Origin of the sequence: Hyphomonas chukchiensis (assembly GCF_000682695.1) — a bacterium.
Classification (GTDB): Bacteria; Pseudomonadota; Alphaproteobacteria; order Caulobacterales; family Hyphomonadaceae; genus Hyphomonas; species Hyphomonas chukchiensis.
In genome coordinates this window covers 1-57,099 of sequence record NZ_AWFG01000096.1, presented here as the reverse complement: position 1 = coordinate 57,099, position 57,099 = coordinate 1, and the positions used below count along the sequence as shown (strand labels likewise).

Genomic DNA, 57,099 nt, shown 5'->3' with positions numbered 1-57,099 from the left:
CCATTGGCCGTTCCGCCACGCATGTCCTGATATTCCAGGACATTGTTGCCATCTTCCTGATGATCTTTGCCAGTTCGCTGGGGGATTCCGATGTGGGCGCCCAGGGCCTCGCCGGTCTCGTATCCGACTACCTCCTCGGCGGCGCCAGCGTGCCGCTCTATGCCGCGCTCGGCCTCTCGGTTGTGCAGACGGTCATCGCCTTCTGCGCCGCGCTTCTGGCCGGCAAGTACCTGATCAACCCGGTCTTCCGCACGCTTGTCGCCACGCGCAATGCCGAGGCCTTTACCGCCTTCACCCTGTTGCTGGTGCTTGCAGCGGCCTGCGCCACGGCAATCATCGGCCTGTCACTGACGCTTGGGGCCTTCCTGGCTGGCCTTGCGGTCTCCGGCACACCCTTCCGCCACCAGGTGCAGACCGAGATGGGACCGTTCCGTGGCCTGCTGCTGTCCTTCTTCTTCATCAGCGTCGGCCTCTCGATCGACGTTCCGGCCCTCCTATCCCACCTGCCCCTCGTGCTCCTCAGCGCCGCCGGCATCCTCGTCATGAAAACCGCCCTTGGCTATGTCGCGGCCCGGTTGAACAAGTGGAGCGTACCGGGCGCCACGCAGATGGCTTTCCTGCTCGCACAGGGCTCGGAATTCACCCTCGTTGTCCTGTCGCTGGGTGCCATTGTCGCCGGTCTGTCCTCGGGACTGATGAGCAGCATTGTCGCCGCCGTTGCCCTGTCTCTGGCACTTGCGCCTACCTGGGCCGCCCTCGGCGTTCGCCTTTCACGCAAACTGGCAGAACGCAGCAAGACCGACATCGAAACCGCCCCCTCGGCCACGTCGATCGCCGACAGGCCTGTCATTGTCATCGGCATGTCGTCGGCGGGCCGCCTCGCCATCGACGCGCTGGTTGACCATCACATCCCCTATATTGCACTTGAAGGCGATCCGGACCGCTTCCTCGCCGCTGTGGCAGACGGCTACAAGGTCTCGTTTGGTGATGCGACCAACATGAAGCTCGTCGAGGCCGTCGGCGGCAGCAATGCCCGCGCCGTCGTGCTGGGGTTTGCCCGCTACGAGGTTTCGCTTGAGGTGACGCCGACCATCACCCGGCGTTTCCCGGACCTCCAGCGCTTCGTTGCCGTCGACTCCCGGCTCGACCTTGAGCGCTATCTCGATATCGGCGTGCGCGCCCACCTTGCGGGCGGCCAGCCCAAGGGAATCGAGATGGTGGCCGACATCCTGCTCACGCTCGACGTGCCAGAGCCAGAAGTGCGCGAGTGGATGGAGGATGAGGCCGAACGCTTCGCGATTGGCAACACCTCCAGCGCCGAAGAAAAAATCGATGTCGAAGAGATCATCGAGGAAGCCGCTTGAGGTGGACTAGAATTCCACGTGGCGCGGGTCTATAGGCATATCCTGCCCCAAGGAGAACCATTATGCGCATTGGCGTCCCAACGGAGATCAAGAAACAGGAATCCCGTGTCGGCCTGACACCTGAAAGCGTCAGCGAACTCGTTCGCGCGGGGCATCACGTCAATGTCCAGTCGGGCGCCGGGCTCGGCTCCGGCTTCGCAAACGACGCGTACACCACGGTTGGCGCGACCATCCTGCCGGATGCCGCCGCAGTGTTTGCCGACAGCGAGCTGATCGTGAAGGTCAAGGAGCCCCAGCCCGAGGAAACGGCGCGTCTCACACCGGACCACACGCTCTTCACCTATCTCCACCTGGCGCCAGACCCCGTGCAGGCCAAGGGCCTGATGGACTCCGGCTGCCTCGCCATCGCCTATGAGACAGTGACCGATGATGAGGGCGGCCTGCCACTGCTGCGCCCCATGAGCCAGGTCGCGGGCCGCATGTCGCTCCAGGTCGCCGCGTGGGCCCTCATGCGCACCAAGCGCGGCCGCGGCATCCTGCTCGGTGGCGTGCCCGGCGTCATGCCGTCGAAGGTCGTCATCATTGGCGGCGGTGTCTCCGGCACCCATGCTGCCGAAATCGCCGTCGGCATGCGCGCAGACGTGACCATTTTCGACCGCAACAATAACCGCCTCGCCGAACTGGACGAGCAGTTCCGGGGCAGCCTCAAGACCATGTATTCCACCGCCCATTCTCTGGCGGAAGCGATCAAGGATGCCGACCTCGTTATCGGCGCGGTCCTCATCCCCGGCGCGTCAGCTCCCAAGCTGATCAGCCGCGAACAGCTTAAAACCATGAAGCCCGGCGCCGTGCTCGTCGACATCGCCATCGATCAGGGCGGCTGTTTCGAAACCAGCCATGCAACCACACACGAAGACCCGATCTACGACGTTGATGGCATCCTACACTATTGCGTCGCCAACATGCCCGGCGCCGTACCGCGCACGTCGACCTATGCGCTAAACAACGCGACCCTGCCCTTCGTGCTGCAGATTGCCAACAAGGGCGCCCGCGCGGCCATCAACGAAAACCCGCACCTTGCCCATGGCCTCACCGTCGATGCCGGCAAGATCGCCCATGAAGCCGTCGCCCATGATCTCGGCGAGCCCTATGTCCGGCCTGAATGGCTAGTCGCCTAGGCCGGAGGGGTGTGGAGTGCGTTAGGCGTGGTTTCTCTTGGCCGCTTCGACCCGTTCAATCTTGCTCTTCTCCCCGATGAAGACCGCTGTCTTCTGGTGGAGGGTTTCAACCGGAAGATCGAGAAGGGACTGGTCGCCATCCGTTGAAGACCCGCCCATGGCGGCGATCAGGAATGCCATGGGAATTGCCTCGTAGACGAGGCGAAGCTTGCCCTCTTCATAGCCCTTGATATTGGCGCGCGGATAAACAAACAGGCCGCCTTGCAGGACCATGCGCTTCATGTCCGAAACCATGGACGCGTACCAGCGCATATTGTGAGGTTTCGTCGTGCCATTATGGGTGTCGAGCAAGTCGGCATAGTGCGCCTGCAGCCATGCATCCCAAACCATCTGGTTCTGGCCATTGATCGCCAGAACATCTGCTGACGGCAGGCCGCCTTCTATCGGCAGAACCTTCCACTCGGACGTATCCTGGTTGAAGATGCCCTTGTAGACCTTGTCGCCATCCGCGAAGTAGGCTTCCAGGTTCATGCCGAAAACGAAGAATCCGCCGCTTACGATATTCTTGCCATTGAAGTCCTTCGCGACTTCAGCATTCTCGAAAACACCGAAGATGGCGCCTGACGGGATGCCGACCAGCGCGGATTTTGAGCCGTCCAGCGGATCAAGGGCCACGCTGTAGCGTCCATCTGAAACCTTGTTCAGGCCCGGACGCTCTTCGGATACAACATACCTGACATTTCCATCGCGCTTGAGCGCATCGAAGAAGGCTTCGTCGGCAATCACGTCCAGTTCGATCTGGTCATCACCGGACTCGTTGCTCGATGTAGCAAACTTCAGGCCAGCGCCTTTCTTGAGTTCGGCGTAAATGATTTCAGCCGCGGAAAACAAGGCAGCGTAAATTCCATCCAGATTCTGGAGCTGGCTTTTGAAGTTCAAAGACATTGTCGAATAGGTCCCCTGATAATGTTGCGGGGAAAGTGCCCCAATCAACGCTGCATCACAATAAGATAAGGGCGCCAGCTGCGCTGGCGCCCTCGTGTTATCTAATGGCTTTGAAGCGGTTCGACTCAGGAATCCAGAGCCGCAATGGCATCGTCAATCGTGGCGCGCGGTTTGTCGAGAATGGCCGCGATCTGGGCGCGTTGCTCTATGGCGAGCCACAGGCCAAGGACTTCCACGTCAACGACGCGCCATTCACCATTGCGCTCAATCACACGCCAGCGAACCGTCTGCGGGTCTTCACCCTTCTGCGTCACGCGGGTTTCAACGACCGAATCCTTGTCATTGCGATCAACGGAGCCGATCACGTCGACCTTGGCATTCTTCAGCTTGTTCTTCTGGTCCTGGAACGTGCCGACGAGGAATTTCTCGAACGCGGTCTTGAAGCGCGCCTTGTCGGCATCGCTGACCCGGTGCGAATATTTGCCAAGCGTGAAGTTGGCGATGGCATCAATGTCCACAGCCTGTTTGATGGTATTTTCACTGGCTTCGGCATTGGAAATCTCAGTGGCGGTGCCCGCAATCAAGGCTTCAGCCTCGGGGCTGGCCTGTGCAGAGAGCGCCATGAGTGCGAAACTTGTAGAGACGATGAGTGAGCGTAGCATCTTGTTTGTCCTTCGAGTCAGATTTTCCCGATCCGCTCTGTAGATATGTATTCCGGACCCGATTGGTTCCGTCGGGGGCTATATAGGTGTCATTCCCAATTCGCATGGGGGATAGAGGACGAATATGGCGCCATGCGGGCCAAAAACCCCCAGATTCCGGGAAATGTGATATTTTGGATACACTGCCCCCAGGCCAGACAGCATGGTGCGGGCGGCCGGGCTTGAACCGGCAAGGCCTTGCGGCCGAGGGATTTTAAGTCCCTTGCGTATACCAATTTCGCCACGCCCGCGTGCCGATTGTGAGTATTCGTCGCCGCCGGGCTTGGCAAGCGCCAGCCCGGCCCGAGACTGTCAGGAAACCCGTTCAAACACGGCAGCAAGGCCCTGCCCGCCACCGATACACATGGTTTCGAGGCCGTAACGCGCTTCCTGCCGATCCATCTCGCGCAGCAGGGTCGTCAGAATTCGCACGCCCGTTGCGCCCACCGGGTGGCCCAGCGAAATGCCCGATCCATTGGGATTGAGGCGTTGCATGTCGCCATCCGAGAAGCCCAGCGCCTTGGTGCAGGCCAGAACCTGCGAGGCAAAAGCCTCGTTCAGCTCGATCACGTCGAGATCCTTGATCTCGATACCCGCCTGCTTCAGCGCCTTTTGCGTCGATGGCACCGGCCCGATGCCCATGACTTCCGGACCGACACCGGCGACAGACCAGGAGACGAGCCGCCCCAGCGGCTTCAGCCCGTATTTCTCCGCCGCTTCACGCGTGCAGACAATACACGCCGCCGCGCCATCATTCTGGCCGGACGCATTGCCCGCCGTGACGGTGGCATCCGGATCTGCCTTGCCCCTGATAGGCCGAAGGGACGAAAGTTTCTCCAGTGTGGAATCCGGGCGGATATGCTCATCCTCGACGACAACCGTGTCACCCTTACGGCCTTTCACGGTGAACGGAACGATCTCGTCGGCAAACTTGCCCGCTTTCTGGGCCGCTGCGGCTCTCTGATGTGAGGCGAGCGCGAATGCGTCCTGCGCTTCGCGGGTGATCTGGTAATCGCGGCGCAGATTTTCCGCCGTTTCGATCATGCCACCCGGAACCGGGTGGAACTTGCCGCCGGCCGTATAACGTCCGCGTGAGAGGCCATCCTGCAGCATCACGCCTTCGCCCTTGATGTCCCAGCGCATGTCGATCGAAAAGAAAGGCGCATTGGACATGCTCTCCGCTCCGCCCGCGAGGACGAGGTCGTTCGCGCCGGTCGCGACCTGCATTACCGCATTGATCACCGCCTGCAGGCCCGAGCCGCAACGCCGGTCGATCTGGTAACCGCCCGTTGTCGTGGTCAGGCCGGCGTCCAGCGCCACCATCCGCCCGAAGGCCGGGGCTTCCATGGTCGGATAGCATTGCGCAAACAGGCAGTCCTCGACCGCCTCGGCCGGCACGGAGGTCCGCGCCATGAGTTCGCGGATGACGTGGCTCGCCAGTTCGTGGGCATGAACGGTCTTGTAGGCCCCGCCAAAGCCCCCCACAGCCGTGCGAACAGGCTCACAGATTACGACGTCTCTCATTGGTGTTTCCTCAGTCTTCTAGTTCAGGCCACGGCCGCGTTCGGTGACCTTCTTGCGGGCCGCCTCGACGCTTTCGGCTGTGACGCTGGCGGCATGCGCAGCCGAGCGGCGGACCTCTTCCTTCAGGGCTTCGCCGAAAGGCATGGCGAACCCATCATCAATCATCTTCTTGTAACCGCGCAGCAGCACCGGATCACAGCTCGTCATCTCGTGCGCCATCTTGCGCGCGGCGGGAAGCAGCTCGTCGGCCTTGTAGACGCGGTTGACGAGGCCCCAGCGTTCAGCTGTCTCGGCATCAAGGAAGTTGCCGGTGAAGGACAGTTCCTTGGCGCGGCTCGTGCCGATCAGGCGGGACAGCTTCTGCGACAGGCCCCAGCCCGGCATGATGCCGACGCGGGCATGCGTGTCGGCGAACTTCGCGTTCTCGGAAGCCAGGAGCACGTCGCACATGAGCGCCAGTTCGAAGCCGCCCGTAATGGCAAAGCCATTGATCGCGCCGATCACCGGCCAGGGATATTCGCCGATAGCCTTCGCGATATCGATCGAACCGCCGTCAGCGCCGAGCGCAAAACCGGTCTCGCCCGCCTCTTTCAGGTCAACGCCTGCCGTGAAAGCGCGGCCTGCGCCCGTCAGGACAACAGCGCGGATTTCGGCATCGCCCTTCAGCTCCATGAAGACGCGGGAAATCTCGGTGCGCAGCGCGCGGCTGAGGGCGTTCAGCGCATCCGGCCGGTTCAGCGTGACAATGGCAACCGCGCCGTCGCGCTCAACCTGGATAATGTTCTCGGCCATGATGCCGTCTCCTTCTGATATGTGTTGGCGCTGGATCACGCCGGCCCGGTCAGGCTTTCCGTTTTCGGAAAAGATGAGCCACGGCAATGACCAGGGCGATAAGGGCGATCGCCGCAGCGAGGAAAAACAGCCCGAACTTGAGGGGCGTCAACCATGACTTTGCGTCAAGCGCATCCGCCGCGCCAGAGAGCGCCAGCGCCTGCACCGTGTTCTCTGTCAGGTCGACAATGATGGTCGCCAGCGCCGGCAAGGCCGTAAGTGGCCCGTATCGCCCGAAGAAGCGCAGCGCCATGGCCGCGAAAAACCCGCCATAGGCCAACGGGTAGGCTGTATCGAGCAGCACCGTGATCCAGAAATGCGCATTGCGCTGCGCCTCGGTCATCGCGGCGATCAGTGCGCGGCATCCTTCGCCCGTGGTGATTGTATCGAGATAGCGACCGCCAACGGCATCACTGAATAGCGCAAAGCACGGAAAGATCAGGAGCTGTGCAATGAACAGGCCCCAGATCACCGGCGTGCGCTTCAGGACGGCGATCATCCGGCCTCCTCCGTCAAGCGCTCCGGCGTGACGCCCGTGGCGGAGATGATGGCTTCCAACCGCTCGACGATCGTGTCGATCAGATCGGGATGAATCGTACTCGCCACGAGATGGACGCCATTGTCCCCAACCGACCGGAACCAGGGGTATGATCCGAAAGAGACGTTCGGCATCTCAACCGCCAGCGCGCCCAGCGGCTCCGCAATATCGCCCTCCCGCAGGCCGACGCCGCGAATGGTCACTTTATGCACAACGGCGCCCGTGCGAAGGCGCGGTCCGATATCTTCCAGCATGGCCCGGGCAACCTGCGGCACACCGGCCAGCGTGAACACGTTCTCCATCTGGAAGCCCGGCGCGCCCGACACCGGATTGGCGACGAGGCTTGCTCCATGCGGCACACGCGCCATGCGCCGGCGGGCGGGCGTGAACTCGGTCTTCATCTCGGCATAGCGCTCGGCCAGCATGGCGATGACTTCCGGATGCTCGCCAATACCGACGCCAAAGGCCGCCGCAATGGCGTCCGCCGTGATGTCATCATGCGTCGGGCCGATACCGCCCGTCGTGAAGACATAGGTGTATTCCGCGCGCAGGTCGTTCACCGCCTTGACGATGCTCGCCTGCACATCGGAAACGGTACGCGATTCAACAACCGGAATACCAAGCGGGCCGAGATAGGTGGCGATCTGCTGCAGGTTGATGTCGCGCGTGCGCCCCGAGAGGAGTTCGTCGCCAATCAGCAGCACAGCTGCGGTGGGTGGAGTTTCGGTCACTTGGCAAGTGCCTCATAGACGAGATCACCGGACTCCTTGCGGAAGGCATTATCCATGCTTCCCGCCGGGAATACCTGGACCATGCCGATAAAGAACAGGTCGTTGACCGGGTCGATCCAGAACCATGTGCCGGCGGCACCACCCCAGTAATAGGTTCCGGTTGGCATCAAAGTGCCCGTCGGGGCCGGATCCACCAGAACGCCGAAATCCAGTCCGAAGCCGTGTCCGGCCCGTTCCGGATTGACGCTGTTGCCATCCGAGAAGAGGTGGAAGGTTTCCGGCAGCACATTCGTGCGCATCAACTTCACGGTCTCGGGTTTCAGAATGCGTGTGCCGTTCAACTCGCCGCCATCCACAAGCATCTGGCAGAAACGGGCATAATCGGCGAGCGTCGAGACGAGCCCGTGCCCGCCCGCTTCCATGCCAAACGCGCCTTCGCGATAGGCAAAGCGCGGATCGTCCAGCGGCACCAGTTCGCCGGTTTCGGGCGAGTGTGTGAACACATCGGAAAACCTGTCGCGCTTTTCCTCAGGTACAAAGAAGGCTGTATCTGTCATGCCGAGCGGCGTGAAGATTGTCTCCTCCAGGTATTCCCCGAATGGCTTGCCCGAAATCTTCTGGACGATGTAGCCCTGGATATCGACGGCCGTGCTGTAGGACCAGTTGCTGCCCGGCTGGAACAGTAGCGGAATGCCGGCAACTTTGGGGATGTACGTGTCGAGATCCGGCGAGGCGAGCACGCCCTGTTCGCGGAACGCGGTGTTGACCGGGTCATCACCGCCAAGCCCATAACCGAAACCAGCCGTATGGCTCATCAGCTCGCGCATGGTCGGCACGTGATCCATATCTTCGACGATCATCTTGCCGTCCGCGTCCACTCCCTTCAGCACTTTGAGATCGGCAAACTCCGGTACGAATTTCGTGATCGGGTCGTCCAGGCTGAACGCGCCCTGCTCGTACAGCGTCATCAGGGCGACACCCGTAATCGGCTTGGACATGGAATAGATACGGAAGATCGTATCTTCCTTGATGGGCGCCTGATCGGCGGCGCGCATGATTCCATGCTCGTAATAGTGGGCCACGTGCCCATCCTTCACGAGCAGGGTCGATATGCCTTTGACGGCGCCGTCATCAACGGCTGCAGCCATGGCCGCATCCAGTGCCACAATGCCCGCCTGCGTGAACCCCTTGCCGGAGGCTGAGGCTTCAAGCGCGTCAAACGTCTTGTCAGCAGCAGGTGCTGGTGCGCCTGCCGCCTCCGCAGCGGGTGCCAGCGACGATGGGGCTGGCGCAGCTTCGGGCGCCGTGGCGGCGCAGGCAACTGCGGCCGCAAGAAGGAAGCTGGCCGCAAGGCTCTTCAGGTAGTGAGCAGGTTCTCTCATGGCGTTCGGCTCCCCTTTTGATTTTGCCGGAGGATAGCTCCCATCCCGGCCAAAGCAACAAGGAACCCAAGGGCAAGCGTCGGACTGAGGACACCGCCGGAACATCGGCCCACGCGGCGCATTCCCTTCAATGAACCCAAAAATTCCACAGCAAGGAGCGACTCATGAAACGTCATGCAACAGCCATCTGGAAAGGCGCCCTCAAGGACGGCACCGGCACGATCGACACCCAAAGCGGTGCCCTCAAGAGCCATGGCTATTCCTTCAAGGCCCGGTTCGAGGACGAGAGCGGCAAGTCCGGCACCAATCCGGAAGAATTGCTCGCCGCCGCCCATGCAGGCTGCTTCGCCATGCAACTCTCGGCCATGCTTGCTGACAATGGCACACCCGCCGACAAGCTCGATGCCAAGGCTGTCGTGACAGTCGAACCGAAAGACAGCGGCGGCTTCAAGATTACCAGCAGCGCCATTACCCTTGTCGGCAAGGTTCCGGGTGCCAGCGAAGCGGATTTCAAGGCGATTGCCACAAAGGCCAAGGAATCCTGCCCGGTCTCCGTGGCGCTTGGCGCCATCGACATCAGCCTGGATGCCAGTCTGGAAGCCTGATTTCACAGGGCGCGGGGTAGAAATTTTCCGCAATCACTGCCACATTGCGGCCCATAGACCGGAAAGCTACTTTCATGAATGACTCAACCGCCCTTCTTCCCATGCGCACTGGTGAAATCCGCATCCATGATGCGGAAGGCTTCGAAGGCATGCGCAAGGCCGGGCGGCTGGTCGCGGAATGCCTCGACATGCTCGTGGGCGAAGTGAAACCCGGTGTGACGACACAGTATCTGGATGATCTGGTGCGCGAGTTTGTGCTCGACCATGGCGCCCAGTCGGCGACGATCGGCTATCGCGGCTATCGCCACGCATCCTGCATCTCGCTCAATCACGTGATCTGCCACGGCATTCCAGGCCCCAAGCCTCTGAAGGAAGGAGACATCGCCAATATCGATGTGACCTGCATCCTCGATGGGTGGCACGGCGACCATTCGCGCATGTACGGCGTCGGCGAAGTGAAGCGGAAGGCGGAGCGCCTCATGGATGTCACGTATGAAGCCATGATGGCCGGCATCAGTGCCGTGAAGCCCGGCGCTCGTTTCGGCGACATTGGCGGCGCGATTTCCGAGATTGCCCGCTTGAACCGTCTCTCCGTGGTTGAAGATTTCTGCGGCCACGGCGTAGGACGTCTTTTTCATGACGAGCCGAACGTCGTTCACTCGTCCGACTATGGTACGGGCCCGGAACTCCGCCCCGGCATGTTTTTCACTATTGAGCCGATGCTGAACATCGGCCGCAAGGACGCTGCGATCCTGCCCGATGGCTGGACCGCCGTGACCCGCGACCGCCAGCTGTCGGCACAGTTCGAACATTCGGTGGGCGTCACCGAAACCGGCGTCGAGATCTTCACCAAATCCCCGAAGGGCCTGGATACGCCCCACACGGTCAAGCCATAGGCCATGCCGGGGGGCACAGAAGGCCAGCCTGATGCAAAGCCTCACTGGCAAGGCCATCGCGAGCGGTTGCGCGGCAAGCTGCTGAAGCGCGGTGCTGGAGCTCTCGAAGACTATGAAGTGCTTGAGGTCATCCTCATGGCCTTCATTCCCCGCCGCGACGTCAAACCCATCGCCAAAGCCCTGATGGCCCGTTTCGGCAGCCTGTCCGGCATTCTCGCTGCGCCCGGCGCTGACCTCGTGAAGGTGGAAGGCATCGGCGAAACCGTCGCCGCCTATCTCAAAGCCATCGCCGAACTTCAATCCCGCGCCTCCCGCGAGGAGATAAGCAAGCGCCCGGCGATTTCGTCGTGGAGTGCGCTGATTGATTATGTCCGCACTGAACTCCAGCACGAGAAGCGTGAACAGTTCCGCGTGCTCTTCCTTGACCGCAAGAACCAGCTGATCGCAGACGAAGTGATGGGACACGGAACGGTCGATCATGCCCCCGTCTACCCCCGCGAAATCGCCCGCCGTGCCCTCGAACTTCAGGCTTCAAGCCTCATACTGGTCCACAACCACCCCTCCGGCGATACGACGCCGTCGCGGGCGGATATCGATATGACGCGCGAGATTATCGACGTGCTCGATCCTTTCGATATTACGGTCCACGACCACCTCATCGCCGGCACAGGTGGCGTTACCAGCTTCCGCTCATCAGGCCTGATCTGAGACTGACGCCGCGATAATGCTTGCAGATGATCGGCAGGCCGTTACCGTGAGAAAAAATACACACGCGCCGTCAGATGCGCGGGAATCATTACAGGGAGGCTGACAGCGCATGAGCGACACAACCGCGTCGAACGGACAGATAACCGGGTTTGGTACAAAGGGTTACCGGTCCTATGTCCTGATCGCCTTGATGCTGATCTACACGCTGAACTTCATCGACCGAACACTCATTTCCGTTGTCGCCCAGCCGATTATCAACACGTTCAGCCTGAATGATACCCAGTGGGGCCTGCTGTCCGGTCCGCCTTTCGCGCTCTTCTACGCTTTGATGGGTATTCCGATCGCGATGTGGGCCGACCGCAGCAACCGTGTCATGGTGATTGCTGTCTGCGTGATCGTCTGGTCAATCATGACGGCGCTCTGCGGGATGGCGACGGGCTTTCTGTGGCTGCTCCTGTTCCGCGTCGGCGTGGCCGTTGGCGAAGCCGGCTGCACACCGCCCGCCAATTCAATCATCACGGATTATTACCCTCCCAAGAGCCGCGCCAACGCCATCGGCATCTATTCGATGGGCGTCACACTTGGCGGGGTTCTGGCGCAGCTGTTCGGTGGCACGATTGCCTCGATCAAGGGCGCCGACTTCGGCGCATGGATCGATTCCATCGGTCTCGGCTTCATGTTCTCGGGCATGGACTGGACCACAGTGGAAGGCTGGCGCATCGCATTCGTCGTTATCGGTGCACCCGGCGCAATCATTGCGCTCATCCTCTGGCTGACCATCAAGGAACCCCCGCGCGGCTATTCCGACCCACCGGATGCGGATCCCCTGCGCAAGGCCCCCTTCTTCGAGGCTTTCCAGGAATTCGGCGTGAAGCCAACCTTCTGGTGGCTGGCGCTTGGCGCAGCGCTGGTTGCGTTCGTCGGCTATGGCCTGATCAGTTTCCAGGCGCCCTTCCTGCAGCGCGTGCACGGCATTGGCGTTCGTGAAGCGGCGATCATGTATGGCGCGCCGCTGGCCGCCTTCGCTGCGTTCGGCACGTTTATCGGTGGCCTCCTCTCCGAGAAGCTCAGCGGCCGCTATCCTGCCGTTGTGGCCTGGCTGCCTGCCGTCGGCCTGCTCATCGCCGTGCCGGCCTATATCGCCGCCTTCTTCAGCCCCACGCTCACCATGGCGTTCGCGCTCTGGGCCATCGCGGCGGTGGGACATTATGCCTATCTCGGTGCGCAATATTCAGTCGGGACCGGCATTGTCAGCCCGCGTTCGCGCGCCACGACCATTGCAGTTCTGCTCCTCATCATAAGCCTGATCGGCAACGGCATTGGCCCGCTCTTTGTTGGCGCCATGAGTGACTTCTTCATGGCCCGCGAGATTGGCCTGTCAGGCTACGGAGACCTGGCGGCGACGTTCGATCCCAAGATGTGCGGGGCGAAAGTGCTCGAACTTGGTGAAGCCGGGCCGGCACTCTGTGCCGCCTATGGCAACGGCCTGCGCCAATCCATGGCGGCGACCGTTCTTGTCTTCATCGTCGCAGCGGGCTGCTACTACATGTCCAGCCGGACTTACCTGCGCGACCGCTACAACCCGGACGCCCATTGAGCCGGATCACCCTCGCCAAAACAATCTGACCTGCACTGACTGACTGGAGACGCCAATGACCGACGCCCCCACAGCCCGCCCGGGCCACGAAACCGGATTCCGAACACCGATGTACCGCGCCTATGTGCTGTCGTCGTTGCTGGTCGTGTACATCTTCAACTTCATCGACCGGTCGATCTTCGCGATCCTGACCGAGCCGATCAAGACGAGCCTCAGGCTCGAAGACTGGCACATGGGCCTGCTCGGCGGGCTGGCTTTCGCCATGTTCTATACGACACTCGGAATCCCGATCGCGCGCGTCGCGGAACGCAAGAGCCGCATGTTGATCATTCTCGCCTCGCTGACGATGTGGAGCCTGATGACCGTGCTCTGCGGTTTCGCGACAAGCTTCCTGACGCTCTTCATCTTCCGTCTGCTTGTAGGCGTTGGTGAGGCGGGCTGTACGCCTCCGGCGCAGTCCGTGATTGCAGACTATTTCAAGCCGACGAGCCGCGCGACCGCCGCCTCGATCTATGCGCTTGGCGTCCCGCTCGGCGGCATGCTCGCTGGCCTCTCCGCCGGACCGATCAATGACTATATCACGGGCCATAATGTCCACGCCTTGTTTGGTAACTGGGGCTGGACATGGGCCCAAAACCTGATTGCCTGGGAAAATGTCGAAGGCTGGCGGATTGCCTTCGTGGCCGTCGGCCTACCCGGCGTGATCTTCGCGATCATCATTGGGCTGACCGTCAAGGAGCCGCCACGCGGCTACAGCGATCCGCCCAACGCAAACAGCAAAAAAGCGCCGGACGGCTTCATTGTTGCCCTCAAGGGCCTGATGCGCAAACCCACCTATGTGCACGTCGTCACCGGCGCTGCGATTGCCTCTTTCGCGGGCTATGGCATCGCCGCTTTCTCCACCTCGTTCCTTTTGCGCACACACCACCTGACGCTGACTGAAGCAGCACTGATCTTCTCGCTGGTCCTCGGTCTCATGGCGGCCATAGGCGTCTTCCTGTCCGGCTTCCTCGCTGACAAACTCTCGAAGCGGTATCCAACGGCGCTATCCTGGATGCCAGCCCTCGGCATGGGACTCTCCGTGCCGCTCTACTGGATGGGCTATCTCAGCCCAACGGTTGCCATGATGATCCCGCCGCTCATGCTCGCAGCCATGTTGCACTACTTCTATCTCGGCCCGATGTATGCCGTCTCCGCAGGCGTCGTGGACAGCCGCACGCGCGCTACGGCCGTGGCGATCACGCTGTTCGCCGTAAACCTGATCGGTATCGGCCTCGGCCCGACGCTCGCCGGTGTGCTCTCGTCGGTGCTCAAATCCATGATGCTCTCAAACGCCGATCTCGGCCTGTCGATTGAGGCGTGCAAGATCGTCTCGGACCTTAGCGTGGAACAAGCCGCCGCCTGCACCAGTGCAAACGCACGCGGCCTGCAATGGACTATCGTGATCTTCGCCTCCCTCTATGGCTGGGCGGCAATCCATTATCTGCTCGCAGGCAAAACACTGCACCGTGACATGCTCTCGAAAACTGCTTAAGCCAGCCCTCCATGGCTGTTTATACTCACGTTTCCGACGAGGCGCTCGCCGCCTTCCTGGCTGAATACGACCTTGGCAATGCCCTCTCCTTCAAGGGCATTGCCGAAGGCGTGGAGAATTCGAACTATTTTCTTGAGACCTCAAAAGGGCGTTTCATCCTCACCCTGTTCGAGAAACGGGTGAAGGCTGACGACCTGCCCTTCTTTATCGGCGTGAAGCAGCATCTCGCCGCCAAGGGCTATCCGTGCCCCGAGCCCATCATGGGCAAGGACGGCAAGGCCCTGCGCACGCTGGAAGGCCGCGACGCGGTCATCACTTCCTTTCTCGAGGGCCTCTCACCACGCCGGCCGAATGTCGTTCAGTGCCGGGGACTGGGCGAAGGGCTCGCACGCATGCACGTCGCGCTCGCCGATTTCGGCATGACACGTGAGAATGCGCTGGGGCCTGCGTCATGGCCGAGGCTATGGGAAGGCCGCGCGGCGAACGCGGACGCCCTGCTGCATGGCCTTGCCGGGCGCATTGAGTCAGATATCGCCGCCATCGCCAAGGCCGATCCCGACAGCCTGCCCCTGCCGCGCGGCACGATCCATGCGGACCTGTTCCCGGACAATGCCTTCTTCCTCGGTGACGATTTCTCCGGTGCCATCGACTTCTATTTCGCCTGCACAGATGCCCTCGCCTATGACCTCGCCGTCTGCCTCAATGCCTGGGCGTTCGAGGATGGCGCAGCGGGCGAAGCAGCGGGCCTCCAGTTCAATTTCTCGAAGGGTGCGGCCCTGATCGCGGGCTATGAAAGCGTGCGCCCTCTGGAGCCTGCAGAGCGTGAGGCACTCCCAATCCTCGCGCGCGGCGCTGCCCTGCGTTTCTTCCTCACGCGCCTCGTCGACTGGACCGATACGCCTGAAGGCGCCCTCGTAAGGCCCAAGAATCCCCTCGAATATGCCGGACGCCTGTCCTTTCATCGCAAGGTGACCAGCGCCGCCGGCTATGGCGGGTGAGCTTCGCGAAGGGGCGCCATGTCGAACCAATCCGCTACGCCCGCCAGTCTCCCCACTCCCGCCTATGCTGACGGATCGCTACGCACGCATATCAAGCGTGTGAAACTCGGCCTGTTCCTCAGCTCCCTCGCAGCCTGTCTCGGGGTTTCGGTGATTGGCGGGCTCATGCTGGGGTTCGTGCACATCCTGCTCGGCGTATTTGGCATGAACGCTACGCAGCCCTTCCAAAGCACGCTCACGAGCGGCATCGTGACGGGCCTGCAACTGGCGGCACTCAATTTCGTCCTCTTCCTCGTAACGGTTCCTGCTGCATGGCTCGCCCTTGGCCTGTCGATCGGCCGGATGCCGCATCGCCGGATCGCCGCCCGCGCGCCCTATATCCGCTGGGGGGCCATATGGGGGGCGATCTTAGTGGGCGGGACGACCTTCGCCTTCGGCCTCATCGAGAGCATCCAGACAGGCATTGGCGCGCTGCTCTCCGGGGCAAGTGTTGGCGCGCTGGCAGGTGTCGGCTGTGGCTTCCTGTTCTACGCCATCGTGCGCCCCGCTGAGCAGCTGCGCGATGTCGACATCAGCGTCTTCTGAAGCAGGCTTGACGGCTCTCGCGAAGCCCATCACCTGAAGCCCATGACTGACTTGATCGAAATCTGGACGGATGGCGCCTGCAGCGGCAATCCCGGTCCCGGCGGCTGGGGCGCGCTGCTCATTGCAGGCGAAAACCGCAAGGAATTGTTCGGCGGCGAAAAGCAGACGACCAATAACCGTATGGAAATGATGGCCGCGATCGAGGCGCTGAATGCGCTGAAGCAGCCATCGAAAGTCACACTGCACGTGGATTCCACCTATGTGAAGGACGGCCTGACCAAGTGGATCAAGGGCTGGAAGCGCAACGGCTGGAAAACGGCCTCGAAACAGCCGGTGAAGAACCAGGACCTGTGGCAGGCGCTCGACGAAGCCTGCCAGCGCCACGACATCACCTGGAAATGGGTCAGAGGCCACGATGGCGACCCGGGCAACGAACGCGCCGACGAGCTGGCCCGCATGGGCACCGCGCAAGCGCGCGGCTAGGCCTTGGCGATTATCGCCTTGGCTGCAGCGGCAATGTCGGCAGGCGACAGCGCGTCCAGCTCCACAACCTGCACAGGCGTATCCTCGCGCCGCTTCCGGCTGCGCGCATAGAGCGGGTCATAGTGTTCCAGCATCAAGACTTCTGCCAGCTTGCGGTGATCGTCCGCATCCACAAGCGCCTGCCACTCAGCGATGGTTTCCTTCGAGTGAAGCGGCTTCAGCAAGTCCAATGAGCGCGCGACGCTTTCGTTGTCACTGACAGCATCCCCATAGGCCGACACGAGGAATGCACTGCGCGCGGTCGGCGGCACATGGATTTCCACCCGCGGCGCTGCCAGCATGCTGTGCCACAGGCGGCGCGGCACGCGGCGCAGGCCAACACGGGCCGATTCCGCCTCGACATAGATGGGCCGCGTCAGATCAAACTGGCGCAACTGGTCCCAGATCATGGTCTCAAACAGGCGTTGGGCCGGCTGCGGCAAATCATCGAATCCGCCAAAGGCAGAGCCGCGATGATTGGCAATACCCTCAAGGTCGATCACCTGTCCGCCCTGCTGCGCAATCTCGGTCAGGATGGCCGTCTTCCCGCTGCCGGTTGGGCCATCGACAAGGATAATGGGCAGTGGCGCCGCGTCCAGCTCAAGCCCGCCAACGACCTCTCGCCGCCAGGTCTTGTAGCCGCCCTTCACAAGACCCACGGGCCAGCCCACCGAGGACAGGATCGTCGCCATGGCGTTGGACCGCATGCCCCCACGCCAGCAATAGATCAGCGGGCGCCAGCCACGGGGCATATCGGCCAGCGCCGTATCGAGGTGACACGCGATATTTCGCGCCACTATGGCACCGCCGATACGGTTGGCGCGAAACGGGCTCTCCTGTTTGTAGATCGTGCCAACCACGGCCCGCTCGTCATTCGAGAGCACAGGCAGGCTGATTGCCCCAGGCAAATGGTCGTCGGCAAACTCGGCGGGCGAGCGCACATCGATGATGGCATCGAAGCGCGACAGGGTTTCGGGGCCAAGGTCGGTGACGGTTTCAAGATAAGGCATCGCTATCACGCTTAGCAGGTTTTCATTGCCTCGCCAGAGGCCCGCGCGCTAAGCCCATGGGGCAGAGTAGGACTTGAGACCATGCCCGACACCCAGACACCAGAACCGCTCCTCACATCGCTCGCCCATGGCGGGGGATGCGGCTGCAAGCTGGCGCCGAACGTGCTGGCGGATATCCTCAGCGAAATGCCGCTGGCGCTTGGCAGCTCCGACCTGATCGTGGATGCGGCCACCAGCGACGATGCGGCGGTCTACCGGGTAAACGAGACAACAGCTCTCGTCGCCACAACGGACTTCTTCACGCCCATCGTGGATGACCCGCACACGTTCGGCCGGATCGCAGCGACCAATGCCCTGTCGGACGTTTTTGCCATGGGCGCACGGCCGATCTTCTCGCTGGCCATTGTCGGCATGCCCATCGGCAAGATCTCCAACGAGACAATCCGGGCGATCCTCGCGGGCGGCCAATCTGTTGCAGAGACTGCAGGCGCCCCGATTGCGGGCGGGCATTCCATTGATGCCGCAGAGCCGATCTACGGCCTCGTGGCCCTCGGCCTCGTCCATCCGGACAAACTGCTGCTGAACTCGGGCGCACGGGCTGGCGACGTGTTGATCCTCGGCAAGCCGCTCGGCGTCGGCATCTATAGCGCCGCCCTGAAGCGCGGCATCATTGAAGACGCCGACTATGCCGAGATGATTGCCTCCACCACGCGCCTCAACACGCCCGGAACGGATCTCGCCGGCATGGCGGGCGTTCATGCTGCAACAGATGTTACAGGTTTCGGACTGCTTGGGCATCTTTCGGAAATGTGTCGGGGTGCTGGCCTCACAGGCGTTGTCGAGGCTGACCGGGTGCCGGTTTTCGACGGGGCGCGACGGTTGGCCGAAGCGGGCGTAAAGACGGGCGCTTCAGGCCGCAATTGGGACTCCGTGCGGACTTCTGTGACCGTTCAGCGACCGTTGAGCGCCCCTGAGCTGGATATTCTATGTGACCCGCAGACGAGTGGCGGCCTGTTGGTTTCCTGCTCAGCCGAAGCGGCCGAGAGCGTACTCGCCACATTCGAAAGACATGGCCACACCGGCGCAGCCGTCATCGGCCGGATGGAAACTGGCGTGTCCGGCGTGACTGTCGTCTGAAACCTAGCCGGTCGGCGTAGCAGGCTCTTCAGGTGTTTCCACCGGCGGGCCGAACTTGCACTCGTCCACATCGTCACCCTTCTCCGTGCCGCCAACGCGGGCCAGCGCATCCTTGATGTCGAGCCAGAGATGGTCGTCCGCCGCGCAGGCCTGCGCGAAGTGGAAGACATTGCGCATGCTCTCGGTCTCGAAGTCGAGTGAACCAGCGAACGGCATGGCCGCCGGTATGCTGGCATATTTCAGGTTCATGCCATGCTGCTGCGCGAACGAGGCTGTCAGCACCAGTTCCGTGCGCGCCATGTACATCAGGACGACAGAAAACCCGCGCATCGTGATCGGCACGGTACTCACTGGCGTTGCGTGCGGCAGCGTAGCCAGCTGGCCATTGATGATGACGTAGATGTTCACGTCCTTCAGGTCTTCGAGCTTCTCATCCGTGATGAAGGCGGCATGCGGCGCAATGAAGAAGGGCACGGTCGTGCCGCCATCCACATGCATTTCCTGATACGCCCCATTGTCGGCATCAACGTCAAACATGACGGGCGGGAACACGCCCGGCACGCTGGACGAGGCAACCAGCACATTGATGAACAGCTCGCGCGCCTTCTCGCCGCCTTGCTGCGCAATCGCGCCAAGATCCCAGATGACAGGTTCCTCGCTGTCGAGATTGGTCGTCGCGGCCAGCAGGATGCGACCCTTGGCGCTTTCGCGGGCGACGGCCTCGACCAGCTCCGGCGTCACATAATGCTCGACCAATTCACGCAGGGACGTGTCGTCGTACACCCCCACGCGGAACATTGTGCCGATGCCAGGACGGCCCAGCAGGTTGGAACTCATCCCGCCAACATAGGCTTCGGTCAGCTCGTCGTCCCATTCCGGGCCGAGGAAGGCAAAAGGTGCGATCAGGGCGCCCGTGCTGACGCCGGTAACAATCTCGAATTCGGGCCGCTTGCCGGAATAGGTCATCCCGACAACCGCGCCCGCGCCGAATGCCCCGCCGGCCCCGCCGCCGGAAAGCGCAAGAATATCAATCGCATCATTGCCGGGTCGCGCCTGCAGGCGTTTGATCGTCTTCGACATGCGTTCGATGAAGGCCTCGCCATCGCCGCCCGACATGCGCACATCGGGGCTGAAACCGGCGACATAGGCGTGTTGCGTGAGGTCCTGGACCGGCGCGTCTCCGCGCACGAGCGTCACGCACCCGGCAAGCAGCAGCGGCGCAAGAAGGACGGCGGAAAATTTGCGAAGGATCATGGCCGGGCTCTCATTATCACTATCCCCAAGTCTACAGAGACACATACGCGCGAAATTTGAAGACATTTTGCGGCGCTGCAAAAAAACATGTTCCCGGATGCAAGAAAGCCCGGCTGCAATAGCCGGGCTTCTCGAAACTTTGGGCATTCAGAGCGCGGTTCAGGCCGCCTCTTCAACCTCGTTGGAACGTGAGCTCGGGCGCGGATCGCGCAGCACATAGCCACGGCCCCAGACGGTTTCGATATAATGCTGGCCACCAGTGGCCTGCTGCAGCTTCTTGCGGAGCTTACAGATGAACACGTCGATGATCTTCAGCTCAGGCTCGTCCATGCCGCCATAAAGGTGGTTGAGGAACATTTCCTTGGTGAGCGTCGTGCCCTTGCGCAGGGAAAGCAGCTCGAACATCTGGTATTCCTTGCCGGTCAGGTGGACGCGCTCGTCATCCACTTCGACCGTCTTGGCATCAAGATTGACCAGGATTTCGCCGGTGCGGATGACGCTTTCAGCGTGACCCTTGGAGCGACGCACGATCGCCGTGATACGGGCAATCAGCTCATCCTTGTTGAATGGCTTGGTGAGATAGTCGTCAGCGCCGTAGCCAAGCGTTTTCACCTTTGCTTCGATGTCAGGGTTACCCGAGAGGATCATGACAGGCGTGTTCACACGGCCCATACGGAGCTGTTTCAACACTTCGTAGCCGGAAATATCCGGCAGCGACAGGTCGAGAACGATCATGTCGTATTCGTAGACTTTGCCGAGATCGACACCTTCTTCACCAAGGTCGGTGGTGTAGATGTTGAAGCCAGCAGCCTTCAACATCAGCTCGATAGAACGCGCTACGGCGCTATCGTCTTCAATTAATAGGACGCGCATCGCTCGTCTCCCGAATCAGCCTACGACAAACCTAGTCGCTTTGTTTAACCTTGTGAATCCTACAGGCGCTTCCTTTAACGAAGGTTAACGGTATGTGCGGATTCCCTTGTGTAATTCCACTTTATTCACACTGATTAATAGCCAAGCTCTGCCGCTGGGGCATTGCCTATCAGCATCTGGGAGATGGCGATCGCATCCTGGATCGGCTGTGCTTGCTGGTCAGTAGAGATCAGCGTCTTCTGGCAACGGATGGCATCACGCACCTTCGGATCGCGCATAACGATACCGGCGAGGTGTGGACGGAATCCCAAGAAAGTCTGACAGGCTCGCGCAATGGCTTCATACGTGCGCTGGCCAGCGGCCCGTGTATCGGCCTGGTTAATGCAGATCACGGGCTCAACATTTGGTGCGTAGCCACGCAGCACCTTGATGAACGCATAAGCGTCCGTCATCGATGTTGGCTCGTCAGTGATAACCATCAACGCCTTGTCGGCCGCGCGGGCGAGACGCATGCAGTTGGCCTCGATACCGGCACCAAGGTCGAGCACGACCTGATCATATTGCAGGGCAAGCGCCGAGAGACCCGCAGCGAGACGCGCAACTTCCTCCGGTGGCAGTTCGGCGAGCGCGCCTGAGCCTGATCGGCCCGGCAGCACATCAAAGCCGCCGCCTGCCGCACCGCCATCAACCGGGGTCACCGCGTCGTCGAGTTCAACCCAGCCAGCAATCACGGCGGCCAGATCGGTCTCAGGTGCGATGCCAAGCTGAACGTCGACATTGGCGAGGCCAAGGTCGCCATCCACCAGCAATGTTCGCTTGCCAGCCTGGGCAAAGGCCGAGGCGAGCGTGATGGCCATGAAGGTTTTGCCGACACCGCCCTTGCCACTGGCAACAGCGATGATCGAGGCGGGTGCCACGCGTGGGGTCGGTCGCGCTTGCGGCCGATCCTGGGATTTTCGAAGCATGAAACTCATAGGGCTACGCGGCTCCTTTCATGGCGATGACATCGCCGGGGGCGTCTTCCATCAAGAGAGCGGCCAGGCGCGACGGCGCGGCCGGTACCAGGCCGCCGCCGATAAACGGCGTCACGGCCAAATGCGAAAAGGCGATGCCGGCAGACGACAACGCGGAGATGGAGCCACCGCGGCGGCGGACAACATCAAGCTTGGTGAGGATGGCCCGTTTCACACCGGCACGGGCATAGCACTTGGCCGCCTCGGCCTGGTCTTCAGGGTGGCCTTCCGCTGAGAGGACAAGCACGGGCTCAGCGCGGATGACCGAAATGAGGTCCTGCAGGCTCGCCATGTCGTCTTCGTCGAAAGGATTGATGGCAGGCATGTCGATGATGCAGCGGCGGTTCTGGGCGCGCAGGGTACGGAGCGTCGCGAACAGGGCGTCCGGCGTTTGTACACTGCGGATCTGGTCCTGCTCGAGCTCGAGATAGGCGGCAAGTTGCTGGCCACCGGCGGTGCCATCAAGATCGGCTGCGACGGGCATGACCTCGCAACGTGCAACGGCGGCGCGGCGGGTCAGCTTTGCGGCGGTTGCTGTACGGCCATGGCCGGGAGGACCAACGAGAACGATATCGCGATCAAGGCGCGGCAGGATCGGGTCGCAGGCAACAAGGCGCGAGACGCCTTCCGCAATTGCATCTTCCGGATCGGTAAACTGGACGCCATTGCGGCCTGCACTTTCGGCGGCCACGCGGTCAGCGAAGCGCTGTGGCGCCCCATGCCAGAGGAGGGCATCGCGAACGCGGCTGAACAGCGGGTTTTCAATGCCACGGCCATGACCACCGCCACTTCCGCGCGCTTCGCGCAGGAACAGGGGCTCATTGGGCACCATGCCACCGCCCATCTTGTCGGTTGCGGCGCGCACTTCCACGCCGCCGTCAATCTCGCGCTCCGACAGAATAACCGCGTCGGCGCCCATCTCGGCGAATATCATCGCCTTGGCGGCCTCGAAGGACTCGGCTGCGAACATCTTCATGCGCATAGGTGCGGCATCCTCGTAACTTGTGGACCTTCCCGCGCAGCCCTCACCACGTGACAGGTCGGTTCCTGAACACGTTTAGTTAACGCCCGAAAAGGTTAACAAAAGCCTGTGATGAGTTAGGATTTACCATACATGACAGCAGATTCACGAAAGTCCCCGTTTACTCACAGGGCAGCCTTCGCAGCATGCAAGGATTTATCAGGCGCCTAGGCGGCGGCCCGTTCGTCGACGATTTCGGACAGGGTGACGCCCAACTGGCCATCTGCGACCACGAGACGGCCACGCGCCATCAGGCGGTCGGACACGTAAATGTCGATCATTTCATTGGTGCGCCGCTCAAGGGCGACAATCTCGCCGGGTGAGAGGGCCATCAGTTCCTCGATCGGCATGCGCACTTCGCCCAGCACGACATCGACGCGCACGGGCACGTCCATCAGTGACTTTTCAAGGGCGGGATTGGCAGGTTGCATGGGCCGGACGATTCCTTGGGACTGTTCTAGCCGTTAAAGTGTAGCGAGTGTGCGTGTCAAATCGTTAACGCGCCGCAAACAGGTCGCCCTGGCCGTCAATGATGCGCTGGGCGGTGGCATTGATGAGGTTCAGTGACCTGGCAACGTCGAGGCCCTCATACGCACCCGTCTCGATATGGCGGGCCAGCGTAACGAGATCCGCGAGGGCCTCGTTGAGCTTCAGCGTGACGGCCTGCATGCGCTCTTCCGTTTGGGAGGCTTCAAGGCGGGTTGCCTCGGCGAGGCCTTCGGCCCGGGCTTGCGACAGGAGGCGGGCCAGCTCGGGCGCCGAGAGGTCCATCTGCTCGCGCTGCGGCGGCTCAGGCTCTGCGGGAAGTGTAAAATCATTCCGGAATTCAAAGGCTTGCAGGGACTTCACAGCACGATGGGTCATTCGATCAATTCCTCGTCTTCCCGGCCACCACCGGGGCGGATGTCGCCTTGGGCGATGAGGTCACGCGCCAGCGATACCAGCGCCTGACGGGCGGCTTCGACTTCGCTGCGACGCACGGCGCCATGGGCAGAAATCTCGTCGCGCAGCAGGTCGCCAGCGCGGCGGGTCATGTTGCGGAAGAAGGCAGCGGCGGTCTCTTCGCGGGCGCCTTTAAGGGCAACAACCAGCGTGGAACGGTCAGCTGACGCGAGCAATGTCTGCAGGCCGGCGGCGTCGAGACGCGCGAGGTCATCGAAGGTGAACATGAGCGCGCGGACTTTTTCGCCAGCGCCGGGTTCTGCTGTATCCAGTGCAGCGAGGAAGGATTTTTCGAGGCGGCTGTCGAGACGGTCGAAGATGCGGGCGACACGTTCGTGGCCGCCCTGGCGTGCGTTGCCCTGCAGGCCGTCGATCTGTTGTGCGATATGCGATTCAAGGCTGGCCGACGCACCCGGATGAACGGGCCCGAGGTGCAGCAGGCGGTGCATCGCATCAATGGCGACACGAGGGCTGAGGGCGCGCAGGAGACGGGCGGAGGCGTCGCCCTGTAGCCTGGACAGCACGAAGGCGAGCGTCTGGGGATGCTCGTCCGCAAACAGGCTCGCGAGGGCGCCGGTATCGAGCGCCGACAGGCGCGACCAGACGGAACCTGCAGTCTTTGGTGCAGGACCGAGACGGCGGTGCGCGTCGAGAAAATCGCGCGAAACCTCTGCTTCGCCGTCCATGGTGTCGTCGAGGGCGTCCATGGCGGCGGTGAGTTTGCGGGCTTCATCCGGCTCAAGCTCGGCCCAGATGCCGGCGGCCTCGGGACCGAGGGCGCGCATCAGGCGTGCGGAGCGGACAAGGCCGTCGCGCGCTGTAATGTTTGCTGCAGGAATGACGGCGAGCGCGCTCATGCGGCATCCGTCCCGTTCTTCATCCAGCCACGCAGGATATCCGCCGCGCGGGCCGGATCCTTGCGGGCCAGCTCAGCGACATCGCTGGTGACCGGCACGGTGCGAAGGGGGCGCACAGCGGTCGTTGCGAGGGGACGCACGGGTGCTTCCGGGGGCGCTTCAGGGTATTCCCTGACCATTCCCGGGACTTCCGAGTCCGTTCGTGGGGCAAAGCCGAGCCAACCGGCGAGACCCGCGAGCAGCGCGAGGAGGGCAAGCTCGCCATAAGCCTCAGCATCGGGCCGTCCGGGTGCACCGCGCGCAAAAGGGGCCGTCTGGATGACGAGCAGGTCACCGGCAGCGACGTCGAGACGCGCGGCGGTGGTAACCAGGCTTTCGATCATGGAGGCCTTGGCCGCTTCGGCGGCGTCGAGCAGGACGAGCACGGTGCGACCGCCGGCAGCGGTTGTCGTAACGCTGATGCGCGCATTGCCGGGGCCGGCAACGGGATCAACCAGGTTCATGAGGGAGGCTTCGAGCGGGGTGGCTGAAGCGGGGAGCGGATGGTCAGCGGTGAGCAGCGTACTGCCCCGCCAGGCGAGCAGGCCGAGAGCAATGACAAACGCTGCCATCGCGAGCGCCCGTGAAGAGGGCCCCGCGCCGGGTTTACGTTTGCCGGATCTGCTTGCCATCAACCCCTCCTGAATCCTCCGGAAAAACGGAGTCCAGTTCAGGTGATAGCGGCCTGCCCGTAAATTTGTGTTTAACGGGCAGGCTGTTGGTAACGAATACCGGACCGACTAGCGGCGGTACTTCTGGAGCCGCGTTGTGCGCAGGCCCTTGATGCCGTGGCGGGAGTAAAGTTTCTCCCAGCCTTCATATTCCTCATCCGTCAGGTTGTAGCGTTCGCACGCAGCCTTGCGCGAAAGCAACCCACCTGAAACGGCTGCAACAACCTCTGCCTTGCGGCGTGTCACCCACCGGGAGATCCCCGGGGACGGCAGGTCTGCCAGGGTGAGCGTCTGGCCATCCGGGCCTTTGACGCTCGTCATGTTTGCGTTCTGCGTTTCCATATCCACACACCATTCTTCGGTCATGTCGTAACCCGACTTCTTCAGGCCCTCAGACAGTGGTGTACACGAGTGGATTTAAGCCCACGCATAAGGAGACGTGTGAGTTTCGCCCCCCGCGTTAGGAGGATGTTTGGAAACCTGTCCCGCGCCGGGACAAATGCCGTTTTTCCCCGATTTTATTGCGATTCACATTAAAAAAATTTCAGGTGAGAAGGACGAGTGCGTCATTGTCCCGGGCCTGCGCAGCGTGCCGGCGGAGCATGGTAAGGAACATCTCGTCGCCCCGCTCTGTCTGCTTCACGAGCATCGCCGCGCCGAACGCGACCGACATGCCGTAGAACGAGAACCAGCGGTAATCGTCATAGAGATCGCTGAAGCTGTAACTCGTCACGCCCGCCTCCGTGAGCCGGTCATGGTAATAGCGCAGCAGCGACTTTTCATGCTTGGGGCGTTCCTCACGCGTCAGGCCTGCGCCGATGAAATACGCGACATCATTTGCCGGGGCGCCCTTGGCCGCCGTCTGCCAGTCGACCAGCGCAATCGGCTTTGGCGCGCCGGGCTTGCCAAACAGCATGTTGTCGAGGCGGAAGTCATTATGTGTGAGCGCGAACGGGCCCTCATGGGCTTCGCTCCAGCGCGGCAGGGAAGACGCATAGAGATCGCCGACCTCGATCACATCAGAGGTGAGCTGGGCCTTGTAGCGTTCCTTGAAACCGGCCCAGAGCCCGGCAACCTGTTCGGGCGTCAGCGCAGGCGGCGGGGCCGCATCGGTGCCCTGCAACCAGTCATGCTGGTCGAGCGACTCGTCCTGCCAGTAGGCGGCGTGAAGAATGGCGGCCGATGCCAACGCCAGTTCGGCCTCAGCGACGGAACAGCCTTTCAGCTGGTCGCCTTGTTCGGAGGGCGCCATGTCTTCCATGATCAGGGCGAAGCGATTGGTCGCCTCGTCATAGTCCGTATAGAAGGCGCCGGGCGTGATCTTGCCCGCCACTTTCGGAAAGGTGCGGTAGAACATGACTTCGCGCTTGTAGTGGCCGAGCATCTGCGCCGTCGCGAGACTGGCTTCGCTGCCGGACGGGAACTTGCCGACCAGCGTGTCCGGCGCGCCTTCACCCTTGCGGGCATAGTCGAACACGAAGCGGACATTCTCGCCGATCTGGCCTGTGCCGATCGCCTTGGCGGTGAGGCCCTTTACCTCGGCATCAATCCCGATTGTTTCAAACAGGTCGTTGAACCAGCCGGGCGTCAGCTCCAGCGGGTTTCCGTCTAATCCCGGACGGTTCATGCATTTTACTCCCCAGTGGCACCGTTCTCCGGCGCGTCATTTTCTTGTGTTGGTTTTGCTGTGTTGGACGTGAACCGCCCGCTGAAGCGCGAGATCCAGCCCATGCGCGCCTCGGCAGCGCGCAGTGATTTGTCGAGCGCGGCCATGGTGAGCGCGAAGTCGCCGCTCGTTTCCTTGCGCCAGGCACGTTCGGTGCGGGCGATGACGAAGGCGATGGCCAGAACCTTGAGGCTGAGCGGGCCGCCGCTGTCATCATCCAGGCCGGCAGAGGCCAGTGCCCAGCGGGCGGAGGCCGCACGCGCAGCGGGAAGACGCACGAGATGGTCCGGTGCGGTTTCGCGATAGCTGAAAAGGGACTTCAGCCCGTCGCGAAATTCTTCCATCGCCTCGAAGCGCAGCATGATGACTTCGAAAAGGCGCTCGCGGGGAAGGTCGTCACTGGCGACACCTTCTGCCGACATGGCGCGGTCGAAATGCGCATCGACGGCATCGGCCAGCGTTTCGCGCGTGGCAATACCGTGAAAGTCATTGAGGGTGAGGTCGGCGCGCAGGGCAATCTCGCCAAGTGTCAGCGAGGCCCATGGTTTTTCCGCTGCCAGCTCCAGCGCGGCGCGGAGGCCTTGGTCGATGATGCTTGCATTGCGCGCCACGGGCAGTCCCTCGTCTAATCCTTTTGGCGAGAGAGGTCCCTTTCACGGTTCGCCGCCGCACGCAGGGCCTTTCTCATCAAGGCTGGCATCCCACCTTCATCCATGAGGATGTCAAGGGCAGCTTGCGTCACTCCCTTGGGTGAAGTGACCGCTTTACGCAGCGTATCCGGGGCTTCGCCGGTGGATGCCATAAGGGCAGCTGCGCCCTCGACAGTCTTGCGGGCAAGCCGCGCAGACAGGTCTTTCGGCAGGCCCTCGGCCTCGCCCGCCATGGCCATCACTTCGGCCAGAAGGAAGACATAGGCCGGGCCGCAGCCGGACACGCCGGCAGCCGCCGAGATGAGTTTCTCGTCGATGGGGCCTTCGACATCGCCGAGCGGTTTCAAAAGGCCGGTGACGACATCGATGTCAGACGCGTCTGCGCCCGGTGGCGCGGTGATGACGGTTATGCCCTGCCCTATGGCGCCCGGTGTATTCGGCATGGCGCGGATCACGCGCGGCGTATCGAAGGCCGCCGCGAGCTGCTTCATCAATATGCCGGCCATGACCGAAACAATGAGCGTCTTGGCACCGACGAAAGCGGCCGTGTCCTCGACAACGGACGTGAACACTTGCGGCTTCACACAGAGGATGAGGATATCGGCGGGCTGGGGCGCGGGGTTCAGCTGGACCTTGCCGGCCTCGGCCCAGCCCGACACTTCCTCGGACGGCGCCGGATCAACCAGGATGATGCGCGACTTGGTCTTGGCGGCGAGCCAGCCGCGCACGAGCGCCGTGCCCATGCGCCCGGCGCCGATCATTACGATAGTCGGAGCGGACGCAGCCTTGCCTGCCATGTGCGTCTGTCTCAGGCTTCGCCGTGGGTTTCGAACATGACCGCCTCGATCGCCTCGCGGGGCGTCTTGCCGGCCCAGATGAGGAAATTGAAGGCGGGGACGAACCGGTCGACGGCGCTGACACCCGCTGCGATGGCGGCGCGCGCCTCGCCGGGAGAGACTTCGTCCCGGTCGAGCATGGCGAATGTGTAGCGGAAGATGATAACGCCTTCATCGGCCCAGTAGTCGAAATGGCCGAGCCACAGGCGCTCGTTTGCCATCATGATGAGTTCGGCAATGGCGGCGCGGCGTGCAGCGACCGGCTTCACGTCGAGCGTCATCGAGAAATGGATTGCGGAAGGATCCGGGCGATAGGCAAACAGGGCGCCCATGTCGCCCCATTTGGTTTCGGCCACGGCCTGGATCGTACCATCGTCATCGCGATCATACTGCCAGCCAGCTGTCTCCAGCGCTTCTTCGACCCGTTCAAGCGGGTCCGGCAGATCAATCTCACTCCGGGAGAGATCAAGACTCATGATGGGTTCCCCTTTCGGTCTCGTATGCACGGTGCAGGATTCGCATGCCGAGGCCAAGGGCAGCTAAGCAAGTGCGTAAAGGCGCGTCTACCCAAGTCTACAGGTTAACGGCACTATTCTGCAGCTTGGCCTATTTCGCTTTCGCGTCGGCTTCGAGCGCCGCCACGCGGGCTTCGAGCGCCTCGACACGCTCAAGCGCAGCCGTCGCGATGGCCTTCAGGGCCTCGACTTCGTCACGCCCGGCAAGGTCCATGTCGGCAATCAGGGCGCGGACGCGGGACTGGGCGGCGGTCTTGGCTTCCTCGCCTGCAGCCCGGGCAGCGCCCATGGCGCCGGTCATCAGGCCCGCAATGTCATCGAGCAGTGGATTTGTGTTCGCCATGAGGCTACTCCTTCGCGCGGGGGCGGCTGGGCATGATTGTCTGCTGCCTAACAGATAGGACGCATTCCAGACAGGGAAAAGACGCCGCATGACAGACCTTGTGAGTTTGATGGCCGTGCCAATGGCAGCGCAGGCCCTGCATTTCCCGGAAATCAGCCCGGCGCTCGTGTCGATCGACTTCGGATTTGTCGGCCTCGGGACGTTCCACCTGCGCTGGTATGCGCTGGCCTATATCGCCGGCATCATGCTGGCCTGGCAGTATGCGACGGCATTGATCAGCCGTCCGGCCATGTTCGGCGGCAAGGCGCCGGCCACGAAAGACGATCTCGACGACATCATGTTCTGGATCATCCTGGGCATCATCCTCGGCGGACGGCTCGGCTATGTCCTGTTCTACATGGTGCCCTACCAGCAGGACGTGATCGCCGCGAACCCGATGAGCGTGCTGAAGATATGGGACGGCGGCATGTCGTTTCATGGCGGGCTGATCGGCGTGACGCTGGCCATCATCGTGATCGCGCGGCGCCGCAAGCTGAGCCTGCTGCCGCTGGGCGACATTGCGGGCGTCGTGGCGCCAATCGGCATCATGTTCGGGCGCCTCGCGAATTTCATCAATGCCGAGCTTTACGGCCGCAAGACCGACGCCGCCGTGGGCATGATCTTTCCCGAAGGCGTGGTGCCGGGATCGACCCCGCCAGCCTATGACTGGGTGGCGAAACAATGGGTCTATAATGGCCATGAGTTCGCGCGCCATCCGAGCCAGCTCTACGAGGCGGCGCTGGAAGGCCTGCTGCCGCTGCTCCTGCTCTCGATCCTGATCTGGAAGTTCGGCGCGCTGAAGAAGCACGGCCTCGTCGCGGGCCTTTTCCTGCTAATGTATGGCACCGGGCGCTCCATCGTCGAGAATTTCCGCCTGCCGGATTCCTTCGCCAATGACCTGCCCTTCGGCCTGACCATGGGCATGATCCTGTCGACCCCGATGTGGATCGGCGGCGCATGGCTGGTCTGGAACGCACTCAAGCCAAAGCCCCTGCACTCACCTGACTAGACTGATATGACTTTGAAAGACCGCCTCATTCGCCTGATCGAAACCGGGGGCCCGATTCCCGTTTCGACCTATATGCAGCTCGCGCTGCACGACCGGCAGGACGGCTATTACGCCACCCGCCCCGGCCTGGGGCAGGATTTCATCACCGCGCCGGAAACAAGCCAGGTGTTCGGGGAACTGCTGGGCCTCTGGGTGGTGCATGAATGGCAGGCGATGGGATCACCGGCGGAATTCTGCCTCGTCGAGATCGGACCGGGGCGCGGCGTGCTGATGCAGGATGCGCTGCGCATGGCCTTTGTCGCAGGTGGCAAGCCTTTCGCCGACGCGATGACGCTCTACCTCGTCGAGCCGAGCCCGGCGCTGCGCGATGTGCAGGTCGAGCGCCTTGCGATCTATGAGCCACAATTTGCCGAGCAGGCATCCGAAGTGCCGGCCCTGCCGACGATTATCCTGGCGAACGAATATCTCGACTGCCTGCCCGCCCGCCAGTTCCGCCGGGATGGCGAGGAATGGCGCGAATGCGTCGTGGGGCTGGACGGCGACGGCGCGCTGGCTTTCGGCCTCGCCGCCGATGGCCGCAGCGCGCCCGAGGGCACGGCGCAGACGGCCAATTGCGTGGAAGTGCAGGTCGGGCTCGACATTCTGGTCGCTGAACTGGCCACACGCGCGGCCAATGGCCTGCCTGTGCATGCGCTGCTGATCGACTATGGCCCGGTGGACCGGGCGCCGGGGGATTCCCTGCGCGCCTTCAAGGATGGCGAGCAAGTCTCGCCATTGCTGGCCCCGGGCGAGACGGACCTGACCGTCGATGTGGATTTCGGACGCCTGAAACGGATTGCCACCAGCGCCGGGCTCGACGTGCACGGGCCCACGCCGCAGGGCATGTTCCTGCTGGGCCTTGGCGCGCAGGCACGCCTGAACCAGCTGGTGAAGGCCAATGAGGACGATGCCGAAGCGATCTTCAACGCGGCCCAGCGCCTGATCGACCCGAAAGACATGGGCGAGCGCTTCAAGGTGATCTGCCTGTCCAGCAAGGACCTGCCGAAACCCGCCGGCTTCTAGCGCGCGCCGATATTGGCCTCGACGAAGTCGGCCATCGCGCGGAGCGTTTGGATGCGGGTGGTGCCCTCAGAGAGCCAGTGGTCCTCGCCCTTGAGTTCGATGAACGTCACGTCCTTGCCCGCCCGCTTGAGGGCTTTTTGCATGACCCGGCTCTGGTTCATCGAAACCACCGTGTCATCCTTGCCGTGGAAGAGCAGAACGGGCGCCTTGAATGCCTGTGCATTATCGACCGGGGAAACAGCCTCGAGATCGACCTTTTTGGGATCTCCTATCGTCAGCTTCCAGTAGGCGAGTGCCATGCTGTCTTCGCCGCTGTCCTGTTCCGTTTCACGCAGCAGTCGAGGCAGGTCGCTAACAGGCGCGATGGCGACGACGCATTTGTACAAGTCAGGTGTGAACGCGCCCCCGGCGAGCGCCGCGTACCCACCATAGCTCGCGCCGACGATACAAATGCGCTCGGGATCGACCGATCCGTCCTTGATCAGGGCAGTGACGCCATCGGTGATGTCGTCCTGCATCTTGCCGCCCCATTCGCCGAAGCCAGCGCGCTTGAACTCACTTCCGAAGCCTGTGGAGCCGCGAAAGTTGGGTTGCAGCACAGCATAGCCGCGATTGGCGAAATACTGCGCCATCCAGTCAAACCCCACTGAATCGTGATTCCCAGGACCACCGTGCGGCATGACAAGCAGAGGCAATCCGGACCGTGCGTCTTCCGGCACACCGGCTGGCCATGTCAGCACTGCAGGGATCGTAAGGCCATCCCGCGCCGGATAGGACACGGCGAGAACCTCGGCCACAGCATCAATCGGTATGTCGTTGTAGACGTTGAGCAAGCCGGTCACTTTCCCGGTCTCGCGATCCTGAAGCACATATTTCCCCGGTGTGTCGCTGCCCTGAACCAGGTAGACAATCTGTTTCCAGCTATCGCTGCGGGACGCCACGGAAACTGTCGAGCCGGGGAAACTGTCCACCACTTTACGTACATCCGCTTCAATCGCCGGGTCGAAAAAGTGTCTTGGATATTCGCCATCCGAATAGATCACGCCTTCGAAGACACCATTGCGATCGATATAGGCAGACACATCCGAGCCTGGCCTTTCCAGCAGCGGTCCTGAGATATTGCCTTCAAAATCCAGCTCGCGGACAAACTGGTAACCGCCATACTCATCCTCTGAACCAACCAGTATGAGGGCGGTGCGATCGGCCTTTATGCCGACCAGCGAGAACGGGATGACAGCTGCCTCGACCTCATAGATGAGCTTGGTTTCGCCGGAGACGTCGCTGAATATCCGGTAGATATCATCTTCGCTGTCATATTCCTCACGCGCGATGATGACGCCATTCTCGTCCACCATCCAGCTGTACGTATTTTCGGGACCTGTGGCGAATGGTTTGCCTTTCCCTGTATCAAGATTGACCTTCAGGAGATCATAGCCGCTGAATTGCATAAAAGCAGGCATGAAAACCTCGCCCGATCCCTTCGCTATTCCGACGACATTCCCAAGCCCCGTCTGGGGGCGATAAACATATGGGGTCGTGGTCAGCAGCGGAACTGTCTTGTCGGTTTCGAGGTTAAGCGAATAAGCGCTCGAATATTCAAACTTGCTCGTGACGCCGTACACACGCCTTGCCTCCGATGCGAGGATCAAGAGGTGATTATTGTCCGGAAACCAGATGCCGCGCGTCGACATGTCATCGACAGCTATGCGTGCTGCGAAGGCGCCCGTCTCTGTATCATACGTGGCGATGACATCCTTGCCGTCCTTGCGGACGATATAGGCGATTGTCTTTCCGTCTGGTGAGATAGCCGCGTCGCGCACCGAGGGCAGCTCGCCATAGGCTTCAAGCGGCGGGTGGGGCGTGTCCGCGATGGCGAGACATGCCGCGCTCCCAACGAACAGGCCAATGATCGTCGTTCGCAGCATCCCCATCATTCCAGTATTCACGTCGTGAAATCCTTCGACTAATTTCGGCCCGCCCACGGCCGCTTCGCTGTGGGCAATCTTTCAGACTACTGACCCTCGCCGATATTGGCCTCGACGAAGTCGGCCATCGCGCGGAGCGTTTGGATGCGGGTGTCGCCTTCAGAGAGCCAATGGTCTTCGCCGTCGAGGCGGATGAATTGGACGGGCTTGCCGGCCTTTTCGAGCGCGCGCTGCATCACCTCGCTCTGGCTGATCGGCACGACCGTATCATTCTTGCCATGGATGAGCAGGACTGGCGCCTTGAACGCGGCGGCGCTGTTGGCGGGCGATATGGCGTCGATGTCGACGGTTGGCGATTTGGGATCGCCCATCAGGTCTTTCCAGTAGTCGACCACCCAGTGGCGCGACCCCAGATCGGAGGACACGTCGGATATCATCTTGCGAAGGTCCGAGACCGGCGCAACCGCGACGACGCATCGGTAGAGATCCGGCGTAAAGGCCCCGCCCGCGAGGGCGGAATAGCCACCATAGCTCGCGCCCACGATGCAGACGCGCGCCGGGTCCACAAGGCCCTCGGCGATCATCGCGGCGACGCCATCGCTGACATCGTCCTGCATCTTTGCGCCCCACTGGCCATAACCGGCATGGAGGAAAGAGCGCCCATAACCATCCGAACCGCGAAAATTCGGCTGGAGCACGAGATAGCCACGATTGGCAAAATATTGCGCCATCCAGTCAAAGGTGACGCCATCATAAGAGGAAGGCCCGCCGTGCGGCATGACGACCATGGGAAGATTTGCGAGATCGGCCGAGCCGACGCCTGCGGGCAGCGTGAGGATCGCCGGGATATTGAGCCCGTCGCGCGCCGGATAAGAGATCGCCAGGACCTGACCGACAGCCTCCACCGGGATATCGTCCCGGTTATCCATCAGGCCGATCAGGTCGCCCGACTTGCGGTCGAGGACGACGTATTTGTTGACGCCATAGGAATTGAAAACGGACACGAGGATCCTGTTCCAGTCGCGGCTATGGCTCTCAATCTCCACAGAGCCGCCTTCGAAACGGTCCACCAGGGCCTGCACATCCTTGTTGAGCGCTTCATCGTAGAAGAAGTAGCTGGGCGAGGCACCAGCATAGCGGATGCCTTCGACGATGCGGTTCTTGTCGCGGAACACGCTCTCCATATCGGCCCCTTCGCGCGCCAGCACCGGGCCGGTGATCTTGCCATCCATGCCCAACTCGAAAAGCGCGTCGAAGCCCTCATTTTCATCTGCGTCACTGACGAATAGCAGGGCGGACCTGTCTGGCTTCACGCCCATGATGTTGAAGGGCGGGCGAGCGGCCTGCTCCTCGTAGATGGGGCCGCGTCCCTCCGAGAGATCGCTATAGATGCGGTACATGTTGGTGGAGTTGTTATATTCCTCGCGGGCGAGGACCGTACCCTTGGTGTCGACGAACCAGTCGATCGTGTAGGGCGTGCCCGATTTGAAACCCTTACCAAAACCGGAGTCCAGATCGACCTTGAGCAGGTCGAACTCGGGGATGCCTGACCGGTTGGACTGGCGCAGCATGAAGGCGGGCATCAGGGCCTGACCGGCCTCGCTGTCCACGCCGACAATCTTCCCCAGACCGGATTGGGCCGGATAGATGTCCCGCGTCGCGCGCAGCAATTGTTGCGACTTGTTCGTCTCGAGGTTCAGGGAAAAGGATTCCGAATATTCGAAGCTGCCCTTGTAGCCGGCGAGGTCCTTTGTGTCGGATACGCTGAGGATCAGGTGCTTGGCGTCGGCGAACCAGATATTGCGGGTGGCGATATTGTCGACCGACAGGCGCGGCGTGATGGCCTTTGTGGCAATATCCAGCGTGGCGATAACGTCCGAGCCATTCTGCCGATAGACAAAGGCCACCATCTTGCCGTCGGGAGACATGGTCATGTGGCGCACGCGCGGCAGCTCGCCATAGGCTTCAAGCGCGGGATGCGGTGCTTCTGCCAGCGCAGACTGGCCAAGCACAAAGATCATCAATCCAAGTATGAATGCCCGCATGATTCCCACGCCCGCAACGCGTTGTTTGCGTTACAGACTGCGCGAGGGTTGCGCGGGTTTCAACCTTGAAATTATGAAATCGTGAGCGTCGCGGATCAGGCCGGGAGTTTGATCTCGTTGGCGTCGTCGAGCAGCACCACAGTCGGCGCGTGCTGGCGGGCTTTTTCGGCCTCGACGCTGGCAAATGCCGCAATGATGATCTTGTCGCCGACCGCAAAATGACGGGCAGCAGCGCCGTTGACGCCAATCGTGCGCGAGCCGCGGGGCGCTTCGAGCGCATAGGTCTGGATGCGGGCGCCATTGGTGACGTTCCACAGGTCCACACGCTCGTGCGGCAGGATGCCGGACGCGTCGAGCAGGTCCTGGTCGATGGAGATAGAGCCTTCATAGTGCAGGTCACACTGGGTGACCGTGGCAGAGTGAAGTTTGGCTTTCAACATGTTGAGCAACAAGAATGTGCCCTCCCGGCGTTAGACAGCGTGGCAAATATGCTCACAGTGAGTATATGGGGTTCTGCTGCCCCGTCGGCAAGCGGCTTATGGCATTGCAGCCTCTGCAGCGTAAAGCCCTATTCTGCAACAGAACCCAAAATCCCATGCTTCCCTCTGGATGCAATATCGTGGCCAGTTACACGCCTTGCTGGAAACGGCCTTCGGGGGCTCGCGCGCAGAGGCGGGCGGTGTTACCGTTTTGTTAACTATGGGACGGAACGCAGCTAAAGGGGACGCGCGTCATGAGATATGGACAGGTTGGGGTATTGGCCATCGCACTGGTTGCAACGGCATGCGCATCCAAACAGGTCACGCCGGGGGGATCGACACCGGCAACCGAGGTTCCCCCTCCGCCTGCCCCTCCACCGCCGCCGCCACCTCCACCTCCACCTCCACCTCCGCCGGTCTATAGTGAAGAGGATGGTGACTACGGCCCGGATCGCGGCCTGCCATACCCCTCGACCGGGATGGGAGCGCCGCCTCCGCCCATGGTGGGGTCGTCGGGCCCGGGACGTGGGTCGGAACGGCCCATTGGCCGCGCCGTGAGCAATGCGAAGCCCGGCAAGGACTACCTGCCCTTCATTGACGTCGCGATCGACGAGGCCGCGCTTTATTCCGAATACGGCCTGATGCTGCAGGACCGCTATACGCGTATCCAGATCGTCACGCTGAAGCCGGATGCCTATGATGTGGAAGGCGTATCATCAGGCAAGCGCAAGGAGCCGCTCGAGATGCGCAACTATAACAAGGAGAGCCGCAACTGGTTCTCGCGCATGATGGGCTCGCGGAATGTAACCCGTACACTGATCGCTGAATTCGATGTCGCCAAGCCGGACATCAAGGCGACGAAGGCCCTGTTCTCAGCCACCTTCTCGTCTGACAGCAAGGAAGGCGAAGCCTGGACCACCAATGAGAGCATTGCCGTCTATGCCACACCCTATTTCAAGGTGGGCCCCAATACGACAATCGAGGGCCGTTTCCGGCTGCAGCTGTCAGACGAGCGGCAGGGGAGCGCCGGGGCGAGCGTGATGGGCGCGCTGACAACGGCGGCCAACCTGATCGCGCCCGCCTCGACGCTGGTGACCTATTTCAACCAGCCCCTGATGCTGGAAGCCTCGAACTTCCTGAACACGCAATCGACAACCTTGTTTGGCCAGTCGATCACCGAACAATCGACGAGCGCCTTCTCGGTGAAGTCATGGAGCGATACGCCGATCCTCGTCGTCTCGGCAGAACTGCCGGAAGCGGGCAATATCAAACAGACCAAGGGCAAGGGCTCGATCGGCCAGTGGGCGGTCTATCTCGACCAGCCGATCCCGTCGATCTTCACGGCCGCCTCGTCTGACTATGATGGCCAGGAGCCGGACTATACGGGCATCCCCTCGGGCGACATTCTCGCCTTCGATGTGGGCGAAGACCTGACAGTCTATGACTATATCTTCTCGCGCCTCGACCTGGCCGACCGGATCGCCACGCTGAATGACACCGGCGACGCGGACACCGCGCGCCTGATCTGCAGCCGTATCGAACGGGGGATGTCGGAGATCGGCTTTACCAGCTTTGATTCCGCCGCCGCCGTCTGGGCCGCCTCAGCCAGCGACCAGTTCAACTCCGGTGCGCAGGCCGCCTTGCAGCAGGAAGGCCTCTGTCAGGCCATGGACCTCTGGCACGAGATGGGCGGCTGATCATACTCCTGCTGTAGAACCCTAAAACCACTCGAAATTATCTTGTTCTAGATATGGACATAAGGATTAGCGAGCGCTAACACTTCCCTCAAAGGTTGTGTGGGTTGGGACAATGTTGATCGAAGACGTAAGGAGCGCGCTGGCCGCAGCGCGGGCGGTTTGGCATGGGCAATCCCAGAGGGCCCGCGGCGTTTATGGTGTGTACTTGGTGGAGGGGTTTTCCCTTCCCGGCCTGATGCCAGCCGATGATGGACTGATCTATATCGGCCACAATGTGACGGGCGCTTCCCATATCGATCATTTCACAGGGGCGCTCAATGCGAACCGCTCCACGTCGCCACTACGCAGTCTTGGCGCACTGCTGCAGCGCGAGCTGGCGCTCGAAGTGGCGCCCACCAACATATGGAACGATGGCTTCTCGTTCGCCTTTACGGCAGACAGCGAGGCGCTCCTGTCAGACTGGATGGCCAAGGCCCTTCATGTGGCGCAGCTGCCCCTTGCCTGCGACACGGCTCAGGCACGCTCCCTGCTGGTGCGTCAGCTGGAACCGCCCCTCAACCTGGCCGGATGGCGCAACCCGCAGCGCAGCCATATCCTGTCTGCGCGCCGCGCCTGCGCCTACGGCGCCCACGCGGATTTCACCTGAGTTTTCCGCCTGAAAAAAGGGTGGCGCAAAACCATCGATGACCGATCTGGAAACTCCGGGCACTCTTGTGCGTTTGGGGCTGGGCTGAGACAGTAATGTCGGCCAAACTGCGCAAGCCCGGACACAGGCCTCCGGCATATCAGGGAGACGGATTTCATGCGGTGGCAAGGCGGACGCAAAGGCGGTAATGTTGAAGACAGACGGGGCATGAGCGGCGGCGCCGTTGCCGGCGGCGGCATCGGTGTGCTGGTGATCGCCCTGATTGGCTATTTCGTCTTCGGAATCGACCCTTCGCAAACAGCACAAGTTCTTGACCAGGCTGCCGTCTCATCATCACCACAAGGCGAGGCGCCGGTCGGCACACCGGAAGACGAGGCTGGCCAGTTTGTCGATGTCATCGGCACCAATATCGACGACGTCTGGCGCACGCAGATGGAGGGCTACCAGCCACCGAACACCGTTCTTTATACGCAAGGCACCAATACCGGCTGCGGCTTCGGACAGGCCGCCATGGGCCCGTTCTACTGCCCTAACGATCAGACCGTGTATCTCGATCTCTCCTTCTGGCAGGAAATGGAAGACAAGCTTGGTGCGTCCGGCGCAGACTTTGCCCGTGCCTATGTCATCGCCCACGAGTTCGGCCACCATGTGCAGACGCTGACCGGCACATCGGCGAAAGTGCGTGAGGCCCAGAAGGGCGCGCGCAGCCAGGCCGAGGCCAACACGTATTCCGTCGCGCTTGAACTGCAGGCCGACTGCTATGCCGGCGTCTGGGCGGCCCATGCGGCTGAGGCCTCCGGCGGCCAGGTCGCGCTCGAGCAGGGCGACGTGGAAGAAGGCATGAAGACGGCCAACGCGATTGGCGATGACATGCTGCAGAAGCGCTCAACAGGACGCGTCTCGCCCGAAGGCTTCACGCATGGCACCTCTGCCCAGCGGATGGAATGGCTGCGCCGCGGCATCACGACCGGCGATCCGAGGCAGTGCGACACGTTTTCTGCCCTTTAGATGGCGGACCGGTTTCATTTGGGTGTCAGCATGCGCTGAAGGCCAGGCTGCCGGTGTCCAGGCGAAGAACGGCCACGCATGTCTTTATGGCGCTAGGGTTGCCTGAGCGGATAAGTCTCATCCCGATACAAACATCCCAGGGAAGATAGCGTTAACACTCGATTCGCGAACTTCCTCTATTTTCGCTCAAAAATAGATCGGGGGAAAGCGCATGTCAGCCAAGGATGGCCCATCACCGCTTGTCGACAATATCGCTGAACTGATGCAGGCATTTCTCGATGCCCTGCCCGATCCCGTGTTCATCAAGGATGAAAACCTGAACCTCATCTATGGCAATGCGGCGCTGGATCGCTTCATCCGGAAAGCGACGGGAATCACTGATTATCTTGGGCATCCTGACCGGGACCTTTACCCACGCGAACAATGGGAGGGTTTTGAGCGGGAGGACCGGAAGGTTCTCGCGAAAGGCATTTCGCTCAGTGAAGAGAAAATCGGCCCCGAGATGACGGCGCTGACCAAAAAGCTGCCGGTCCGCCTGCCATCCGGCAAGATTGGCATTGCCGGCATCAATTTTGACATTACCGCCTACAAGAAGACCGAAGCCCGGGCCCGCGAGACCGAGGCTGCCAGCCGCGCCAAGTCGCAATTCCTGGCATCGATGAGCCATGAGATACGCACGCCGCTCAATGGCATTCTCGGCATGGCGCAATCCCTGATGTCGGATCCGGACCTGACACCCGCCCAGCATGACAAGGTCGAAATCCTGCTCGACTCCGGCCGCACCCTGCTGTCGCTTGTCGACGATGTCCTCGACCTGTCGAAGATCGAGGCAGGCAAGCTGCACATTGATGCCGTGGACGGCGACCTGCGCCATACGGTCAAACGTGTGACCCGCCTGTTCGAGCCACGGGCACGCGAGAAGGGAATTGAGCTGGTCGTCTCGATGGATGATCCGATCAACGGCGCCCTGCGTTTTGATCCCGTCCGCGTGCGGCAATGCCTGTCAAACCTTATATCGAACGCGATCAAGTTCACCGACGCCGGCCGAGTGCGCGTCTGCGTGGCCACCGAGCCGGAGGGCGACCAATGGCGCGTGACACTCCACGTCCACGATTCCGGGATCGGCATTAGTGCAGAGGCGCTCGCGGGCCTGTTTAGTGATTTCACACAGGCCGATTCATCAACGACACGCCAGTTTGGCGGCACAGGGCTAGGTCTGTCGATTACTCGCCGCCTGGCCCGCATGATGGGTGGCGATGTTGTCGCGAAAAGCGAGCCCGGGAAAGGTTCCACCTTCAGCCTCACCTTTCTGGCCGATCCGGCGGCGTCTCGGATACACGAGCAGGGCTCCAGCGAGACGCCCGGGATCGCGGCAGCATCCCTAACCGGGCTGCGCGTCCTGCTGGCCGACGACAACCGTGTGAACCGGGAAGTGGTGAAGCTTTTCCTGACGCCGTATGACGTGCAGATCACCGAGACAGAGAATGGACAACAAGTGCTCGAGGCCCTCGCGCGCGAGACATTCGACGTCCTGCTTCTGGATGTCCATATGCCTGTGATGGATGGTATGGAGGCATTGGCGATCATGCGCTCTGGCGATACGCCGTATCGTGACATTCCGGTGATCGCTTTGACAGCGGATGCCATGTCCGGCGACCGTGAGCGCTTCCTATCGAAAGGCGCGAACGGCTATGTCACCAAACCGATCGACCAGGGCGACCTGCTGAGCGCCATCGCGCGTGTGAATGGGAGATCAGACGCCGGTGACGTGGCCGCCGACCCGCTGCAAGAACTGCTCCACGGTCTGCAAGGCGCGGAAACGCACGATCCGTCTCCCGATGATGCGCTTGATGTCCTGCGACAGGATTGGCTGAAATCCGTGCACAGTCAGTTGCGCGACCTGATTTACGCACTGGACGCGAACCGTGAAATCACAGCGCCGGACGTGCACCGCATCGCCCATGATTGCCAGGGTCAGGGGCCCTTCTTTGGATTCCAGCTGTTCGGCTCGGTTGCCAGCGACCTCTGCTTCATCCTGCGCACCCGGTCCGGGCCGATGAATGAAGAGATGCGCACACTGACAGGGCGCTATGTGCGCGCGCTGCTCTATCTGCTGGAACAGGGGATCAGCGGAACCGGCGGCCCCTCAGGCAGTGCGCTTCGCATGAAGCTCGCCGCCTAAGAGGTTTAACCGGTTCTGATGCTACTGCCTTACGTATCCAGGAAGCTGCGCAATTTGCGGCTGCGGCTTGGATGCTTCAGCTTCCGCAGAGCTTTCGCTTCGATCTGACGGATACGTTCGCGGGTCACCGAGAATTGCTGGCCGACTTCTTCCAGCGTGTGATCGGTGTTCATGCCGATGCCGAAGCGCATGCGCAGCACGCGTTCCTCACGCGGGGTGAGCGAGGCGAGGACGCGGGTGGTTGTCTCGCGCAGGTTCGACTGGATCGCGGCATCGACGGGCAGTAGCGCCATCTTGTCCTCGATGAAGTCGCCAAGGTTTGAATCCTCGTCGTCGCCAATCGGTGTTTCCAGCGAGATCGGCTCTTTCGCGATCTTCAGAACCTTGCGGATTTTCTCCAGCGGCAGGCCCAGCTTTTCGGCGAGTTCTTCCGGTGTCGGCTCGCGGCCAATCTCGTGCAGCATCTGGCGCTGCGTGCGGATGATCTTGTTGATCGTCTCGATCATGTGCACCGGGATACGGATCGTGCGGGCCTGGTCCGCGATGGAGCGGGTAATGGCCTGGCGGATCCACCACGTGGCATAGGTCGAGAACTTGTAACCGCGACGGTATTCGAACTTGTCGACGGCCTTCATCAGGCCAATGTTGCCTTCCTGGATGAGATCCAGGAATTGCAGGCCGCGGTTCGTGTATTTCTTGGCAATCGAGATCACGAGACGCAGGTTGGCTTCGACCATTTCCTTCTTGGCGATGCGCGCTTCGCGCTCACCCTTCTGGACGGTCTGGACCAGCACGCGATAGTCGTCGATCGGAATGCCGATTTCCTGCGCGATTTCCGAAATCTCGCCGCGCACGGCTTCGATCTCTTCATCCTTGCCCTCGATGAAGCGTTTCCACTTCGCCGATAGCGCCTTCACGCGCTCGCCCCATTCCGGCTCAAGCTCGTGGCCGAAATAGTTCTCGAGGAATTCCTTGCGCGGCACGCCATGGGCGTCCGCCATACGCATCAGCTTGCCTTCCAGGCCCATCAGCTTCTTGTTGATGGCGTAGAGCTGCTCGACCAGTGCCTCGATACGGGCATTGTTGATGTGGATCGTTTTCAGGCTGTCGACGATATTGTTCGACAGCTCGTCATATTCGGCCTGCGCCTTGGGCGTCAGGTCCTTGCCTTCGAGGCGACGGCCGACCAGCTTGTCCTGCAGCTTGCGGTAACGGCCGAAACCGTCAGCAATCTCGTCCAGCTTGGCGAGCACGCCCTCGCGCAGCTCCGCTTCCATGGCCGACATGGACATTGCCGCAGCATCGTCCTCGTCGTCTTCATCATCGTCGCTTGCGCCTTCTTCGCCTTCGGCTTTCGCCTCGTCGGCTTCATCTTCTTCGTCCTTGGGCTTGGGCTCAGGCGGCGGGTTTTCCGCGCCATAGGTTGCCTCAAGGTCGATCAGGTCGCGCAGAAGGATGCGCTCGTTGATCAGCTCGTCACGCCACACCATCATGGCTTCGAAGGTCAGCGGGCTTTCGCACAGGCCGCGGATCATCGCGTCCCGGCCAGCCTCGATCCGCTTCGCAATGGCGATTTCGCCTTCGCGCGAGAGCAGCTCGACAGCGCCCATTTCGCGCAGGTACATGCGCACAGGGTCATCCGTGCGGTCAGAGCCGCGCGCATTACCCTTCTTGGTGACAACTTTCTTGTCTTCGATCTTGGTGAGCGCCTTGCCTTCGGCTTCGGCCTCTTCCTCGCTCTCGACCACCGCAATGCCCATTTCCGAGATCTGGGACATCACGTCCTCGATCTGGTCCGAGGTCATGTCCTCGGCGGGCAACAGGGCGTTGACTTCGTCATGCGTGATGAAGCCGCGCTTCTGGGCGCGCTTCAGGACTTTCTTGACGTCAGTTGCGTTGAAGTCGACGAGGGCGGTTTCGCCGTCCTTTTCGTCTTCGCCTTCACCATCACCCGCGGTGTTCTTCTTTTTGGTGGCTGTTGCCATTCAATTCTCTCCTGTGGGTGCTCCGGCATCTGCCCTGCCGGATTGCCCAAAATTGCCCTGCGCCTTCAGCTTTCGCCGACTTTTCCTGCTGCCTCGTTCATGCGGGCCTTGAGGGCCCTACGTTCTGCGACAAGCTGATGCCTTCGGCGCCACGCAGATGGCGACGCCGTTGACTCCCCGCTCGCAGCTTCTGTGCCAGAGCCGGGATCCTGCCCGTCGGAACCTCTCACCGCCATGTATTGCTCGAGGGCTATAAGCCATTCCCGTGCCTCGGGCCCATCGGCCGCTATCTGAGGCGTGTCAGGATAATCTTTGAGCAATCTGGAAGCGCGCATGTTCCCAGTTTCGAGTAAATGGGCGCTCATGACGCTGCGGTCAATAGCTTTCCCTGCGTTCACAAAGTCCAGCACGCAGTCGCGTATCTGGCTGACATCCGGATCAGGGAAGATCGAGGCCGCCAGTGTTTCCGCGCCGAGCGCCAGAAGGAAGGGACTGTCAATCGCCCGGACAACAGCCCCAAGACCGCGCAGCTTGGCCGGCGCGCCGCTCTTGAGCGCCGCCTGACCGGACTCGCCCGAGGCGGGATTCTGTCCCGTTCCGGGGCGCTTCCTGTTGTTGTAACTATTGTTACCGGCACTGTTGCCGCGATTGTTGCTGCTGCGGCTGGCCTGACGCACCTGCCAGAAATGATCGCGCATGCGAGCCTTGAGATCGCGCTCATAGGCGGCTCGTACACCCGGATGCTGGATCAGGGCCGACGCCGCCGCGAGGCGGGCCTCCAGCCCGGCCTGGCGTTCGGGCGTGTCGAGCGGCTCGGCATCGCGCTCACGGCGCCAGAGCAGTTCTGAAAGGGCAAGGCGATTATCCAGCGCCTCCGTCATGGCCGCAGGGCCGCGCTCGCGAATCAGGTCGTCTGGGTCCATGCCATCAGGCAACAGGACGAAATAGAGCGACCGCCCCGGTTCGACATGAGGCAACGCCCGGTCGAGCGCGCGGAAGGCAGCTCCAACGCCCGCCTTGTCGCCGTCAAAGCAGAGCACAGGCTCAGGTCCGGCGCGCCAGAGAAGCGCAATCTGGTCCTCGGTCAGCGCCGTTCCGAGCGGCGCGACGGCATGCCCGAAGCCGGCCTCGGCCAGCGCGATGGCATCCATATAGCCTTCGCAGACGATCAAACCGCCGCCCTCGCCCGAGCCGAGCGCCTCACGCGCCGCCTTGTAGCGATAGAGCACGCGGGACTTGTGGAAGAGCGGTGTATCGCCGGAGTTCAGGTATTTCGGCTTGGCATCGGGCGTCAGGCCCCTGCCCCCGAACGCGATGATGCCGCCCCGGGAATCCGGGATCGGGAACATCAGGCGCCCCCGGAAGGCATCATAGGGTTCGCCCCCCTTGTCGCTTTCCTTGGCGAGGCCAGCTTCCAGGATCTCCGGCATCGTGAAGCCTTCGGACTTCAGGTGTTCGATGGTCTTGCGCCAGTCATCTGGCGAATAGCCGAGCCTGTGGCGACGCCAGGCTGCCGGCAGGAGGCCGCGTCCTTCGAGGTAGGCCCGCGCCGCCGCGCCTTTGGTAGATTGCAGCCGGTCCTCGAAATAGCTGGCCGCCGCTTCGCACACGGCCTGCAGGCGCTTGCGATGGTCATATTCCTCGGCCGCTTCGGGGCTGGCCTTGGGCAGGCTCATCCCCGCTTCTTCGGCAAGTTTCTCGACCGCTTCCATGAAGGAGAGGCGCTCTGTCTCCATCACAAAGCTGATGACGTCGCCGCCCATGCCGGAGGAGAAACATTTGAAGATGCGCTTCTGGTCATTGACGTAGAAGCTAGGGCTTTTTTCATTGGTGAAGGGCGACAGGCCGACCCATTCCTTGCCCTTCTTGACCAGCTTCACCTTGCGGCCGATCACATCCGAAGGCCGGATGCGGGCCTTCAGTTCTTCGACGAAGCCATCGGGGATGCGCACGGTCTGGGACATTGGATAGAGTGTAGCGCGTTGCGGCATTCCGGGAAACGCGGAAATAGCCGGATAGGCTGCCAATATGAAAATGGCCCCGCCTTACGGCAGGGCCATTCTACCAAGTGCCGGATTATCCGGCGAAGGTCTGTTACATGTCGTGCAGGACCGGGGCGGTTTTCATCTGCTCAGGTGTCTTGTTGATCATGACTTCACCTTCGCTGTCGCCCTGGACAACCGTGATGGCGCCAAAGTCGACGACGAGGCGTTCGTCAGAGGCAACACCCGAAACACCATCGGTCACGACGGCATGTTTCACATGGCCTTCGGTATCCATGATCAGGTCGGTGATGCGCGTATAGTTGTCGGCAACGGCCAGTTCGGCATTCGAGCCGATCAGCTCGGAGGCGAGGCTATAGTCGTTCAGACCATCCTGCTTGAACTCCGCGACGCCTTCCAGCGACTCGTCAACAAGGGCGGCCGAAACTTCAGGTTCGCCTTCAGCATCGAGCTTTACGCTGACGGAGCTGAACGGGAGCGTGCCGAGGTCACCGGCAACGCCGAGGATGCCGCCGTCACGAAAGACGATCTGGCCAGGAGCACCGTCCTTGCCGATGAGGACGTCGGCAACCGTAGCGATCTTTTCGCCATCAGCGCCGATAATGTTATCACCGATCAGGTCGGAGGCTTCATATTCGCCAGCGGCCATCACATAGGATGCCCGCGCCATTTCGGTTTCGTCCATGGTCGTGTTGTCGACCGTGGCGTCGGCCATGTCAGTGGATTCAGTGTGGGCTGTCGTGTCGTTCACACCTGCGGTGTCAACATTTGTGTCAGCGCCGGAGCAGGCAGCCAGAAGGGCGATAGCAGCGACGGCACCGATAGGGGCAATATAATGTTTCATAGTAAGGGTCCTTTCCTTGCAATAACATCCGCTCAACGCGATGTGCCGCCGCCCGGTTCCCCTTAAGGTCTGCATTTTTGGAAAGGAATCGCGAAGGGACCACGCCGCGCGCAGTCCCTTCAACAGGTTTCAATATCGTATTGCGTCAGGAGCGCGAGAGCGCTTCGCGGACAGCCTTGCCGGCGCTGCCCGTATCAATCATGCCGGGAAATTTCTTCTTCAGGGCTGACATGCAGCGCCCGACATCCTTGAGCTTGGATGCGCCGAGATCCTCGACAATATCCTTCACCGCCGCTTCCAGCTTGGCACCGCTCAGCGGCACCGGCAGGAATTTCTGGATCACTTCGATTTCCTCGCGCTCGCGAATGGCATCCTCGAGACGTCCGGCTTCCTCATGCTCGCGCGCAGAGACCTCGCGCTGGGCGACCATGGTTTCGAGCACAGAGCGCACATCGGCGTCCGGGCAGCCTTCACCGACACCGCGACCACGGGCACAGACATCCCTGTCCCGCACGGCGCACTCGATCAGTCGCAGCGTCGCCATTCGAACGTCGCTTGCGCCTTTTTCGGTCTCGGATTTCAATGCCTGGACGATGCGCGCCTTGAGCGACATCGTTTCAGTTGTATCCTCTCGGCCCATGCCGTTATTGCCTTTCACATGCCGCATGCGCCACTTTGCTTGACGATGCGCAGACTCAGCCCCATTAACCGGACAAAATCTTCGGTCGGTTGGGTTAACGACCGGGAAACGGCCCGGAAGCGAAATGAGATATGACTAAAGACACCAAAGTTCAAGCTGACTCACCAGCGACGGGAGCCGTCGCCCTGGCGGATGGCACCATTTTCCTCGGATTCGGCGCAGGCGCTACAGGAACAAATGTTGGTGAGATCTGCTTCAATACAAGTATCACCGGCTATGAGGAAATCCTGACGGACCCTTCCTACGCCTCGCAGGTGGTTCTCTTCACCTTCCCGCATATCGGAAATGTCGGCGCCAATGCCGACGATCAGGAAGAATCGTCGCCTGAGGGCATGAAGGCCGCCCGCGGCGCCATTTTCCGCGAACCCATCACCGCACCCTCCAATTTCCGCTCCACCAGTCACTTTGACGCCTGGATGAAGTCACGCGGCATTATCGGCCTTTCCGGCGTCGATACCCGGGCCATGACCCGGCTGATCCGCGAAAAGGGCATGCAGAAGGTCGCCATCTGCCACCAGCCTGAGGGCCGGATTGATACAGACGCCCTCGTCGCGCAGGCGCGCGCATGGAAGGGCCTGGATGATGCGGACCTTGCAGCCGATGTCGTCGGCAACGCCACTTTCGAAAACAACGAGCAGACCTGGAAGGCCGGTAGCGGCTATGGCGCGCTTGAAGATGCGAAATTCCACGTCGTCGTGGTCGATTTCGGCGTGAAGAAAAACATCCTGCGCAATCTCGCCAGCGTGGGCGCACGCAGCACCGTGGTGAACGGCGATGCGACCGCAGCCGAGATCGCGGCGCTGAAGCCCGATGGCGTCGTCTTCTCCAACGGCCCCGGCGACCCCGCAGCGACCATCCTGCGCTCCGGTGACATGATACGCGACGTGATTGCCAGCGGCACGCCCATCCTCGGCATCTGCCTCGGCCACCAGCTGCTGGCCCTCGCGCTCGGCGCCAAGACGATGAAAATGGCCCAGGGCCACCATGGTGCCAACCACCCGGTTCGCGACCACACGACCGGCAAGGTCGAGATCGTGTCGATGAACCATGGCTTTACGGTTGACCCGTCAACGCTGCCGGAAGGCGTCGAGGAGAGCCACACCTCGCTCTTCGACGGCACCAATTCCGGTCTCAGCGTCGCTGGAAAGCCGATTATCTCGGTGCAGCACCACCCCGAGGCCTCGCCCGGCCCGCAGGACAGCTTCTACCTGTTCGACCGTTTTGCCGGCCTCATGGCCGATCACCGTGGCTAGGACTTCCGGCGCAGGCCGGATCGTCCTGCACGCCTGATCCGCATGGACATCGCTGTCGCGCCTCCCGGTGACAACAGGCTCGGCGTCATTGCCGGGGACCTGTCGCTGAAGGGCTGGAGCTGGCAACCGGACATGCTGCCGGACGCGCTCGTATCAGCCCTCCGCGCCGAAATCCTTGAGCGCGACAGGGAACAGGATCTCGACCCCGCCGGCATTGGCCGCGAGGACATGTTCCAGCTGGCCCGCGATGTGCGCCGCACCCGTATCTCATGGATGGACGGATCAACCCCGGCCCAGAAGGCCTTCCTGGCCTGGGCCGAGCCTATCCGCGAGAGCCTGAACCGTGCCCTGATGCTGGGCCTGTTCGATTTCGAGGCCTGCTTCGCCGTCTATCCGGTCGACGGCTTCTATGATCGCCACGTCGACAGTTTCGAAGGCGCGCGTAACCGGGTCATCTCACTCGTTGTCTATCTCAACGAAGCCTGGAGCGACGAGAATGGTGGCGCGCTGGTGATCTGGCCGGAAGGCGCGGACGATGGCGCTGTTCCCGCCGCACGCCTGCTGCCTGAAGGCGCGGGCGCTGTCTTCATGCTGTCGGAAACCGTGCCCCATGCCGTCGAAGTCACCCATGCGCGCCGCTACGGCATCGCAGGATGGTGGCGCGTCAACCAGTCGGGCGACGGCCGGGTCGATCCGCTGACCTAGCGCAGGCCGCGCAGCAATTCCTCGAACGCCTCGAACAGGTTGTCCGCCGTCACACCCGGATCCTTGCGCGACAGGGAAAATCCCGCCCCGTTCAGCGCGTTGAGCAGCATGACTGACATTGGTACGATACGCGCCTCACTGATATGGCCCTGCTTGGCCAGATAGCGCAGGCCGTTGGCCACGTTGTTGCGCCCGAGCCGGTCATCATCTTCCTGCCAGCGCTCAAGGCCCATGACAGCCCTCCCGTCTGTCAGCACGATCCGCTGGTAGGCTTCCGTTGAGGCCCATTTGAAATAGACACGCGTCCCGGCGAGGAAGGCAGCATAAGGATCGGTGGACGAGATGGCGGCGGCCGCGGCGGCGCGGGTCTCGGCATCCATTTCCAGCTGCAACTCGGTCCAGACTTCCCTGAACAGGGCTTCCTTGTTGGAAAAATGATAGAACAAGGCCCCCTTCGTGGTGCCCGCCTCGTCAACGATCGCAGCGATCGACGTGTCCCTATATCCCTTTGTTTCAAACAGGTGCCGGGCCGCAGCAAGTATCTTGCGACGCGTCTCTTCAGCCTGTTCTGGCGTGCGCTTGACCATCGATCAATTGGCCTATTGTTGCTTTATCATACCAGTGGTATGTAAAACTTACAATTGGATGGGTTTCCTCCGTGAAATTTGACCAATCGCAATTACGCAGGCTGGGTGGGGATCCGGACGCCTGCTGATGGTGGACAGAATGGCTGCTCCGGACCCTTTCGAAAGGCCGGGGTGGCCATTTTTCCTCGGGCTCCCAAACTGTCCGTCCTGATCGTGCAGAGGGCACGTTTACCCCACGAAAATCGGGGAAATGCTTCACGAACCGCCTTCGGGTCGCTATCTTTGGGTCATGACTGATCAAGCCCCCCAGCCCAAACTCGAAATCCGGATCATTCCGGTGACGCCCCTGCAGCAGAACACGTCCATGATCTGGTCGACCGCGACCATGGAAGGTGTGTTCATCGATCCGGGCGGCGAAGTCGACCGGCTGATGGCGGCGGCCGAGCAGTTCGGCGTCAAGATTGTCGCTGTGTGGCTCACCCATGGCCACCTGGACCATGCAGGCGCCGCCACCGCCGTTTCGGAACGGACCGGCTGCCCCATTATCGGCCCGCACGAGGATGACCAGTGGCTGCTCGACGAGGTCGAAGCGCAGGGCGCCAAGTATGGCATCACGGATGGAAAGAACGTTACTCCCACACGCTACCTGCACGATGGTGACGAACTGGAGCTTGGCGGCACCAAATTTGGCGTCGCACACTGTCCTGGGCACACGCCCGGTCATGTCGTGATCTATAACAAGGAAGGCGCCCTCGCCTTTGTCGGCGATGTTCTCTTTCAGGGCTCAGTCGGGCGGACGGACTTTCCGCGCGGCAATCATCAGCAGCTGATCGACTCCATCACCGGCAAGCTCTGGCCGCTGGGCAATGACATGCGCTTCGTGCCCGGCCACGGGCCGATTTCGACATTCGGGCATGAGCGCCAGTCCAATCCCTTCGTCGCCGACAGCGTTACAGGCTATCAGGGCGCAACGCGGGAAGAGGCTGACATTATGAGCCAGAAACTGTCCAAGCGCTGGACCTGACATATGGCTCGGCCGGTTTCCTAACCGGCTTGTAACAGCAAAAAAATGGAACCGCTCCTGATCACCCGGCGTTTGTACCCCGTGATCAAGATAAGGAGCACACAATGACAACCTATATGAAGCTCTTCGCAGCAGGCGCGAGCGCCATTGTCCTCGCCGCTTGTACATCCAGCGGTACGACCGAAAAGAACGCCGCTTATGGCGCAGCAGCCGGCGCCGTTGCAGGTGCCGTGATTGGTAACAATGTCGGTGATGGCGATGCCCAGCGTGGCGCCGTTATTGGTGGTGTGCTCGGTGGTGCAGCCGGTGCAGCCAAAGGCTGTTCGGAGTCTGAAGACTGCGACATGCCCGGTGTGAAAGACCAGGAAGACGAACGTGACGCTGATGGCGACGGCTATGCCAATGCCTATGACCGTTACCCATACGACTCGCGCCGCTGGTAGGCCGCAAGTCACAGGGCGACCGTACATCGCCAGGGCAAGCCCCGTATCCCATCAGGGATGCGGGGCTTTTCTTTGCGCCCAGCCTGGGTGAAGCCTTGCCACAATCCGCCCCGATTCCGCCCTTGAATCACCTTGGGCAGCCCCGGAACGCTCCTCACGTGCCGCCGTTTGATCAAGGTCCGCACATCAGCCGGACGTCGAACGGAAGTCCCTATGCCACGCGTACATTCCATCCCCTCGGCCCAGCCCCGCATGCTCGCCATGGTGCCTCACCGCACACCCGAAGCTGTCGTGCGAGGCCGTATCGATGCATGGGTGGATGCCTGGTCGAGCGACGCCTGCGCAACCGACATGGAAGTGCTGCGGCCGCTCATGGGCAAAGGCACCCTGAACATGATGAGCGATTTCGGCTCGGATATCGCCTTGAGCGACTCGTTTGATACCTATCAGGCCATCTGGATGCCGGTCCTGCGCGAGACGTTCCGAAGCTGGCAGGTGGCCATCGCGTCTGACGTCGACATCCGCGCGTCACAGAGCCTCGCATCGGCGGCCTATTTTACCCTCTTTGAAGGCGAGACGCATGAGGGAACTGCCATGATCCAGCGTCAGGCCGTTTCCGCCGTCTGGGAGATTCAGGACGGCGAGTGGCGCCTTGTGCAGGAACACACCTCGGTCGACTCCGAAGGCCGCATGGCCTGACCGGCGCCCATCCTGCTGCGACAACACGACCCTGTCTTGCCCCCTGCTATCCCCCTGCCAGATGAGATAGCAGCCACGGACCTGTTTATCCTTGCCCTTGGGACCGACTCCCCGCTATGAGGCAGCCGTTTGACCGGGAGAGAGAATTACCATGCCGAAGCGCACTGATATCAAATCAATCCTCGTCATTGGTGCCGGCCCGATCATCATCGGACAGGCCTGCGAATTCGACTATTCCGGCGTCCAGGCGGTCAAGGCGCTGAAGTCCGAAGGCTACCGGGTCATTCTGGTGAACTCGAACCCGGCGACGATCATGACCGATCCGGACCTCGCCGACGCGACCTATATCGAGCCGATCACGCCCGAGATTGTCGAGAAGATCATTGAAGTCGAAAAGCCTGACGCCCTGCTGCCCACGATGGGCGGCCAGACGGCGCTGAACTGCGCGCTCGACCTCCACTATGCCGGCGTCCTCGAAAAGCATGGCGTCGAACTGATCGGCGCCAAGGCCGAAGCCATCGAAATGGCCGAAGACCGCAAGCTCTTCCGCGAGGCTATGGACCGCATCGGCCTCGAAAACCCGCGCGCCGCCATCATTGCCTGCCCGGAAATCCGCGGCGAGAATGGCAAGATCAAGGGCTATGACCGTATCTCCGGTCTGAAAGCGGCCATGGATGCCCTCGAAACGGTCGGCCTGCCCGCCATTATCCGCCCTGCCTACACGCTCGGCGGCACCGGCGGGGGTATTGCCTACAATGTCGAGGAGTACGAGGAAATCTGCCGCTCGGGCATCGCCGCCTCACCGAACGCCCAGATCCTGATCGATGAAAGCCTGCTCGGCTGGAAAGAATACGAGATGGAAGTCGTCCGCGACAAGGCGGACAATTGCATCATCATCTGCTCGATCGAGAACATCGACCCGATGGGCGTGCACACCGGCGACTCCATCACCGTCGCACCGGCCCTGACGCTGACCGACAAAGAATACCAGATCATGCGCAACGCCTCGATCGCGGTCCTCCGCGAAATTGGCGTCGAGACGGGCGGCTCGAACGTCCAGTTCGCCGTGAACCCGAAAGACGGCCGCCTGATCGTGATCGAGATGAACCCGCGCGTCTCGCGCTCCTCGGCGCTGGCCTCCAAGGCGACCGGCTTCCCGATTGCCAAGATCGCCGCCAAGCTTGCCGTGGGCTACACGCTCGACGAACTCGACAATGACATTACCGGCGTCACGCCCGCCAGCTTCGAACCGACCATCGATTACGTCGTCACCAAGATCCCGCGCTTCGCCTTCGAGAAGTACAAGGGCGCCGATCCGGTCCTCACCACGGCCATGAAATCCGTCGGTGAAGCCATGGCGATCGGCCGCAGCTTCCAGGAAAGCCTCCAGAAAGCGCTCTGCTCGCTCGAGACAGGCCTTTGCGGCCTCGATGACCTGCCCTTTGAAACAGACGCCGCCCTGCGCCAGGCCCTCGCCCTGCCAACGCCAGACCGCCTGCGCGTCGTCGCCCAGGCGTTCCGCGAAGGCATGAGCGTCGAGGAAGTGCACGGCGTCACCTCCATCGACCCCTGGTTCCTGCGCCAGATCCAGGAAATTACCGAGGTCGAGGCCAAGGTCCGCGCCAGCGGCCTGCCAGACGATGCCAATGCCCTCACCGAACTCAAATCCATGGGCTTTTCCGACAAGCGCCTTGGCCAGCTCGTCGGCAAGACCGAAGCCGGAATACGCGCCTATCGCCACGCCCTGAACGTGCGCCCGGTCTACAAGCGCATCGACACCTGCGCCGCCGAATTCGCGGCCAAGACGCCCTACCTCTATTCCACGTACGAGCATGCCTCCTACGGCACCGAGGCGCCCGACTGCGAGGCCCTGCCTTCAACCCGCGACAAGGCTATCATCCTCGGAGGCGGGCCCAACCGGATCGGCCAGGGCATCGAGTTCGACTATTGCTGCTGCCACGCAGCATACGCGATGGAAGACCTCGGCATCGAGTCGATCATGGTCAACTGCAACCCGGAAACCGTCTCGACCGACTATGACACCTCGGACCGTCTCTATTTCGAGCCGCTGACCGACGAGCACGTGCTGGAGATCATCCACAAGGAGCAGAGCGCCGGCACGCTGAAAGGCATGATCGTCCAGTTCGGTGGCCAGACGCCGCTCAAGCTTGCCAGCACGCTGCACGCCGAAAATGTGCCCATCCTCGGCACCAGCCCGAACTCCATCGACCTCGCAGAAGACCGTGAGCGCTTCGCTGCCCTGCTCGACAAGCTGAACATCCAGCAGGCTCCGTCGCGCGTTGCCCGCAGTGTAGAGGAAGCGGAAGTGAAGGCCCACGAGATCGGCTATCCGGTCATGCTGCGCCCTTCGTTCGTGCTCGGTGGCCGCGCCATGGAAATCGCCCGCGATGACGAAGACCTGCGCAAGTTCGCTGCCGAGGCCCTCATGGTCTCTGGCGACGCCTCGCTCTTCATCGACCGCTACCTGTCAGACGCCATCGAAGTCGACGTCGACGCCATCTGCGATGGCACCAATGTGCATGTCGCCGGCATCATGGAGCATATCGAGGAAGCCGGCGTCCATTCCGGCGACAGCGCCTGCGCCCTGCCGCCTTACACGCTGTCACCGGCCCTGCAGGCCCGGCTTGCCGAGCAGACAAAAGCCCTCGCCCTCGCGCTCAAGGTCTGCGGTCTCATCAACATCCAGTTCGCGGTCAAAGGCGAGGAAATATACGTTCTCGAAGCCAACCCGCGCGCCAGCCGCACGGTGCCTTTCGTGGCCAAGGCTGTCGGCGCGCCGATTGCCGGGATTGCCGCCAAGGTCATGGCCGGCGAATCCCTCACCAGCTTTGACCTGACCAATGCCAATCCCCGCCGCGTGGCGGTCAAGGAAGCCGTCTTCCCGTTCGCCCGCTTCCCGGGTGTCGACCCGCAGCTCGGCCCGGAAATGCGCTCGACCGGCGAAGTCATGGGCTGGGACGATGATTTCGGCATGGCCTTCCTGAAGTCGCAGCTCGGCGTGGGCGTCCGCCTGCCCGAAAGCGGCAAGGTCTTCATCTCGGTGCGCGATTCCGACAAGAAAGCGATTGCCGAAGCGGCCCGCAAACTGGTCGATATGGGCTTCACCCTGCTGGCCACCAGCGGCACGGCCACCTTCTTTGAAGCACAGGGCCTGCCCGTCGAACGGGTCAACAAGGTGCTCGAAGGCCAGCCCCATATCGTTGACGCAATGATTAATGGCGACGTGCAACTGATGTTTAATACAACTGAAGGTGCAGCGTCCCTGTCCGATAGCGCATCGATCCGCCGGACCGCCGTTAACCGCAAGATCCCATATTTCACAACACTTTCAGCCTCGATTGCCTCCGTTCAGGCCATCACAAGCCTGAAAACGCGGGAAATCTCGGTGCGCGCCTTGCAATCGGTCTGATCGGGGCCCACTTGACGGCCTCTGATTTTGCGACAAGCATTTCGCGCCAATATATAAATACAAAGGACCTGACATGGAACGCATTCCCATGACCGCTGAAGGCCATGCTGCGCTTCAGACAGAACTGAAGGCTCTGAAATCCGTCGAACGCCCGAGCATCATTGCGGCGATCGCGGAAGCGCGCGCACATGGCGACCTCTCCGAGAACGCCGAATATCATGCCGCCAAGGAGAAGCAGAGCTTCATTGAAGGCCGTATCAGCGAGATCGACGACAAGCTCGCACGCGCTGACGTCATTGATGTCTCGAAATTCTCCGGCACCAAGATCCGCTTCGGCGCGACCGTCACGATTGTCGACGTCGATACCGAAGAGGAGCAGACCTACAAGATCGTCGGTGAAGACGAGGCCTCCGTGAAACTCGGCAAGATTTCCGTCACCTCGCCCATCGCCCGCGCCCTGATCGGCAAGGAAGAGGGCGACGAAGCCGAAGTCTCCGCGCCATCCGGCGCCCGTGCCTACGAGATAGCCAAGGTCGAGTACAAATAATGGGCGGGGCGGGCCCGCTCGGACCTTCAGTCTGGGCGGTGTCCGATGGCCGCGCAGGCAACGCCTCGCAGGTGCGCGCCATCCTGCAGGCGCTCGGCGAAACACGCCGCTGGATGAAGATCGCGCACATTGACGGCGCCGCTCACCGGGCCGACCCGGTTACGCTGAGCCCGCGCGCGCCATGGACATGGCTGCCCGCCGACAAATGGCCCCTGCTCCCCCATTCCCTCCCTGCGGCCCAGCGCGGCGTGCTGGAAGGCCCGTGGCCCACCGTCTGGATTGCCGCCGGCCGCCGCTCCGCCCCCTTCACGCGGGCCGTGCGCGAACTCTCGGGCGGCAAGACGCTGACCGTCCAGATCCTCGACCCGAACATCGACCCGTCCAATTTCGACATGCTCGTCGCGCCCAGCCATGACGAAGTCACTGGCCCGAACGTGATCGAGACCATCGGTTCGCCCTCCTATTTCGCGCCCGACACGATCGAGGATGCCGGCCAGGCCTTCGCCGACCTTGCCGACGAGCGCGCCAAGAGCGCCATCGTCATTATTGGCGGCGATTCCAAGACGCATACCTTCACCGAGGCGGCCGCCGAGCGCCTCGAAGGCCAGCTTCGCCAGCTCGCGGGCCTCGGCTGGCGCCTGCGCATCACCACGTCGCGCCGCACACCGCTGCAGGTCGTCACTCGTTTCCGCAACCTGACAGACCAGGTCGGCGCCCGCTTCTGGTCAGGCCCGGAAGACGGCCAGAACCCCTATATCGCCTGGCTCGCCTTCTCTGACGTCGCCATCGTCACCGAGGACAGTTCCAACATGCTGTCGGACGCGGCCTGGCATGGCCTCCCGATCCATATTGCGCGCCTCGAAGGCCGGCATGACAAGTTCGACCGCCTGCATGACAGCCTGATCCAGCATGGCGCCGCCCGCTGGTTCGGCGGCTCGCTCGAAACCTGGACCTACAAGCCCCTGCGCGAGGCCGACCGCGTCGCCGACGCCATCGTCGCCCGGCTCCTTGAGCGCTACCCCCAGCCCAACATGCCCGCCAGCGGCACCCACGTCGCCCCACCCGACTGGATGAGCTGAGACCTCCAAGGCGGGACTTATCCAACCCCTATTCCGGCTGGCGTATACTCACCGCCGATGCCGGACTTCAGCCTCTTCCGCCCCATGCAGGGCCTGCCATGGTACCTCGTACTGATCTGGCCGCTGATCTTCCTGCGCATCCAGCGTTTACGTGCGTGGTTCAAGGCGAACGGTGGTCCCCGCTCACAAATGCTTTGGGGTCTCAGCAAGACCGGCCGTGTTATCCTCATTCGTGCATCCGA

The 57,099-nt window shown here is 61.8% G+C and carries 56 protein-coding genes and 1 tRNA gene (1 of these 57 only partly in view); 26 read left to right on the top strand and 31 right to left on the bottom strand.

Annotated features, from left to right (window positions below; genetic code table 11):
• Together HY30_RS18490 and ald are read left to right on the top strand one after the other, a co-directional pair.
• Positions 1-1,364: the 3' portion of a cation:proton antiporter domain-containing protein gene (locus HY30_RS18490; protein WP_051615723.1), read on the top strand. 442 nt of this gene lie to the left of the window's left edge; only the last 1,364 of its 1,806 coding nucleotides appear in the window; its start codon lies beyond the left edge, outside the window; the stop codon is at positions 1,362-1,364.
• 62 nt (positions 1,365-1,426) lie between these two features.
• Entirely contained in the window at positions 1,427-2,542 is a 1,116-nt protein-coding gene (gene ald / locus HY30_RS18485) for an alanine dehydrogenase (RefSeq protein ID WP_034744613.1), read from the top strand.
• A 21-nt stretch (positions 2,543-2,563) separates the two neighbouring features.
• Here ald and HY30_RS18480 read toward each other — a convergent pair whose 3' ends face one another.
• From HY30_RS18480 to HY30_RS18445, 8 genes are all read right to left on the bottom strand, one after another.
• The gene (locus HY30_RS18480) at positions 2,564-3,487 is read right to left on the bottom strand and encodes a class 1 fructose-bisphosphatase (RefSeq protein WP_034744610.1); all 924 of its coding nucleotides are present in this window, start codon (positions 3,485-3,487) and stop codon (positions 2,564-2,566) included.
• Positions 3,488-3,612: 125 nt separating this feature from the next.
• Positions 3,613-4,149: an MlaC/ttg2D family ABC transporter substrate-binding protein gene (locus tag HY30_RS18475; RefSeq protein WP_051615722.1), complete on the bottom strand. Its 537-nt coding sequence runs from the start codon at positions 4,147-4,149 to the stop codon at positions 3,613-3,615.
• Positions 4,150-4,352: 203 nt separating this feature from the next.
• A tRNA-Leu gene (locus tag HY30_RS18470) sits at positions 4,353-4,439 on the bottom strand.
• A gap of 61 nt (positions 4,440-4,500) precedes the next feature.
• Positions 4,501-5,712 carry an acetyl-CoA C-acetyltransferase gene (locus HY30_RS18465; protein WP_034744607.1) on the bottom strand — a complete coding sequence of 404 codons (1,212 nt, stop codon included), beginning with the start codon at positions 5,710-5,712 and terminating at the stop codon, positions 4,501-4,503.
• 18 nt (positions 5,713-5,730) lie between these two features.
• Positions 5,731-6,504, bottom strand: a complete 774-nt coding sequence (locus HY30_RS18460) for an enoyl-CoA hydratase (protein WP_081812369.1) — start codon at positions 6,502-6,504, stop codon at positions 5,731-5,733.
• 49 nt (positions 6,505-6,553) lie between these two features.
• The gene (locus tag HY30_RS18455; protein ID WP_034744605.1) at positions 6,554-7,042 is read right to left on the bottom strand and encodes a hypothetical protein; all 489 of its coding nucleotides are present in this window, start codon (positions 7,040-7,042) and stop codon (positions 6,554-6,556) included.
• Positions 7,039-7,812: a competence/damage-inducible protein A gene (locus HY30_RS18450; protein ID WP_034744602.1), complete on the bottom strand. Its 774-nt coding sequence runs from the start codon at positions 7,810-7,812 to the stop codon at positions 7,039-7,041. Before HY30_RS18450 ends, HY30_RS18455 begins: the two co-directional genes overlap by 4 nt.
• Positions 7,809-9,194, bottom strand: coding sequence for a serine hydrolase domain-containing protein (locus HY30_RS18445; protein WP_051615717.1), 1,386 nt, complete (start codon positions 9,192-9,194; stop codon positions 7,809-7,811). The genes HY30_RS18450 and HY30_RS18445 overlap by 4 nt, the downstream gene beginning before the upstream one ends.
• Positions 9,195-9,358: 164 nt before the next feature.
• Between HY30_RS18445 and HY30_RS18440 the strand changes: the two genes are divergently transcribed.
• The 8 genes from HY30_RS18440 (at position 9,359) to rnhA (ending at position 16,600) form a co-directional block, all read left to right on the top strand.
• Positions 9,359-9,799, top strand: a complete 441-nt coding sequence (locus HY30_RS18440; protein ID WP_034744599.1) for an OsmC family protein — start codon at positions 9,359-9,361, stop codon at positions 9,797-9,799.
• A 74-nt stretch (positions 9,800-9,873) separates the two neighbouring features.
• Positions 9,874-10,695, top strand: a complete 822-nt coding sequence (gene map / locus HY30_RS18435) for a type I methionyl aminopeptidase (RefSeq protein ID WP_034744597.1) — start codon at positions 9,874-9,876, stop codon at positions 10,693-10,695.
• Positions 10,696-10,698: 3 nt separating this feature from the next.
• Positions 10,699-11,403 carry a RadC family protein gene (gene radC / locus HY30_RS18430; RefSeq protein ID WP_034744594.1) on the top strand — a complete coding sequence of 235 codons (705 nt, stop codon included), beginning with the start codon at positions 10,699-10,701 and terminating at the stop codon, positions 11,401-11,403.
• A 109-nt stretch (positions 11,404-11,512) separates the two neighbouring features.
• Positions 11,513-13,000 (top strand): spinster family MFS transporter, encoded by a 1,488-nt coding sequence (locus HY30_RS18425; protein ID WP_034744591.1) that lies wholly within the window; start codon positions 11,513-11,515, stop codon positions 12,998-13,000.
• Between the two features lie 55 nt (positions 13,001-13,055).
• Complete coding sequence (locus HY30_RS18420; protein ID WP_034744587.1) at positions 13,056-14,534, top strand: spinster family MFS transporter; 1,479 nt, start codon at positions 13,056-13,058, stop codon at positions 14,532-14,534.
• 11 nt (positions 14,535-14,545) lie between these two features.
• A complete protein-coding gene (locus HY30_RS18415) occupies positions 14,546-15,532 on the top strand; it encodes a homoserine kinase (RefSeq protein ID WP_034744584.1) in 987 nt (328 codons plus the stop codon).
• 18 nt (positions 15,533-15,550) lie between these two features.
• Positions 15,551-16,117, top strand: coding sequence for a hypothetical protein (locus tag HY30_RS18410; protein WP_034744581.1), 567 nt, complete (start codon positions 15,551-15,553; stop codon positions 16,115-16,117).
• A 42-nt stretch (positions 16,118-16,159) separates the two neighbouring features.
• Positions 16,160-16,600, top strand: coding sequence for a ribonuclease HI (gene rnhA, locus HY30_RS18405; protein WP_034744577.1), 441 nt, complete (start codon positions 16,160-16,162; stop codon positions 16,598-16,600).
• Here rnhA and mnmH read toward each other — a convergent pair.
• Entirely contained in the window at positions 16,597-17,649 is a 1,053-nt protein-coding gene (mnmH, locus tag HY30_RS18400) for a tRNA 2-selenouridine(34) synthase MnmH (RefSeq protein ID WP_034744574.1), read from the bottom strand. The two genes, rnhA and mnmH, sit on opposite strands and share 4 nt — an antisense overlap.
• Before the next feature lie 81 nt (positions 17,650-17,730).
• On the opposite strand from mnmH, the gene selD reads away from it, so the two are divergent.
• Positions 17,731-18,786, top strand: a complete 1,056-nt coding sequence (gene selD / locus HY30_RS18395) for a selenide, water dikinase SelD (protein WP_034744571.1) — start codon at positions 17,731-17,733, stop codon at positions 18,784-18,786.
• Positions 18,787-18,789: 3 nt separating this feature from the next.
• On the opposite strand, the gene HY30_RS18390 is transcribed toward selD, so the two are convergent.
• The 14 genes from HY30_RS18390 to HY30_RS18325 form a co-directional block, all read right to left on the bottom strand.
• Positions 18,790-20,040: a patatin-like phospholipase family protein gene (locus tag HY30_RS18390; protein ID WP_051615715.1), complete on the bottom strand. Its 1,251-nt coding sequence runs from the start codon at positions 20,038-20,040 to the stop codon at positions 18,790-18,792.
• Positions 20,041-20,199: 159 nt separating this feature from the next.
• Entirely contained in the window at positions 20,200-20,913 is a 714-nt protein-coding gene (gene ctrA / locus HY30_RS18385; RefSeq protein ID WP_034744568.1) for a response regulator transcription factor CtrA, read from the bottom strand.
• A 134-nt stretch (positions 20,914-21,047) separates the two neighbouring features.
• Entirely contained in the window at positions 21,048-21,887 is an 840-nt protein-coding gene (locus HY30_RS18380; protein WP_034744565.1) for a nucleotide-binding protein, read from the bottom strand.
• Positions 21,888-21,891: 4 nt separating this feature from the next.
• Positions 21,892-22,908 (bottom strand): flagellar biosynthesis protein FlhF, encoded by a 1,017-nt coding sequence (locus tag HY30_RS18375; protein ID WP_034744563.1) that lies wholly within the window; start codon positions 22,906-22,908, stop codon positions 21,892-21,894.
• 206 nt (positions 22,909-23,114) lie between these two features.
• Entirely contained in the window at positions 23,115-23,378 is a 264-nt protein-coding gene (locus HY30_RS18370; RefSeq protein WP_034744562.1) for a FliM/FliN family flagellar motor switch protein, read from the bottom strand.
• Between the two features lie 64 nt (positions 23,379-23,442).
• The gene (locus HY30_RS18365) at positions 23,443-23,811 is read right to left on the bottom strand and encodes a hypothetical protein (protein ID WP_034744560.1); all 369 of its coding nucleotides are present in this window, start codon (positions 23,809-23,811) and stop codon (positions 23,443-23,445) included.
• Positions 23,808-24,746 carry a flagellar motor switch protein FliG gene (locus HY30_RS18360; protein WP_034744557.1) on the bottom strand — a complete coding sequence of 313 codons (939 nt, stop codon included), beginning with the start codon at positions 24,744-24,746 and terminating at the stop codon, positions 23,808-23,810. The genes HY30_RS18365 and HY30_RS18360 overlap by 4 nt, the downstream gene beginning before the upstream one ends.
• Positions 24,743-25,417 carry a hypothetical protein gene (locus HY30_RS18355; RefSeq protein WP_155839421.1) on the bottom strand — a complete coding sequence of 225 codons (675 nt, stop codon included), beginning with the start codon at positions 25,415-25,417 and terminating at the stop codon, positions 24,743-24,745. Before HY30_RS18355 ends, HY30_RS18360 begins: the two co-directional genes overlap by 4 nt.
• Positions 25,418-25,525: 108 nt before the next feature.
• Complete coding sequence (sciP, locus tag HY30_RS18350; protein ID WP_422120006.1) at positions 25,526-25,822, bottom strand: CtrA inhibitor SciP; 297 nt, start codon at positions 25,820-25,822, stop codon at positions 25,526-25,528.
• A gap of 178 nt (positions 25,823-26,000) precedes the next feature.
• Entirely contained in the window at positions 26,001-27,083 is a 1,083-nt protein-coding gene (locus tag HY30_RS18345) for an aminoglycoside phosphotransferase family protein (RefSeq protein WP_034744538.1), read from the bottom strand.
• A gap of 5 nt (positions 27,084-27,088) precedes the next feature.
• Positions 27,089-27,733: a hypothetical protein gene (locus HY30_RS18340; RefSeq protein ID WP_034744536.1), complete on the bottom strand. Its 645-nt coding sequence runs from the start codon at positions 27,731-27,733 to the stop codon at positions 27,089-27,091.
• A 14-nt stretch (positions 27,734-27,747) separates the two neighbouring features.
• Positions 27,748-28,569: a pyrroline-5-carboxylate reductase gene (proC, locus tag HY30_RS18335; RefSeq protein ID WP_034744535.1), complete on the bottom strand. Its 822-nt coding sequence runs from the start codon at positions 28,567-28,569 to the stop codon at positions 27,748-27,750.
• Positions 28,570-28,580: 11 nt separating this feature from the next.
• Entirely contained in the window at positions 28,581-29,084 is a 504-nt protein-coding gene (locus HY30_RS18330) for a type III secretion system chaperone family protein (protein WP_034744531.1), read from the bottom strand.
• Between the two features lie 130 nt (positions 29,085-29,214).
• Positions 29,215-29,466 carry an accessory factor UbiK family protein gene (locus HY30_RS18325; RefSeq protein ID WP_034744528.1) on the bottom strand — a complete coding sequence of 84 codons (252 nt, stop codon included), beginning with the start codon at positions 29,464-29,466 and terminating at the stop codon, positions 29,215-29,217.
• A gap of 136 nt (positions 29,467-29,602) precedes the next feature.
• Between HY30_RS18325 and lgt the strand changes: the two genes are divergently transcribed.
• Complete coding sequence (lgt, locus tag HY30_RS18320) at positions 29,603-30,514, top strand: prolipoprotein diacylglyceryl transferase (protein ID WP_034744778.1); 912 nt, start codon at positions 29,603-29,605, stop codon at positions 30,512-30,514.
• A gap of 6 nt (positions 30,515-30,520) precedes the next feature.
• A complete protein-coding gene (locus HY30_RS18315; protein ID WP_034744525.1) occupies positions 30,521-31,576 on the top strand; it encodes a class I SAM-dependent methyltransferase in 1,056 nt (351 codons plus the stop codon).
• On the opposite strand, the gene HY30_RS18310 is transcribed toward HY30_RS18315, so the two are convergent.
• From HY30_RS18310 to panD, 3 genes are all read right to left on the bottom strand, one after another.
• Positions 31,573-33,522, bottom strand: a complete 1,950-nt coding sequence (locus HY30_RS18310) for a S9 family peptidase (protein WP_155839420.1) — start codon at positions 33,520-33,522, stop codon at positions 31,573-31,575. The genes HY30_RS18315 and HY30_RS18310 overlap by 4 nt on opposite strands.
• A gap of 65 nt (positions 33,523-33,587) precedes the next feature.
• A complete protein-coding gene (locus HY30_RS18305) occupies positions 33,588-35,546 on the bottom strand; it encodes an alpha/beta hydrolase family protein (RefSeq protein ID WP_034744522.1) in 1,959 nt (652 codons plus the stop codon).
• 95 nt (positions 35,547-35,641) lie between these two features.
• Positions 35,642-35,998, bottom strand: a complete 357-nt coding sequence (gene panD, locus HY30_RS18300) for an aspartate 1-decarboxylase (protein WP_034744516.1) — start codon at positions 35,996-35,998, stop codon at positions 35,642-35,644.
• Positions 35,999-36,279: 281 nt separating this feature from the next.
• Between panD and HY30_RS18295 the strand changes: the two genes are divergently transcribed.
• The 4 genes from HY30_RS18295 to HY30_RS19565 all read left to right on the top strand — a co-directional run bounded on the left by HY30_RS18295 (position 36,280) and on the right by HY30_RS19565 (position 41,558).
• Complete coding sequence (locus tag HY30_RS18295; RefSeq protein ID WP_155839419.1) at positions 36,280-37,722, top strand: hypothetical protein; 1,443 nt, start codon at positions 36,280-36,282, stop codon at positions 37,720-37,722.
• A 208-nt stretch (positions 37,723-37,930) separates the two neighbouring features.
• Positions 37,931-38,368: a GIY-YIG nuclease family protein gene (locus tag HY30_RS18290; protein ID WP_206741508.1), complete on the top strand. Its 438-nt coding sequence runs from the start codon at positions 37,931-37,933 to the stop codon at positions 38,366-38,368.
• Positions 38,369-38,524: 156 nt separating this feature from the next.
• On the top strand, positions 38,525-39,376 hold the full coding sequence (gene ypfJ / locus HY30_RS18285; protein ID WP_034744508.1) for a KPN_02809 family neutral zinc metallopeptidase: 852 nt from the start codon (positions 38,525-38,527) through the stop codon (positions 39,374-39,376).
• Positions 39,377-39,587: 211 nt separating this feature from the next.
• Positions 39,588-41,558 (top strand): PAS domain-containing sensor histidine kinase, encoded by a 1,971-nt coding sequence (locus HY30_RS19565; protein ID WP_051615709.1) that lies wholly within the window; start codon positions 39,588-39,590, stop codon positions 41,556-41,558.
• A 29-nt stretch (positions 41,559-41,587) separates the two neighbouring features.
• Here the strand turns inward: HY30_RS19565 and rpoD are convergent, their stop codons facing one another.
• The 4 genes from rpoD to HY30_RS18260 all read right to left on the bottom strand — a co-directional run bounded on the left by rpoD (position 41,588) and on the right by HY30_RS18260 (position 47,030).
• A complete protein-coding gene (rpoD, locus tag HY30_RS18275) occupies positions 41,588-43,543 on the bottom strand; it encodes an RNA polymerase sigma factor RpoD (protein WP_034744505.1) in 1,956 nt (651 codons plus the stop codon).
• Positions 43,544-43,608: 65 nt separating this feature from the next.
• Entirely contained in the window at positions 43,609-45,507 is a 1,899-nt protein-coding gene (gene dnaG / locus HY30_RS18270) for a DNA primase (protein WP_051615708.1), read from the bottom strand.
• A 130-nt stretch (positions 45,508-45,637) separates the two neighbouring features.
• Positions 45,638-46,390, bottom strand: a complete 753-nt coding sequence (locus HY30_RS18265) for a PRC-barrel domain-containing protein (RefSeq protein ID WP_034744502.1) — start codon at positions 46,388-46,390, stop codon at positions 45,638-45,640.
• A gap of 145 nt (positions 46,391-46,535) precedes the next feature.
• A complete protein-coding gene (locus HY30_RS18260) occupies positions 46,536-47,030 on the bottom strand; it encodes a GatB/YqeY domain-containing protein (RefSeq protein ID WP_241765781.1) in 495 nt (164 codons plus the stop codon).
• Positions 47,031-47,161: 131 nt separating this feature from the next.
• Between HY30_RS18260 and carA the strand changes: the two genes are divergently transcribed.
• Positions 47,162-48,343, top strand: a complete 1,182-nt coding sequence (gene carA / locus HY30_RS18255) for a glutamine-hydrolyzing carbamoyl-phosphate synthase small subunit (protein ID WP_034744499.1) — start codon at positions 47,162-47,164, stop codon at positions 48,341-48,343.
• 42 nt (positions 48,344-48,385) lie between these two features.
• The gene (locus HY30_RS18250) at positions 48,386-49,048 is read left to right on the top strand and encodes a 2OG-Fe(II) oxygenase (RefSeq protein ID WP_034744496.1); all 663 of its coding nucleotides are present in this window, start codon (positions 48,386-48,388) and stop codon (positions 49,046-49,048) included.
• Here the strand turns inward: HY30_RS18250 and HY30_RS18245 are convergent.
• Complete coding sequence (locus HY30_RS18245) at positions 49,045-49,635, bottom strand: TetR/AcrR family transcriptional regulator (protein ID WP_051615707.1); 591 nt, start codon at positions 49,633-49,635, stop codon at positions 49,045-49,047. The two genes, HY30_RS18250 and HY30_RS18245, sit on opposite strands and share 4 nt — an antisense overlap.
• Before the next feature lie 289 nt (positions 49,636-49,924).
• On the opposite strand from HY30_RS18245, the gene HY30_RS18240 reads away from it, so the two are divergent.
• From HY30_RS18240 to HY30_RS20395, 7 genes are all read left to right on the top strand, one after another.
• The gene (locus tag HY30_RS18240; RefSeq protein WP_034744760.1) at positions 49,925-50,659 is read left to right on the top strand and encodes an MBL fold metallo-hydrolase; all 735 of its coding nucleotides are present in this window, start codon (positions 49,925-49,927) and stop codon (positions 50,657-50,659) included.
• Between the two features lie 104 nt (positions 50,660-50,763).
• Positions 50,764-51,102 (top strand): YMGG-like glycine zipper-containing protein, encoded by a 339-nt coding sequence (locus tag HY30_RS18235; RefSeq protein WP_051615706.1) that lies wholly within the window; start codon positions 50,764-50,766, stop codon positions 51,100-51,102.
• 213 nt (positions 51,103-51,315) lie between these two features.
• The gene (locus tag HY30_RS18230; protein ID WP_034744493.1) at positions 51,316-51,801 is read left to right on the top strand and encodes a nuclear transport factor 2 family protein; all 486 of its coding nucleotides are present in this window, start codon (positions 51,316-51,318) and stop codon (positions 51,799-51,801) included.
• A gap of 151 nt (positions 51,802-51,952) precedes the next feature.
• Entirely contained in the window at positions 51,953-55,231 is a 3,279-nt protein-coding gene (gene carB / locus HY30_RS18225; protein WP_034744491.1) for a carbamoyl-phosphate synthase large subunit, read from the top strand.
• Between the two features lie 73 nt (positions 55,232-55,304).
• On the top strand, positions 55,305-55,778 hold the full coding sequence (greA, locus tag HY30_RS18220) for a transcription elongation factor GreA (RefSeq protein ID WP_034744488.1): 474 nt from the start codon (positions 55,305-55,307) through the stop codon (positions 55,776-55,778).
• Positions 55,778-56,857 (top strand): mitochondrial fission ELM1 family protein, encoded by a 1,080-nt coding sequence (locus HY30_RS18215; protein ID WP_034744485.1) that lies wholly within the window; start codon positions 55,778-55,780, stop codon positions 56,855-56,857. The genes greA and HY30_RS18215 overlap by 1 nt, the downstream gene beginning before the upstream one ends.
• 57 nt (positions 56,858-56,914) lie before the next feature.
• Positions 56,915-57,099 (top strand): hypothetical protein (locus tag HY30_RS20395; RefSeq protein WP_034744483.1); only part of this gene is annotated, 185 nt, incomplete at its 3' end.

Bases quoted from the DNA above. Each gene is read 5' to 3' on its own strand.
- HY30_RS18440 (WP_034744599.1), top strand. From the start codon at position 9,359: ATGAAACGTCATGCAACAGCCATCTGGAAAGGCGCCCTCAAGGACGGC.
- mnmH (WP_034744574.1), bottom strand. From the start codon at position 17,649: ATGCCTTATCTTGAAACCGTCACCGACCTTGGCCCCGAAACCCTGTCG.
- rnhA (WP_034744577.1), top strand. From the start codon at position 16,160: ATGACTGACTTGATCGAAATCTGGACGGATGGCGCCTGCAGCGGCAAT.
- HY30_RS18215 (WP_034744485.1), top strand. From the start codon at position 55,778: ATGGGCGGGGCGGGCCCGCTCGGACCTTCAGTCTGGGCGGTGTCCGAT.
- HY30_RS18455 (WP_034744605.1), bottom strand. From the start codon at position 7,042: ATGATCGCCGTCCTGAAGCGCACGCCGGTGATCTGGGGCCTGTTCATT.
- HY30_RS18325 (WP_034744528.1), bottom strand. From the start codon at position 29,466: ATGGCGAACACAAATCCACTGCTCGATGACATTGCGGGCCTGATGACC.
- HY30_RS18295 (WP_155839419.1), top strand. From the start codon at position 36,280: ATGAGATATGGACAGGTTGGGGTATTGGCCATCGCACTGGTTGCAACG.
- HY30_RS18480 (WP_034744610.1), bottom strand. From the start codon at position 3,487: ATGTCTTTGAACTTCAAAAGCCAGCTCCAGAATCTGGATGGAATTTAC.
- HY30_RS18265 (WP_034744502.1), bottom strand. From the start codon at position 46,390: ATGAAACATTATATTGCCCCTATCGGTGCCGTCGCTGCTATCGCCCTT.
- HY30_RS18245 (WP_051615707.1), bottom strand. From the start codon at position 49,635: ATGGTCAAGCGCACGCCAGAACAGGCTGAAGAGACGCGTCGCAAGATA.
- greA (WP_034744488.1), top strand. From the start codon at position 55,305: ATGGAACGCATTCCCATGACCGCTGAAGGCCATGCTGCGCTTCAGACA.
- HY30_RS18240 (WP_034744760.1), top strand. From the start codon at position 49,925: ATGACTGATCAAGCCCCCCAGCCCAAACTCGAAATCCGGATCATTCCG.
- map (WP_034744597.1), top strand. From the start codon at position 9,874: ATGAATGACTCAACCGCCCTTCTTCCCATGCGCACTGGTGAAATCCGC.
- ypfJ (WP_034744508.1), top strand. From the start codon at position 38,525: ATGCGGTGGCAAGGCGGACGCAAAGGCGGTAATGTTGAAGACAGACGG.
- HY30_RS18365 (WP_034744560.1), bottom strand. From the start codon at position 23,811: ATGACCCATCGTGCTGTGAAGTCCCTGCAAGCCTTTGAATTCCGGAAT.
- HY30_RS18235 (WP_051615706.1), top strand. From the start codon at position 50,764: ATGACAACCTATATGAAGCTCTTCGCAGCAGGCGCGAGCGCCATTGTC.
- HY30_RS18420 (WP_034744587.1), top strand. From the start codon at position 13,056: ATGACCGACGCCCCCACAGCCCGCCCGGGCCACGAAACCGGATTCCGA.
- HY30_RS18360 (WP_034744557.1), bottom strand. From the start codon at position 24,746: ATGAGCGCGCTCGCCGTCATTCCTGCAGCAAACATTACAGCGCGCGAC.
- HY30_RS18355 (WP_155839421.1), bottom strand. From the start codon at position 25,417: ATGGCAAGCAGATCCGGCAAACGTAAACCCGGCGCGGGGCCCTCTTCA.
- HY30_RS18250 (WP_034744496.1), top strand. From the start codon at position 48,386: ATGGACATCGCTGTCGCGCCTCCCGGTGACAACAGGCTCGGCGTCATT.
- HY30_RS18230 (WP_034744493.1), top strand. From the start codon at position 51,316: ATGCCACGCGTACATTCCATCCCCTCGGCCCAGCCCCGCATGCTCGCC.
- HY30_RS18375 (WP_034744563.1), bottom strand. From the start codon at position 22,908: ATGCGCATGAAGATGTTCGCAGCCGAGTCCTTCGAGGCCGCCAAGGCG.
- ald (WP_034744613.1), top strand. From the start codon at position 1,427: ATGCGCATTGGCGTCCCAACGGAGATCAAGAAACAGGAATCCCGTGTC.
- rpoD (WP_034744505.1), bottom strand. From the start codon at position 43,543: ATGGCAACAGCCACCAAAAAGAAGAACACCGCGGGTGATGGTGAAGGC.
- sciP (WP_422120006.1), bottom strand. From the start codon at position 25,822: ATGACCGAAGAATGGTGTGTGGATATGGAAACGCAGAACGCAAACATG.
- HY30_RS18425 (WP_034744591.1), top strand. From the start codon at position 11,513: ATGAGCGACACAACCGCGTCGAACGGACAGATAACCGGGTTTGGTACA.
- radC (WP_034744594.1), top strand. From the start codon at position 10,699: ATGCCGGGGGGCACAGAAGGCCAGCCTGATGCAAAGCCTCACTGGCAA.
- HY30_RS18260 (WP_241765781.1), bottom strand. From the start codon at position 47,030: ATGGGCCGAGAGGATACAACTGAAACGATGTCGCTCAAGGCGCGCATC.
- HY30_RS18410 (WP_034744581.1), top strand. From the start codon at position 15,551: ATGTCGAACCAATCCGCTACGCCCGCCAGTCTCCCCACTCCCGCCTAT.
- carA (WP_034744499.1), top strand. From the start codon at position 47,162: ATGACTAAAGACACCAAAGTTCAAGCTGACTCACCAGCGACGGGAGCC.
- HY30_RS18475 (WP_051615722.1), bottom strand. From the start codon at position 4,149: ATGCTACGCTCACTCATCGTCTCTACAAGTTTCGCACTCATGGCGCTC.
- HY30_RS18460 (WP_081812369.1), bottom strand. From the start codon at position 6,504: ATGGCCGAGAACATTATCCAGGTTGAGCGCGACGGCGCGGTTGCCATT.
- HY30_RS18330 (WP_034744531.1), bottom strand. From the start codon at position 29,084: ATGAGTCTTGATCTCTCCCGGAGTGAGATTGATCTGCCGGACCCGCTT.
- HY30_RS18465 (WP_034744607.1), bottom strand. From the start codon at position 5,712: ATGAGAGACGTCGTAATCTGTGAGCCTGTTCGCACGGCTGTGGGGGGC.
- HY30_RS18305 (WP_034744522.1), bottom strand. From the start codon at position 35,546: ATGCGGGCATTCATACTTGGATTGATGATCTTTGTGCTTGGCCAGTCT.
- selD (WP_034744571.1), top strand. From the start codon at position 17,731: ATGCCCGACACCCAGACACCAGAACCGCTCCTCACATCGCTCGCCCAT.
- HY30_RS18445 (WP_051615717.1), bottom strand. From the start codon at position 9,194: ATGAGAGAACCTGCTCACTACCTGAAGAGCCTTGCGGCCAGCTTCCTT.
- HY30_RS18370 (WP_034744562.1), bottom strand. From the start codon at position 23,378: ATGCAACCTGCCAATCCCGCCCTTGAAAAGTCACTGATGGACGTGCCC.
- ctrA (WP_034744568.1), bottom strand. From the start codon at position 20,913: ATGCGCGTCCTATTAATTGAAGACGATAGCGCCGTAGCGCGTTCTATC.
- dnaG (WP_051615708.1), bottom strand. From the start codon at position 45,507: ATGTCCCAGACCGTGCGCATCCCCGATGGCTTCGTCGAAGAACTGAAG.
- HY30_RS18315 (WP_034744525.1), top strand. From the start codon at position 30,521: ATGACTTTGAAAGACCGCCTCATTCGCCTGATCGAAACCGGGGGCCCG.
- HY30_RS18345 (WP_034744538.1), bottom strand. From the start codon at position 27,083: ATGAACCGTCCGGGATTAGACGGAAACCCGCTGGAGCTGACGCCCGGC.
- carB (WP_034744491.1), top strand. From the start codon at position 51,953: ATGCCGAAGCGCACTGATATCAAATCAATCCTCGTCATTGGTGCCGGC.
- HY30_RS18415 (WP_034744584.1), top strand. From the start codon at position 14,546: ATGGCTGTTTATACTCACGTTTCCGACGAGGCGCTCGCCGCCTTCCTG.
- HY30_RS19565 (WP_051615709.1), top strand. From the start codon at position 39,588: ATGTCAGCCAAGGATGGCCCATCACCGCTTGTCGACAATATCGCTGAA.
- HY30_RS18390 (WP_051615715.1), bottom strand. From the start codon at position 20,040: ATGATCCTTCGCAAATTTTCCGCCGTCCTTCTTGCGCCGCTGCTGCTT.
- HY30_RS18380 (WP_034744565.1), bottom strand. From the start codon at position 21,887: ATGAGTTTCATGCTTCGAAAATCCCAGGATCGGCCGCAAGCGCGACCG.
- proC (WP_034744535.1), bottom strand. From the start codon at position 28,569: ATGGCAGGCAAGGCTGCGTCCGCTCCGACTATCGTAATGATCGGCGCC.